This is a genomic window from Pseudophaeobacter sp. 1A09344, assembly GCF_041008745.1.
Lineage (GTDB): Bacteria > Pseudomonadota > Alphaproteobacteria > Rhodobacterales > Rhodobacteraceae > Phycobacter > Phycobacter gallaeciensis_A.
Window position 1 is genome coordinate 55,441 of record NZ_JAXGFS010000010.1, and the last position, 55,451, is coordinate 110,891.

Here is a 55,451-nt window from a genome sequence, read left to right on the forward strand (position 1 = left end):
ATGGCGCGGGTCTGCTGGCGCCTGTGTTTGCCAAGCCCCGGTCCTGGCAGGTGCTTGAGGCAGTTGTCGGGCTGACAATGTGGGCCATTGCAGCGAACCTCCTGTTGATCTGAGGGAGGGCAAGTGCTGGGCGAGGCAGAGCGCTTCGCGGGCAAAGGTGGATGCCGAAAATAATTGCCATGTTCAGGGTTGTACCCTTTGCCGTTTGGGTGTTCTGTCTGGCGTCATGAGTGATGCGCAGCAGACAAAAGACCGGGACACTAATCCCGTGATGGGCATTTTCTGGATGCTGGTGACCGGGCTGAACTTTGTCGCGGTTACCGCATTGGTCAAATATCTGGGCGGTCGGATCCCCCCTGCCGAATCCGCTTTCCTCAGATACCTTTTGGGGCTGGTGTTCCTGATCCCGATGATTGGCGCGCTGCGTCAGGCCAAGCTGACGCCCAAGCTGTGGGGACTGTTTGCTGGACGCGGCGTTCTGCATACGCTTGGGGTGATGCTGTGGTTCTTTTCCATGACTCAGATCCCGCTGGCCGAGGTCACGGCGATGAACTATCTGGCGCCAGTCTATGTCACCATCGGGGCGGCTGTGTTTCTGGGTGAGAAACTGGCCCTGCGCCGGATCGCGGCGATCATCGCGGCTTTGATTGGTGCGCTGATCATCCTGCGGCCAGGGTTTCGGGAAATCTCACCCGGGCATATCGCAATGCTGGCAGCGGCGGTGGTGTTTGGCGGCTCTTATCTGCTGGCCAAATTCACCGTGGACGGTACCAATCCGGTTGTGGTGGTAGCCATGCTGTCGCTTTGGGTGACGGCGGGGCTGGCGCCCTTTGCGGCGGCGGTCTGGGTGACCCCGACACTGGCTGAGCTTGGCATTCTCTTTGCGGTGGCCTGTTTCGCCACGGCGGGGCACTACACGATGACGCTTGCCTTCTCGGCGGCGCCGGTTGCGGTGACGCAGCCGGTGACCTTCCTGCAGCTGATCTGGGCGACGCTTCTGGGGGCGCTGGTGTTTGACGAGGCGATCGACATCTGGGTGGTTTCGGGCGGTGCGCTGATCCTTGGGGCGATCAGTTTCATCACCTGGCGCGAGGCGGTGTTGAAGCGCCGCGCCATCACACCGCCGGTGCCTGCGACCAAGGTCTGAAGGTCCTGACTGTAGGTGGTTGGGCCGGTCTTATGACAGGGCCAGATCCACGACACGGTGCGCTGCGCGCCGTGCGGCTTCGGGATCGACCGGACCTTCGGACTGCGCGGTCTGCAGCCAGACGCCGTCCATATAGCACTGCAGGGCCTGCCGCGCGGTTTCAATCTCTGCCTCGGGCAGAAGATGCCGCAGTTCGGCCAGAAAATGGCTGCGCACCCGGGTCCTGTTGATGCGGTGCAGCCGCGACAGACGCGGCGAGTAGGGCGCATTGGCCCAGAACTGCATCCACAGGCTGCATTGCGTCACGGTGAACAGATTGTCGGAAAAGTTCGCATCCATCACCGCGTATAGCCGTTCTTTCGGCGTGCGCGCGGTGGCGTAGCCTTCGACCATGGCGGTCCGCAGCTTGCGCAACAGATGCCGCATCGTGGCTTCCATCAGCCCTTCCTTGGAGCCGAAGTAATAGTTGATCGACGCCGCCGAGGCTCCGGCTTCAGCGGCGATTTCGGCCATGGTCACAACACCATAACCGCGCTTGTGCACGGCAACGATGGTGGCTTCGATCAGCTCTTCGTTGCGGATATCTCGGATGCGTTTTCGTCCCATAACGCAGTTTTGCGTTACATGCGCGCCGGATACAAGCGATGTTATGTGGCTTCAATAACTTGTATGACGGTACAAAAAACTGTTTGGCTTACCGGCAAGTCGTGGTAGGGCAGAACAGAACCGGGGTGCCGTGCAGATCGCGCGTGGCAGGACCCGCAGCAACAGCTGCCGTTTTCCGGATTGGCCGGAGCTCAGCACAAAATGAAACAGGAGAGGCGCATGACTGCACCCAATATTCTGATCCTGATGGTGGACCAGTTGAACGGGACGTTGTTTCCGGATGGTCCGGTGGACTGGCTGCATGCGCCCAACCTGAAGAAACTGGCGGCGCGCTCGACGCGTTTTGCCAATGCCTATACCGCTTCGCCGCTTTGTGCACCGGGGCGGGCCAGCTTTATGTCCGGGCAATTGCCCTCGCGCACTGGCGTTTATGACAACGCCGCCGAATTCCGCAGCGATATCCCGACCTACGCGCACCACCTGCGCCGTGCGGGCTATTACACCTGCCTTTCCGGTAAGATGCATTTTGTCGGCCCTGACCAGCTGCACGGGTTCGAGGAGCGCCTGACCACGGATATCTACCCGGCCGATTTCGGCTGGACGCCGGATTACCGCAAGCCGGGCGAGCGGATCGACTGGTGGTATCACAATATGGGCTCGGTGACCGGGGCAGGCGTCGCGGAAATCTCCAACCAGATGGAATACGACGACGAGGTCGCCTATCACGCCAAGGCCAAGCTTTACGATCTGGCACGGGGCAAGGATGACCGTCCCTGGGCGATGACCGTGTCCTTTACCCATCCGCACGACCCCTATGTCGCGCGCAAGAAATACTGGGACCTTTATGAGGATTGCGAGCATCTGCTGCCCGAGGTTCCGGCGATGGAGTATGAGGACCACGACGCCCATTCCAAGCGCATCTTTGACGCCAACGACTGGCGCAGCTTCGACATCACCGAAGAAGACATCCGCCGCTCGCGCCGTGCCTATTTCGCCAATATCTCATATCTGGATGACAAGATCGGTGAGATCCTTGAGGTGCTGGAAACCACCCGTCAGGAGGCGATCATCCTGTTCGTTTCCGATCACGGCGACATGCTGGGAGAGCGTGGCCTGTGGTTCAAGATGAGCTTCTTTGAAGGCTCTTCGCGCGTGCCGCTGATGATCTCGGCCCCGGATCTGCCCTCTGGGCGTATTGATGCGCCGGTATCGACGCTGGATGTCACCCCGACGCTGGGTGTTCTGGCCGGGGTATCGATGGAGGAGATCGCTCCCTGGACCGACGGCGAGAACCTTGTGCCGCTGGCCAAGGGCGAAGAACGCAGCGCACCGGTGACCATCGAATACGCAGCTGAGGCGTCCTATGCGCCGCTGGTGTCGCTGCGCTATGGCAAGTGGAAGTACAACCGCTGCGCGCTCGACCCTGATCAGCTGTTTGATCTGGAGGCCGACCCGAAGGAACTGACCAATCTGGCGGATCACCCCGACCATGCGGGCACCCTGCAAACCCTGCGGGCAAAATCCGAAGCGCGCTGGAACCTGGAACAGTTCGACGCCGAGGTGCGCGCCAGCCAGGCGCGCCGCTGGATCGTCTACGAAGCGCTGCGCCAGGGCGGCTATTACCCCTGGGACTACCAGCCGCTGCAAAAGGCTTCGGAACGTTACATGCGCAACCACATGGATCTCAATGTGGTTGAGGAAAACGCCCGCTTCCCGCGCGGCGAATAACCCAATTTCAAGACTGGACAGGCCTATATCATGACCCATCCCGCAGCCCCGAAGGCCAGCCATTTCATCAATGGCGCCTACGTCGAAAACACCGCTGGGACCGCCATTCCGGTGATCTATGCGGCCACCGGCGAAGAGATCGCCACCGTGCATGCCGCGACGCCCGAGATCGTCGAAGAGGCGCTCGCTTCGGCCCAGGCGGCGCAGAAGGCCTGGGCGAAGATGACGGGTACCGAGCGCGGCCGTATCCTGCGCCGCGCCGCCGACATCATGCGCGAACGCAATCACGAGCTGTCGGTGCTGGAAACCTATGACACCGGTAAGCCCTTGCAGGAAACGCTGGTGGCGGATGCGACCTCTGGCGCCGATGCGCTGGAGTATTTCGGCGGTCTGGCCGCCAGCCTCACTGGCGAGCATATCCCGCTGGGCGAGGACTGGGTTTATACCGTGCGCGAACCCCTGGGGCTGTGCGTCGGGATCGGCGCCTGGAATTATCCCACGCAGATCGCCTGCTGGAAGGCGGCGCCGGCGCTGGCCTGTGGCAATGCCATGGTGTTCAAACCTTCCGAGACGACGACGCTTTGCGCCCTGAAGGTTGCCGAGATCCTGCACGAGGCAGGCCTACCTGCAGGGGTGTTCAACGTGGTTCAGGGCATGGGCGAAGTTGGCGGAGCCTTGGTTGCCGACCCGCGCGTCGACAAGGTGTCGCTGACCGGATCGGTACCGACTGGCAAAAAGGTCTACGCTGCCGCCGCGGCCGACATGAAGCACGTCACCATGGAGCTGGGCGGCAAGTCGCCTCTGGTCATTTTTGACGATGCCGATATCGAAAACGCGGTTGGCGGTGCGATTAACGGCAACTTCTATTCCTCCGGGCAGGTCTGCTCGAACGGCACCCGGGTCTTTGTGCAAAAGGGCATCAAGGAGAAGTTCCTCGCGCGGTTGGCCGAGCGGACCAAAGGCGCGGTTCTGGGAGATCCGCAGGACGAGGCGGTCAACTTTGGCCCCATGGTGTCAGAACGGCAGATGGAGATCGTTCTGGGTTATATCGAAAAGGGTAAGGCCGAGGGCGCGCGCCTGATCTGCGGCGGCGAACGTGTGGACCGGCCCGGCTATTTCATCGCGCCGACCGTCTTTGCTGACGTGACGGACGATATGGTGATCGCGCGCGAAGAGATCTTTGGTCCGGTGATGTCGGTTCTGGATTTCGAAACCGAGGAAGAGGTGATCGAACGCGCCAATGCCACGGAATTCGGCCTCTCCGCAGGTGTCTTTACTCGTGATTTCACTCGGGCTCACCGGGTGATCGGGGCGCTGGAGGCAGGCAGCTGCTTTATCAACTCCTACAACGACGCGCCGGTCGAAGCGCCCTTTGGCGGGGTCAAGGCCAGCGGTGTGGGGCGCGAGAACTCCAAGGAAGCCATCAAACACTTCAGCCAGGTCAAATCCGTCTATGTGCGCATGGGCGATGTCGAGGCGGCCTTCTGATTGCCCTTCCGGTCAACGCCCACCCACCCGCCCCGTCGCCCGGAAGGGCAATCGGGGCAGGGGGCAGGCCAGGTTTGGACGGGTCGTTGACCGGTGACGGAGAAATGCGATGAACGCTGATTATGTGATTGTGGGCGCCGGATCTGCTGGTTGTGCGCTGGCCTACCGGCTGAGCGAGGCCGGGCACCGGGTGTTGGTGATCGAGCACGGGGGCACCGATATGGGGCCCTTTATCCAGATGCCTGCGGCGCTGTCCTATCCGATGAACATGTCGCTTTATGACTGGGGCTATAAATCCGAGCCGGAACAGCATCTGGGCGGGCGCGAATTGGTCTGCCCGCGTGGCAAGGTGATCGGAGGCTCTTCCTCGATCAACGGGATGGTCTATGTGCGCGGCCATGCCGGCGATTACAACCACTGGGCCGAAAGCGGCGCCCGGGGTTGGTCCTATGCGGATGTGCTGCCCTATTTCAAACGGATGGAAACCTGGCACGATGGTGGCCATGGCGGCGATCCCGACTGGCGCGGCACCGATGGTCCGCTGCACATCAGCCGCGGCCCGCGCGACAATCCGCTGCACGATGCCTTTGTCGAGGCCGGGCGGCAGGCCGGTTATCCGGTAACCGGGGACTATAACGGTCAGCAGCAGGAAGGCTTTGGCCCGATGGAGATGACCGTCTGGAAGGGACGGCGGTGGTCGGCGGCCAATGCCTATCTTAGGCCGGCGCTGAAGCGGGACACCTGCGATGTCATCCGCGCCCTGGCGCGCCGTATCGTGATCGAAGAGGGTCGCGCCACCGGGGTCGAGGTGGAGCGCGGCGGCAAGGTCGAGGTGATCCGGGCAGACCGCGAAGTGATCGTCTCGGCGTCCTCGCTGAACTCGCCGAAACTGCTGATGCTGTCCGGCATAGGACCGGCGGCCCATCTGGCCGAACACGGGATTGACGTAGTGGCGGATCGTCCAGGCGTGGGGCAGAACCTTCAGGACCATCTTGAGGTCTACATGCAGATGGCCTGCAGCCAGCCGATTACCCTTTACAAATACTGGAACCTTCTGGGCAAAGGTTTAGTCGGGGCGCAGTGGCTGTTCACCAAGACAGGTCTTGGCGCCTCCAACCAATTCGAAAGCGCGGCCTTCATCCGCTCGGACAAGGGGGTGGAGTATCCGGATATCCAGTACCACTTCCTGCCGATGGCGGTGCGCTATGACGGTCAGGCTGCCGCCGAAGGGCACGGGTTCCAGGCCCATGTCGGCCCCATGCGATCACCCTCGCGCGGGAATGTCAGCCTGCGTTCCTCTGATCCCAAGGCGGCGCCGAAGATCCTGTTCAACTACATGAGCACCGAGCAGGATTGGGAGGATTTCCGCAAATGCATCCGCCTGACGCGGGAGATCTTTTCGCAGGATGCCTTCAAACCTTTCGTCAAGCATGAGATCCAGCCCGGCAATGAACTGCAGAGCGACGATGAGATCGACAGTTTCATCCGCGAGCATGCCGAAAGCGCCTATCACCCCTGTGGCACTTGCAAGATGGGAGCAGAGGATGACCCGATGGCGGTTGTGGATCCCGAATGCCGCGTAATCGGCGTCGATGGCCTGCGGGTGGCGGACAGCTCGATCTTCCCGCGCATTACCAATGGCAACCTCAACGGCCCGTCGATCATGACGGGCGAAAAGGCCGCAGATCACATTTTGGGGCGCCGCCTGCCGTCTTCAAATGCCGAACCCTGGTTCCATCCGGGTTGGCAAGCCGCCCAGAGGTAAGTCCCTCAATTACTGTTTGATAAGGCCGCCCCCTGCACCACGCAGCGGGGCGGTTTTCTGTTGGATCTGATGCGCCCCTGTTTCAAGCGCAGCAGAAATGTTGCTTGCGGGCCTTTGATTTGATCCCGGTCAAAGTGAGGTTTCAAACCAGCATCTAATGTCCTGTCAAACAATACAGATAAAGGAGCGAACAGATGTCCAACACGCCTCATGAACTGGCCCAGGAATTCCCCGACAAGGCGGAGCTGATCAGCCAGTTGAAACAATCCGATGCTCATTTCGCCAAGCTTGCGGATGAGTATCACGAGGTGAACCGCGCCGTGCACCGTGCCGAAACCAATGTGGAGCCGGTCGAGGAGCTGGCCGAGGTTGAGATGCGCAAGAAACGTGCCGCACTCAAGGACGAAATCTGGAGCCTTCTGTCCGAAAAGGCCTGAAGCACAGAGCGTTGGTAAAAAGTTCCGGGGTCCGCAATGCGGGCCCCATTTTGTGTCAGCTGACCTCGTAGGGCAGTACGCCACGCGCATCGGCATTGATGCTAAGACGGCGCTCCAGCGGCGGAACAGACCGCTGATGGCAGTCCTTGCGTTCGCAGATGCGGCAGGAAATGCCGATCGGCTCATAGGCCGAGGCGTTGTTCACATCCAGCGTATCCGCATAGATCAGCGCATCGGCATGGCGCACCTCACAGCCCAGGGAGATGGCATAACGCCGTACCGGAGAGCCGAAGGAGCCCCCCGGTTTGGATACGTCATGGGCCAGCGACAGGTAGCGCACCCCATCCGGGGTTTCGGCCAGCTGGCGCAGGAACCGGCCCGGCGTTTCAAAAGCCCGGTGCACGTTCCACAGCGGGCAGGCACCGCCAAAGCGGGCAAATTGCAGCCTTGTCGCAGAATGGCGTTTGGTGATGGTGCCGGCCTGATCCACCCGCACAAAGAAGAAGGGAATCCCTTTGGCGCCCGGCCGTTGCAGGGTCGATAGCCGGTGCGCGACTTGTTCGATCGAGGCGCCAAAATGGGTGGCCAGTCGCTCCAGATCGTGGCGGGTCTCCTGCGCAGCGGCGAGGAACCGGCCATAGGGCATCAGGGCGGCGCCCGCGAAATAATTGGCGAGGCCGATCTTGGCGATGGCGCGGGCTTCGCTGGTCTGGAAGCGGGCAAAATCCAGCGTCGCCTCCAGCAGGCTGTCCTGGCTGAGCAGCGCCACCTGCAGCAGCAGCTGAAATACCTGAGTAGAGGGGGCGCTGCGGTTTGAGAGCCTCAATGTGCGGCTCTCGGCGTCGTAGCTGCGCAGCCCGGTCATATCCGTCATCTGAACCGTGATCCCGGCGTTTTCCAGCGCAGACAGCGCCGCAGCGCGCACGTCTGCCGCGCCGGCAAAGCGTTCTGCGGCCCGGTCCACCGCGTCGATGTAGTTGTCGCAATAATGGAAGAAATCGCGCACTTCCTCCCAAGGGCTGGCCTGGATGCGGGCATCCTCGCGCCCCAGTGCCTCATCAAGAGAGGCAAGCCGTTCGTGGGTCTGCCGGTAGGCCCGGTGCAGCGTCAGGAAGGCGCGCGCCAGCGCCGGTGCGTTCGATGCGGTCAGGCGCAGATCGGCCAAAGGCGGCGGGTCATCGGCAAAGACCGGGTCCGCCATCGCCTCACGCATGTCGCTGACCAGGCGCTCGCTGTCACCGGTGCTCAGCTCGGTGACATCCATGCCGAACTCCTGCGCCAGAGCCAGCACCACGGTGGTCGACACCGGACGGTTGTTGTTCTCCATCTGGTTGAGATAGGGCAGGGAGACACCCAGCTTGGCGGCAAAATCCTTTTGCGTCAGCTCAAGCCGTGTCCGCATCTCGCGCAGCTTGGCACCGGCATAAAGCTTTTGGGTGGCCATTGGGTCTACCTTTGCAAATGAACTCCACTTGCAGTGTATAATTGCAAACTCAAGGGGGCAAGGCGCTAGAGCTGCAGCGATTTTTCGCGCTGGATCACGAGGACAATAGCCAGAAGCCCGAGCACTGCGGTGACGAACATGATGGCCAGCAGCGGCACGGCGGTCGCGCCGGGCACCAGAACCCAGCCTGCCATCGCACTAAGGCCCGCACCGCCGCCGATCATGATAGCCCCGCTAAGGCCCGAGGCAGACCCGGCCAGATGCGGGCGCACGGAAATCGCGCCGGCGGTGGCATTCGGGATGGCCATGCCATTGCCGAGGCCAACGCAGGTCATGAAGCCGAAGAAGGTATAAAGACTGTCCAGCCCGGCCAGCGCGATCCCCAGAGAGATAGCAACGCCGACCCCGTTGATGATACAGCCCCAGAGCACCATACGGTTGACGCCGAAGGCCATGGAAAATCGCCCGGAAACAAAGTTCCCCAGGAAGTACCCGACTGCGGGCGCGGCAAAACAGATGCCGAGCGTCGCCGGGTCAAGGCCATAGACCTGTGTGCCGACAAAGGGCGCGCCGCCGAGGTAGGCAAAGAAGGCGCCGGAGGCCAGTCCAGAGGCCAGCGAATACCCCCAGAAGCGCGGCGAGCGGAACAGTTCGGGGTATTCCTTGAACTGCGCAAGCAGGGTCTTGCCGCTTTTCTGCGCGGTTTCCCCAAAATCGAAATAGGTCAGCGCGTAGGTGCCCAGTGCCAGCACCACCAGCAGCCAGAAGTTGGCCTGCCAGCCAAAGATCTGGTCCAGAATCCCGCCGATCGCGGGGCTGATCATCGGGACCACAGCCATGCCCATAGTGACATAGCCGATCATGCTGGCAGCCTTGTCGGTGTCGTAGATGTCGCGCACCGCGGCACGGCTCAGCACCATGGTGGCGGCAATCGCAGCCTGTGCCATTCGGAAGAACAGAAAAATTTCCGCATTCGGGGCAAAGATGCAGCCGAGTGTGGCCAGCAGGAACAGGACAATACTGGCAAGAATCACAGGTCTGCGGCCCATCTTGTCCGAAATCGGGCCAACCAGAATCTGCACCACCGCGTTCACCGCCAGATAAAGCGCGACGGAGAGCTGCATCAGCCGGTAGTCGACCTCAAAATATACTGCCATGCCCGGCAGGGAAGGCAGAAAGACATTCATCGCGAGGGCAGAGATGCCGGCCAGAAGGATGAGCGTACCGATATGGGGCGCCGTTCGGGGCGCCCGGGGAGAGGTGTTCATGCGCGGAGTAGTTGTCATGCTAAGGGGTTAGTGCAGCAGCGACAAATTGTCTATTGGTGATATTACACACCCCCTGTGCGCGGGCGGGGCCATCAATCTGCCCCGTGCCGAATGGCGATGCCGTCAGATCAGAATGTCGTCGCTAATATCGGCCAGCGTAATGCCCTTGACCAACAGGGTGTCGGCGCCAAAGTCGAACAAAACGCCTTTGTCCGTGTCACTTGCCGCGGCAAGGAGGGTGGCCTGATCGCCGTGGCCCGTGATTTCCAGACTGTCGGCATCATCGGCGAAACCAACGATGGTATCGTTGCCGAAGCTGTTGTTGAACACGAACTTGTCATCTCCGCGACCGCCGAACAGCCTGTCATTGCCGGACTGACCGTTCAGGATGTCGTTGCCGCCGTTGCCTTTCAGCGTATCGTTGCCATTGCCGCCGAAAAGCCGGTCCCGGTGTCCGCCTCCGCTCAGGAAATCCTTGCTGTTGCCGCCGCGAAGAACGTCCCGTCCGGCGTTGCCTTCCAGATCATCACGCCCACCCTGGCCAAACAGGCGATCCCGGCTGGCGCCGCCTTCGAGCTGGTCGCTGCCTCTTTGGCCAAAGATCGTGTCCTTGCCGCCGCCGCCCAGAAGGGTGTTGTTGCCGCCATTGCCGGTCATGCGGTCATCGCCAAGCCCGCCGGTGGCGTTCTCGATCTCGCTGCCAAAGGTGATCACCACGTCGCTTTCGGCATCAAAGCTGGAGAAGCTGCCCGCGCGCAAGTCAAAGACAACGCCATCCGCCCGGCCATTCGCATCAAGGGTGTCCTCTCCGCCGCTGTCCCAGATCGCATCAACGGTATTGGTGCGCGATCCGGTGTAGCGGGTGTCGCCGGTGTTGTAGTCGGCTGAGCCCCAGATGTCCTGCAGCGCCAGGACGTCGAACAGCATCATCGCATCGCTGTCCTGGCCGTTGATCGGGTTGGTAGTGTAGGACATGATGGAATAAAGGTTGCTGTCGTATTCCTCCGGCAGGTTGGCGTCCGGGTCGAATGTGTGTCGCAGGCCCATCGCGTGGCCCAGTTCGTGCAGCAGCAGATTCATTGCATCGGCGGAGGACAGATCGCGGCTCTCGTCAAAGACTACGAAGCCGTCCCATTCGGTAATGGTGGTGTCATAATAGCTGACACCGTAACCGCCATAGCCCGAGGTGTTGCCGGACAGGGTGACTGCGCCGACGTTGATATCCGGATCGTCCTCACCGCTGACCTCGGTAAATTCGACGTTCAGAAAACTCTCGATATGCGCCAGCGCGGCCTCGAAATTGGCCTTCTCGGCGGTCGTGAAATCCCGCCAGCCGCTGTAGGTGGTGTCTGTGGGGAGGTCACCCGGCTGCTGCGTACCGGCATATTGATAGGTGATCTCGAGCCGCGGAGCGCCAGTCGAGTTCAATGGATCGCTGTCGTAAAAGCGGGCGAATTGCAGGGCCTTGATGATTTCCGCTTGGCTCAGCATCTGATCATTCTCCTCACTGGTTACCGGGATCGACGGTTACTGATCAGAAGCTTACTGCCGGGTCGGGGTTGAGGAAAGAGGCGCTAGCGCGCGGTGCGCCAAGACCGGCGGTTTGCAGCCGGAAAATGCCGAGGATTTTGCGAAATATGCAAATTTGCTTATGGCGTATGCAAACGATTTGCAAATTTGCGACAAAGAGCTTTGGCCCAGACGGCCCCCGGGCTATGGTCCCCCGGAAATCTAAAGGGGACCTGTGCCATGAAAGATATCCTTTCCGAGCTGGAAGAGCGCCGCGGTACCGCGCGGCTGGGCGGTGGGCAAAAGCGGATCGATGCGCAGCATGGACGCGGCAAGCTGACAGCGCGCGAACGGATTGATCTGTTGCTGGACGAAGGCAGCTTTGAAGAGTTCGACATGTTCGTCGCGCATCGCTGCACCGATTTTGGTATGGAAAAACAAAAACCCGCAGGCGACGGCGTCGTCACCGGCTGGGGCACCATCAACGGTCGCATGGTTTATGTGTTCAGCCAGGACTTTACCGTCTTCGGCGGCTCGCTCAGCGAAACCCATGCCCAGAAGATCTGCAAGATCATGGACATGGCCGTGCAGAACGGCGCGCCGGTGATCGGCATCAATGATTCCGGTGGTGCCCGTATTCAGGAGGGCGTTGCCTCGCTCGCCGGTTATGCTGAAGTGTTCCAGCGCAATATCATGGCCTCGGGCGTGGTGCCGCAGATCTCGGTTATCATGGGCCCCTGCGCGGGCGGCGCGGTCTATTCGCCTGCCATGACCGACTTCATCTTCATGGTCAAAGACAGCTCCTACATGTTCGTGACCGGCCCCGACGTGGTGAAAACCGTTACCAATGAGGTCGTCACCGCCGAGGAGCTGGGCGGTGCCTCGACCCACACCAAGAAATCCTCGGTTGCCGATGGCGCCTTTGAAAACGATGTCGAAGCACTGGCCGAAGTGCGCCGCCTGGTCGATTTCCTGCCGCTCAACAACCGCGAAAAGCCGCCGGTGCGCCCCTTCTTTGATGAGCCGGGCCGGATCGAGGAGAGTCTCGATACCCTGATCCCGGAAAACCCGAACACGCCTTACGACATGAAGGAGCTCATCACCAAGGTCGCGGACGAAGGTGATTTCTACGAGATCCAGGAAGATTTCGCCAAGAACATCATCACAGGGTTTATTCGCCTCGAAGGGCAGACCGTGGGTGTTGTCGCCAACCAGCCAATGGTTCTGGCCGGTTGCCTCGACATCGACTCCAGCCGCAAGGCAGCGCGTTTTGTGCGCTTCTGCGATTGTTTCGAAATCCCGATCCTGACGCTGGTCGACGTGCCGGGCTTCCTGCCGGGCACCACGCAGGAATATGGCGGTGTCATCAAACACGGTGCCAAGCTGCTGTTTGCCTATGGCGAAGCCACGGTTCCAAAAGTGACCGTCATCACTCGCAAGGCCTATGGCGGTGCCTATGACGTGATGGCCTCCAAACACCTGCGCGGCGACTTCAACTATGCCTGGCCGACAGCTGAAATTGCGGTGATGGGCGCCAAGGGCGCGACCGAAATCATTCACCGCGCCGATCTGGGCGATGCCGACAAGATCGCGGCCCACACCAAGGATTACGAAGACCGCTTCGCCAACCCCTTTGTCGCGGCCGAGCGCGGCTTCATCGACGAGGTGATCATGCCGCAATCCACCCGCAAGCGGGTCAGCCGGGCCTTCGCGAGCCTTCGTAACAAGAAGCTCGAGAATCCGTGGAAGAAACACGACAACATCCCGTTGTGATCTGCTGATGGCGCGTTCGTGGCATATCCTGCGCGAGGAGGGGGCTCTGACACTCTGTCGGCAGCGCCCGCCTCGGTTCGATGTGGCGGTGGCCGCGGATCTGCCCAAGGCGGATCCGTTGCGGCTGGCGCATCAGATCCGGCAGGATATGTGGCGGGCGTTGCAGGACGTGCGGGGGTTCTCTCCGGTGGTTCGGGTGGCGCAGACCGCCGAGGGCGTCAGGGTGACGGCTGGCGGTCGCGTCCTGGGGTTGGTGTCTCCGGTGCTGGCCGAGCGGATTGAAGCTGTGCTGGAAAAACCGGCAAACCGCGGGCGCTGGCTGCGCCATGCGGCGCGCGGGCAGGGGGCGGATCTGTGACTTTCCTGATGTGCGCCCTTTTCGGTGGCCCTTCCCGAGCCGTGGGAGAGGCAATAACCCACAACTCTGCATATGCGTGTGCGAGATTTGTGCGGCGCCAAAGAATGCCGCTTGGGCAAATCATTTTGCACAAATTTGTAACAACGTTTGACACAGAGGGCGAATCGGCTCCATGATCCGCCTCATCGGCATAAGGACAGCGCGCGCCGCGTGCGCAGCGCCTGCAGCCCCGGCAGGAGGAGCCCATCGTTTTTGGGGTCGGGGCTGCGGATATTTTGTGGCCGTCGTTTCTGGTTTCCTGAATATGATCGCAGCGTCTGCCGCTTCGGCAGGTGAGGCCGGAGTGGCGCCCATTTCCGTACCTTCTGGTCAGCCGGTCACCCTGTCTGAAGTGCTGCTGGATCGTGATCCTGGTGCACTGTGGCTGCGCTTGCGTTTCGTGGCGCCGCAGATTTCCCGCAATGGCGGCACAGCCACCCATGATCAGGCGATGGCCGATATGGATCACCTGTGCCAGGAACTGGCGCTCTCCTATATGCAGGAACACGCGCTGCAGCCGGAACGTATCGTCATCTCATTTGCCGATCGCGCTGTGCCCTTTGGTGTGCAGGATCCCGCCGCCACCCAGTATTTCGAAGCCTATCGTCCGAGTGGCGACACCTGCATCTGGGAGGGTTTCTGATGTATCTACAAGATCTTGCGACCCTCGACTGTAGTGCACCTTTGCCTGCGGCTTTGCGATCACAAAGCTACCGCTCCGCGTGTTTTCGATGTGAAAAGACCTGTCATTCGGCTATGATGCAGCTGGGCGGCGCAAATGCCGTCCGCATATTGAGGTCGAACCCTGCAGAGGTACTTCCCTCGGCGGGTTTCAGGACAATAATCAGGAGACAGAAATGTCCAAGAGCATCAAGCTTTTCACGCTGGCTGGTTTGCTGGCGACCGTCGCTGCATGCGGCTCAAAAGAAGAAGAATTTGTCGTGGTGGAGCCCGAGCCCATCTCGGTCGAACCGACCTACACCGGCAAATACAAGTAACATCGTCAGGGGTCCGGCCCTGTGGCCGGCCCCAGTCGCCGCGCGGGGTGCCGGACTGGAGGCATCACCATGCTGAAACACCGCGGGTTTCCCGGCCGTCTTCCGGGTACCGATTTCCAGTTCACCATTCGTCGTCCAAACCCCAAAGGGGTCACGCCGATCACTCAGCGTGAGCGGTTCCGCGACCGGCGTCCGCCGGACCGCAGGGCCGACGCGGCCTTTATGCGGGCGCTGTGGGAGAATTTTGGCGACCAGCCTTTCGAACGGGGCAACCTTGATGCCGGGCGGCTGAGCTGGCTGTTCGGGCGCGAAGTCGTGGCCGCCGAAGATCCCTTTGATCCCGAAGATTACGAGGCGCTGCTTGTCATCGATGTGGATGTCGCGCGTTTGTCCTTCCCTGAAGCCTTTGACGGGACCGCAGATTGATGGCTCTGGCGGGCTACCATATCACGGCGCTGCGCGAATGCGCGGCAGGCCCGGTGCCTGGTGGTCCGTCCGTCCGCCTGTTTGGCGGCCAATGCCGGGATTCTGTGCGCTGCGTCGGCGTGAATTCGCACATGGGGCGCGCCTTTCAGCGGGAAGCTGCGCAGTCAGTGGCGTTGCAGAACACCGGGCTTTCCACCCCTGCCAATAGCTGCATTCTGGATGTGACAGTACGGAATGCTCGCGCTGTCACGCATCTGTTCCAGTCCCTTGACTTGGATGGGCAGGACCGCGCCCCCATCCGCGGCCTGCCTCTTTTTCTGCGCCGCAATATTTGCCCGTTCCTTGAGTGCATCCAGTGCGCGGAACCCCGCCACAGGCTGCGGGAAAGCGGGCGGTCCATCGCTCATTCCGGCATCCAGAGGCCCCGCGCGTTGCGGCTCGTTGGGCGTCCTGCAATCTTTTCTGGCCAGATAAATTCGGTCAGAAAAGGAAAACGGCAATGCAGGCAACACGGATACTCTCGCTCCTGGCCCTGTGCGGCGGATTGGCGGCCTGTGGGCAGTCAACCGGCGAGCAGGTCGTCTATGGCGCCAGCGCAGGCGCGCTCGGCTCGCTGTTGCTCGACGGCAACCCGGTCACCGGCGCCGCTGTCGGCACAGCTGCAAATCTCATCTACTGCAAGGAAAACCCTGGCAAATGCTGATCGCATTGCCGCGGCCCTTGCCCTGACATTCCGGCCCCTCGAGGCCGGTTCAACCACCGCGCAGATGCCGCGTCCGGGTACGTCCCGGGGGCGGCGTTCTGCATTCCGGCTCAAAAGAGAACAAGGGACTGCCAATGTTTGATAAGATCCTGATCGCCAACCGGGGCGAGATCGCCTGCCGCGTCATCAAGACGGCGCGCAAAATGGGCATCAAGACCGTTGCCATCTATTCTGATGCGGACAAGCAGGCGCTGCATGTTCAGATGGCGGATGAGGCCGTGCACATCGGCCCGCCGCCCGCGAACCAGTCCTATATCGTGATCGACAAGGTCATGGAGGCCATCCGCCAGAGCGGCGCCCAGGCGGTGCATCCCGGCTATGGCTTCCTGTCGGAGAACTCCAAATTCGCCGAGGCGCTGGCCGCCGAGGGCGTCGCCTTTGTCGGCCCCCCCGTAGGGGCCATCGAAAGCATGGGTGACAAGATCACCTCCAAGAAGATTGCTCAGGAGGCAAACGTCAGCACGGTTCCCGGCTACATGGGCCTCATAGAGGACGCCGATGAGGCGGTGAAGATCTCGAACGAGATCGGCTACCCGGTGATGATCAAGGCCTCTGCCGGTGGCGGCGGCAAAGGCATGCGGATTGCATGGAATGACGAGGAGGCCCGCGAAGGCTTCCAGTCCTCCAAGAACGAGGCGGCGAACTCTTTTGGCGATGACCGGATCTTTATCGAGAAATTCGTCACACAGCCACGCCACATCGAAATTCAGGTGCTCTGCGACACCCACGGCAACGGCATCTATCTGGGGGAGCGCGAATGCTCGATCCAGCGCCGGAACCAGAAAGTCGTCGAAGAAGCGCCGTCGCCTTTCCTTGATGAAGCCACCCGCAAGGCGATGGGTGAGCAGGCAGTCGCCCTGGCCAAGGCGGTGGGCTATGCCTCTGCCGGTACGGTGGAATTCATCGTTGATGGCGACAAGAACTTCTATTTCCTGGAAATGAACACCCGCCTGCAGGTGGAACACCCCGTGACCGAGCTGATCACTGGCGTTGACCTGGTGGAGCAGATGATCCGTGTCGCCGGTGGTGAGCCGCTCAGCATTACTCAGGATGATGTGAAACTGACCGGTTGGGCGATTGAAAACCGCCTTTACGCCGAAGATCCCTATCGCAACTTCCTGCCCTCCATCGGTCGTCTGACCCGTTATCGTCCCCCGGCAGAGCAAGCCTCTGGCCCGCTGCTGGAAAACGGCAAATGGCAGGGTGATGCCCCCGAAGGTCCCGTCGCAGTGCGGAATGACACCGGCGTCTACGAGGGCGGCGAGATCTCGATGTATTACGATCCGATGATCGCCAAGCTTTGCACCTGGGCTCCGACCCGTGAGGCAGCGATTGCCGCCATGCGTGATGCGCTGGACGGGTTCGAGGTTGAGGGCATCGGTCACAACCTGCCGTTCTTGTCGGCTGTGATGGATCATCCGAAATTCGTTAGCGGTGATATGACCACCGCCTTTATCGCCGAAGAGTACCCGGACGGGTTTGAAGGCGTCGAACTGCCCGAGGCAGAGCTGCGCCGCATCGCAGCTGCCACCGCAGCCATGCACCGCGTCGCCGAAATCCGCCGCACTCGTGTGTCGGGCCGTATGGACAACCACGAACGCAAGGTGGGAACCGATTGGGTTGTGACGCTTCAGGGCCAGTCCTTCGATGTGACAATCGAGGCAGATCCCTCCGGCTCTACCGTGCGCTTTGCCGACGGGGAGACGGTCCGGGTGGCTTCGGACTGGACGCCGGGCGATCAGCTGGCGCGGGTTTCGACGGATGACAGCGGGCTGGTTCTGAAGGTTGGCAAGATCTCTGGCGGCTTCCGCATCCGCAGCCGCGGCGCCGATCTGAAGGTGCACGTGCGCACGCCGCGTCAGGCGGAACTCGCGCGCCTGATGCCCGAGAAGCTGCCGCCGGACACCTCCAAGATGCTGCTCTGCCCGATGCCTGGCCTGATCGTCAAAGTCGATGTCGAGGTTGGTCAGGAAGTGCAGGAAGGCCAGCCGCTTTGCACCGTTGAAGCGATGAAAATGGAAAACATCCTGCGCGCCGAACGCAAGGGGATTGTGTCCAAGGTCAACGCAAGCGCCGGTGACAGCCTCGCTGTGGACGATGTCATCATGGAGTTCGAATAAGGTGCACCAGAGGGCAGCCATACTTGCCGGAGGGTTTGCGGGGCGATCTGCCCCGCGAGTCCGCCTGCGAGGCCGGACAAGGCATCGCCCTGAGGCCGGAGCTGCCCTTTTTTGTGCGGGGTATGACAACCCATGCACGAATTCTTCAGAATTGGCTGGCAGATTAATCCGGACGGGGCGATGGGCCCGCGACCGCTCCTGCATGGTGGGGGCGGTTTCGTGCCGCGTCCAGCCCGCACGCGAGAGGTATCAAGGGTTTCCGGAGGCGCCACATGATCCGCATTGCTGTCAGTCTGCTGTCGGGCCTTTTGGTGCTGGCGGCCTGTGCGCTGGACAAGGAAGAGGAAGTGCGCGCTCAGATCGCGCCCTGGGTCAAGCTGGGCGAGACCTATTTCTTCGAATCCTCAAGCAGTTGCACTGCGGCGGTCTTCTACATCGAAAGCCCGCGCATCAGCTCGTTGGTGTCCCGGGCACGGTCGATGGCGACGGGCATGAATATGCTCTCGGCAGGCAAACCGGTCTATTTCGATGTTCGGGGCAAAACACCCAACGCGCTGACCGAGGAAATCATGTCTCGCGATCTGCCGCAGGGGATCAGCGTGCTGAACTCCGGTTTGGCTGGGGCACACTGCATGACCGAACTGGTCAAGGGCGTCTACTATCAGGCCATCATGAACCCGACTTCGCAGCTGATTTTCGTGCCGGATGGCGATGCGATGATCGTGCTCGACCGGCAGGCCGGGGCGCTGATCTACGTGCGCGGCAGCGGCTGACGCCTCAGCTGCCGCGGCGTTCTTCGACCTCGCGCAGGCGCGATGGGAATTTGTCGATGGTCCGGGTCAGCTCCCGCACTGTCCAGGGATGCGGTTTTCGCAGTTTCACACCGCCGTCTTTGCCCACCAACACCAGCATAAAGCCGCGCGGGCGCAGTTTCTTGCGCAGGTCGGACCGCGCGCTTGGATCGGTGTCGGTCAGAACAACCACGTCCCGGTCCAGCAAATCCGCCGCACGTTTTGCCAGCCGTTCCATCTGGTCATGGAATCGCGGATCCTCAGGGCTGTCGGCAAAGACCACAACGGGCCGTTTGTGCCACAGGAAATCGCTCAGATCGCCTTTGTACTCTGGTTCGATCCACCCTGTGGTATCGGCGGTGGTTGCTTCCTCGGCGCTGGCACCGGCTGCAATGGTGGCGCAGGGAAGAAAAGCTGTCAGAACAAGGGCTAGGATTGGTTTCATGATCTCTCCTGTTGCTGTCAATATATGCCGCGCCGGTGCGAATGCGATGGCCGAATGTGTCCGAGCCGAAAAAAATTCAGAGGACATTAACCGCTTTGAGAGGGTGAAGAGGGCATGATCCGTCCGTCTCCCTCTGATGGTCCGCAAAAACGGACCCCGTCCAAAGGACTGGAAAAGCGATGCAAGTAATTGTTCATGTCGGTGCTCATCGGTGCGCCACCACCTCGTTTCAGGATTATCTGCGGTTCAATGCCGCCACGCTGGCCGAACAGCGGCTGGAGGTCTGGGGCCCGGATCTGACCCGGGACGGGCTGTTTCACGGCATTCAACCAACCCCGTCCGTGGGCAGCGCTGCGGCGGCCTCCAAACGGGCGCGTGGGCGGCTTCGGATGCGTCTGGACCAGAGCCGCGATGCGGGTACCGAGCAGTTGCTGATCAGCGACGAGAACATGATCGGCAGCGTGCGGGAAAACCTGCGCCTTGCCGGGCTCTACTGCGGGATCGGAGAACGTCTGGCGCGCTTCAACGAAGCCTTTGATGGCAGGGTGTCGGTGCTGGCGGTGAACCTGCGCAGCCTCGAAGCTTACTGGACCTCAGCGCTGACCTATGCAGTTGCGCGTGGCCATCGGGTGCCTGCCGCGGGGCAGTTGAACCGGCTGCTTGAAAGCTCCCGCAGCTGGCGTGATGTGCTGACCGACATGGCCTGCAGCATGCCGGATACTGAAATCCGGGTGCTGCCCTTTGAAACCTTTGGGGGCCGCCCCGAGTTGCAGCTGGAGCTGCTGACCGGGTGCAAGGCGCCACGCGAAAACGCCCGCATGCGCCATGCGGCGTCCCCGCGACTGGAAGAACTGCGCGGCATGATCCCAACCTCGGCCGCCCGGAGCCTGCCCGAAGGAGAGGGCCGCTGGCGCCCCCTGGACGAGGTGCAAAGCGCGGTGCTGCGCGAGCGTTACGCTGATGATCTCATGTGGCTGGCCTCGGGCGCCGATGGCCTGGCCCGTATTATGTATGACCCGGAAAAACAGGTGGCGGGACAAAACCCGCTCCGTACCGACTTGACGAGAGGAAGACCCCATGACGAAGACAGACGATTGGCGGGCTCTGGCTGAAAAAGAGCTGCGTGGCCGCCCGCTTGAGGACCTGACCTGGCAGACGCTCGAAGGGATCGACGTCAAGCCGCTTTATACCGAGGAAGACACCAAGGCGCTGCCCCATATGGGCACGCTTCCAGGGTTCGGCCCGTTCACGCGAGGCGTGAAGGCGACCATGTATGCCGGCCGCCCCTGGACCATCCGGCAATACGCCGGTTTCTCGACCGCCGAGGAAAGTAACGCATTCTATCGCCGCAACCTGGCTGCCGGTCAGCAGGGCGTCTCGGTTGCCTTCGACTTGGCCACCCACCGCGGTTATGACAGCGACCACCCCCGCGTGGTGGGCGATGTCGGCAAGGCCGGCGTTGCCATCGACAGTGTCGAGGACATGAAAATCCTCTTTGACGGTATCCCGCTCGACAAGGTCTCGGTGTCGATGACCATGAACGGCGCGGTGATCCCGATCCTGGCGAACTTCATCGTCGCAGGTGAAGAGCAGGGCCACGACAAGAGCCTGCTGGCGGGTACCATTCAGAACGACATTCTGAAAGAGTTCATGGTGCGCAACACCTATATCTATCCGCCCGAACCCTCGATGCGGATCATTTCGGACATCATCGAATATACGTCGAACGAGATGCCGAAATTCAACTCCATCTCGATCTCCGGCTACCACATGCAGGAGGCCGGCGCGAACCTGGTGCAGGAACTGGCCTATACGCTGGCTGATGGGCGCGAATACGTGCGCGCCGCGATCGAGGCCGGGATGGACGTGGACAAGTTCGCAGGCCGTCTGTCGTTCTTCTTTGCCATCGGCATGAACTTCTTTATGGAGATCTCTAAACTCCGGGCCGCACGTACCCTGTGGCACCGGGTGATGACCGACTTTGGCGCCAAGAATGATCGTTCCAAGATGCTGCGCACCCACTGCCAGACCTCGGGCGTCAGCTTGCAAGAGCAGGATCCCTATAACAACGTGATCCGCACCGCCTATGAAGCGATGTCGGCTGTCCTCGGCGGCACCCAGTCGCTGCACACCAACGCGCTTGACGAAGCGATTGCCCTGCCGACGGATTTCTCGGCTCGTATCGCCCGTAACACCCAGTTGGTGCTGCAGGAAGAAACCGGCGTCACCAATGTGGTCGACCCGCTGGCCGGTTCCTACTACGTGGAAAGCCTGACGAATGAGCTGATCGACAAGGCCTGGGCCCTGATGGAAGAGGTCGAGGAAATGGGCGGCATGACCAAGGCGGTCGCCTCTGGCATGCCCAAGCTGCGCATCGAAGAAAGCGCTGCCCGTCGCCAGGCGATGATCGACCGCGGCGAAGAGGTGATCGTCGGCGTCAACAAGTACCGCAAGGAAAAAGAAGACCCGATCGACATTCTGGACGTGGATAACGTCAAGGTCCGCGAAAGCCAGATCGCGCGGCTGGAAAAGATCCGCGCCACCCGCGACGATGCGGCCTGCACGGCTGCCTTGGATGAAGTCACCCGCGTGGCCAAGGAAGGTGGCAACCTTCTGGCCGCCGCAGTCGAAGCTGCCCGCGCCCGGGCTTCGGTCGGAGAGATCAGCATGGCGATGGAAAAGGAATTCGGCCGTCACAGCGCCGAGGTGAAAACCCTGGCCGGTGTCTATGGCGCCGCTTACGAAGGCGACGAAGGTTTTGCCGCGATCCAGAAATCGATCGATGAATTCGCTGCAGATGAAGGGCGCCGTCCGCGTCTTCTGGTGGTGAAAATGGGGCAAGACGGTCACGACCGCGGCGCCAAGGTGATCGCGACCGCCTTTGCTGATATCGGTTTTGACGTCGACGTAGGCCCGCTGTTCCAGACCCCGGATGAGGCCGCACAGGATGCTATCGACAACGATGTGCATGTGGTCGGGATCTCCAGCCAGGCCGCAGGTCACAAGACGCTGGCACCGCAGCTGGTTCAGGCGCTGAAAGAGCAAGGCGCAGAGGACATCATCGTGATCTGCGGCGGTGTTATTCCGCAGCAGGACTATCAGTTCCTTTATGACAATGGCGTCAAGGCGATCTTCGGCCCCGGTACCAATATCCCCGAGGCGGCGCAGGATATCCTGAAACTGATCCGCGAGGCGCGCAGCTGATCCCTGCGGTCAGCGCGTTGGCCTGAAAAAGAGACACCCGGCGCCCCGTGGCGCCGGGTTTTCTGTTTCAGCCGCCTTCTCCTCGTCAGGATCAACGGTGCGTCCGGTTCTCCCATACGGAATAATCGCCCACGCCAAAATCCGCATCTGGCGCCTCATCCAGCATATGCAACATCTCGATGGAATGGCCGTCCGGGTCCTTGAAATAGACAGAGACAGCAGGCATCCAGCCTAGAACTACAGGCTCATCCGCCGGTGCGCCATTAAATCCAAGCGGTGTGATACCCTGGGTGGGCAGGCGCTCAAAGGACTGAAGTACTGCCTCTTTCGTGGCGCGAAAGGCAAAATGCAGCTGCATGCTCAGCGGCGCGCTGCCCGCGCCCCAAAGCCCCAGCATCCCGGTTTCTTTTGGTCCGGCCCAGAGAAACGCGACATTGCGCTCCGGCAGCCGCCGGGCCAGCGGCAACCCCAACTGGCCGCAATAAAACGCCAGCGACTGGTCCAGATCCCGCACCGGCAGGTGGGTTTCATAGATGCCAAGGATATGTTGAGCGGCCCATTGTTCCGGGGGTAGTTGGTCGTGCATGATCTTCTCCGGTTCCGGCGGGGCGCGGCCCCGCGGGTCTGTGCTTTATGTCATGATGCGCGTTTCTGCGCGGCGCGAGGCCGGGCAGGGCGCCAGATGATTCCAAGCCTAATTTCTGAAGTTGACTTTAGATCAAGCTGAAATCGGCCCCCCCAGTCAGACCCGCGATGTTGCTATGCGCCCTTCGGCTCAGGTGGCGGGTTTCCTTCCGCTGTGAATTTGCTAGGGTCCGCGCGAAAGACAACGACACAAATCAGTCGCAACAGGGGCTTAGCCATGGAACTGGATCACATTGCCGTCGCCGGTGAAACGCTTGCGGAGGCCACGGCCCATGTCGAAGCCGCGCTTGGCGTGCTGCTTCAGACAGGCGGGCAGCACCCGGTATTCGGCACGCACAACCGGCTTTTGGGGCTGGCGGACGGGCTTTATCTGGAGGCCATCGCCATTGATCCCGAGGCAACGCCGGAACGCAGTCCGCGCTGGTTCGATCTCGATAGTTTCTCCGGGATGCCGCGCCTGACCAACTGGATCTGCCGCGCAACCGGCCTGCCGGAGTTGCTGGAGCGGATGCCGGATGGGGCCGGGATCCCGGTGCCGCTGACCCGAGGCGATCTGGTCTGGGATATGGCAGTGCCCGCCGATGGCAAGCTGCCTTTTGACAATCTGTTTCCAGCGCTCATCGAATGGCACAGCGCCCATCCCGCGCCTCGGCTGGAGCAGCAGGGCTGCGCGTTGCGGCGCCTTGTGATCGCGCATCCCGATGCGGCCGATCTTGAAGCGCTTTTGCCGCTCAACGACGGTCGGTTGGTGTTTGAAACCGGACCTGCTGCCATGGAGGCAGAATTCGACACGCCGCACGGTATTCGTCTGCTGCGTTAAAAAATCACCTGTTTCCGGTGCCTGTGGTCCTGACAGGTCGCGCAAACCGCATTAGGCTTTTCTTATGTCTCTTTGGAGCCGCATATCCGATGCGCTGGGCGCGCTGGCCAAGGGTGAAAGCCTGGCGGATGTTTTTGACCGCCTGCGGGCGCCACCTGAACGCACCGTGGGTTTTGCCATCGCGGTGATCGCGCTGGGGGCCAAGATGGCCAAGGCGGACGGGCAGGTCACCCGGGACGAGGTGACCGCCTTTCGCGAGGTGTTCCAGATCGCCCGCGATGACGAGGCAGGCGCGGCCCGGGTCTTCAACATGGCGCGCACCGATGTGGCGGGCTATCAGGACTATGCGGCGCGTATCCAGCGCATGTTTGCCAATGATCCGGCGACCCTTTGCGATCTGATGGAAGGACTGTTTCACATCGCGCTGGCAGATGGGTTCTATCATCCCGGCGAGAATGAGTTTCTGGAAGAGGTCAGCCGCATCTTCGGTCAGACACCGCAACAGTTCACTGCCCTGCGCGCGCGGTTTGTGACCGATGCGCCAAAGGATCCCTATACAGTTCTGGGGGTGTCGGCGGATATGCCGATTGATGAAATCCGCAAGCATTGGCGCAAACTGGTGCGGGAAACCCATCCCGATGCAATGCTGGCTCGGGGCGTCCCCGAAGAGGCGGTGCGTCTGGCGGAAAAGCGGATGATCGACATCAACCGCGCCTGGGACGAGATCAACGGATGCGGGGCACATGCGGCTGGTCACCTATAATATCGAGTGGTTTTCACACCTCTTCGACAAGAATGACCAGCTTATTCTGGACAATAAACCCTCGGGGCGGCACGGGGTGGATCGCTACACCCAAGGGGTATCGCTGGCGCATGTTTTCCAGACGCTTGATGCCGACGCGGTGATGGTGATCGAGGCGCCCAATACCGGGCGGCGGCAGCGGACCGTGCGCGCTCTTGGCGCTTTTGCCGCCGAGGCGGGGCTGCGCGCCAATGAGGTGATCAGCGGCTTTGCCACCGATACCCACCAGGAAATCGCCCTGATGTACGACCCAGCGGTGCTGAGCGCCGAACACGATGCCCGGAGCAGCAAGGAAGCGCCGCGTTTCGATACCCGTTTCGAGCTGGACCTCGACACCGATTCCATCCCGGAACATGTGCGGTTTTCAAAGCCGCCGCTGGAGCTGAACGTCACGACAGCCGGGGGGAAGACCCTGCGGATGATCGGCGCGCATCTGAAATCCAAGGCGCCCTATGGGGTGAAGGGGCATGACGCCATCATCCAGCGCGCCATTGAGAACCGGCGCACGCAGTTGGCACAGGCGATCTGGCTGCACCGGCGCATTGCCGATCATATCGCGGCAGGGGATGATCTGATCCTGATGGGCGATCTGAACGATGGTCCGGGTCTGGATGAATACGAGCGCCTTTTCGGGCAGTCCTCGGTTGAGATTATCATGGGGCAGGATCTGACCGATCCCCATGCCGAAAGCCTGAAAAAGCCCCGGCCCGGCATCGTGCCCAGCACCGCGCGGTTTTATGATGAGGAAAAGAAACGGTTCTTCCGGGCGTGCCTTGACTATGTGATGATTTCACAAAGCCTGACGGCCTATAATCCTCGCTGGCGGATCTGGCACCCGTTCGAGGACGCTGATTGCTATGCCGATGAGGTCCTGCGCGAGGCGCTGCTCATGGCCTCGGATCATTTCCCTGTCAGCCTCGATATCGATCTGACTTAAAATCATCGCATAGGAAGCTTATATTGGACCCATGAAACGGTTTTTACATGTAAGTGCCGCCTGCCTGCTGTGCCTGTCCGCCCCTGTGGCGGCGCAGGAGAGCGAGGAGAATGGCAAGGGTTTGATGGAAAAGGGCGCCGAGCTGTTCTGGGAAGGGCTGCGCAAGGAAATGGCCCCCGCGCTGGAAGATCTGGAAGGGTTGGCCGCAGAAATCGGCCCCTCCATGCGGGAATTTCTGTCCGAGATGGGACCGGCGCTGGCAGCCATTGCGGCCGAGGTCGAGGATTGGAGCAGCTACGAGCTGCCGGAAATCCTGCCCAATGGCGATATCATCATCCGCAAGAAGCCAGAGGCGCCCTCTCCTGAAGAGAAGGACGAAGTCCCGGAGAACGGCGTTACCGATCTCTAACGGACGCAAGCCGTAGGGTGACGCGCGCCTTTGTTATCCGTTGATCCAATCGGTCTACGCAGCCGACCGGGTTAGCCAACAATTTTGACGGTCAGCTCTGCCTCCAGCGTGTCGCAGAGCGATTTCAGGCGGGCCTCGGCGACCTCACCATAAAGGGCCTCCGTCGCTTTCGGCAGTTCCAGCGTCAAGTGTTTCTTGCGCGGTTGCCACTTCAGCTTACCGATGTCGCCGTTTTCGCTGACCATCAGCATGGCACCAAACCGCATGGCCTTGCCCAGGATTTCCGCCTCTTTCTGCCCTTTTTCATCCAAGAGATCATAAAGGTATTCAAAGGCGGTGCCCTGGCGTTTGTTGCGGTAGCGATGCAGAAGCGCCAACCCCAGGAATACGCGTTCGGAATGTTTCAGCCCGCCGAGGTTGGCACGGGTGGCATTGTCGAAACAGACTTCAGCCCGATAGTCGGGGTGGGCGCGCCAGCTGACATCATGCAGCAGGCTGGCAGCCTTGATCAGGCGTTTCTTGGTGTGCGGCCCATTGCTGAACAGCGGGATGACAAAATCATAGAGCGTCTTGCCGAAGCCGGGAATGCGGGCGTCCTTGGCCTCGGCAAAACGGCTGGCTTCGACCAGCGGATCGCGTTCGCGCAGGCGTTGGGGCATCTGTTCGTAGAGCAGCCCTTCGCGGATGCCATAGCTTGAGACGGCGATATCCTTGGGCTTGAAGGTCTTGACCAGTCGGGACAGCACATCGATCGCATAGGGCACCAAGGACATCCGCGCGTTGGAGATGCCGGTTTCGGCGCGCAACTCCTCGATGTCGCGTTTCTCGATATATTTCAGGGTGGCGCGCACGTCCTTGGCGCTCATCCGGTATTCGTGCAGAACCTTCAGCGGATACCCGCGCCGGGCCATGTCGATGCGGGCGATGGCGCGCCAGCTGCCGCCGACCAGGAACAGACGGTCGGTCTGCTTGCCCATTTCCTCGCGCAGTTCCGCCATGACCTCGGCGATATGAGCCTTGCGCCCCCGGCGCCCGCCCTTGATGTCCCGCAGTTTCAGCGGGCCAAGAGAGGAGGTGACGCGTTTGCCGACCTCGCCGTCGTGGATTTCCGCCAGCTCCATCGAGGAGCCGCCGATATCGCAGACCAGGCCATAAGAGCCGGGCCAGCCCAACAACACGCCCTGTGCGGACAGGCGCGCTTCTTCCTGACCGTCGATCACCCAGATCTTTAGCCCGGTTTCGCGAAGCACATCGGCGCAGAACTCCGGGCCATCCTCGGCATCGCGCACGGCAGCTGTGGCGACCACCGACAGGGGTGGCAACCCCATCCCATCGGCAAGGTGTTGGAACCGGCGCAGCGCGGCCAGCGCGCGTTTGCGTCCCTCGGGGTTCAGGCGCCCGGTTTCCGAGAGGCCAGCCCCCAGGGCGCACATGATCTTCTCGTTGTAGAAATAGGCCGGGCTGCGGGCCGCGCCGTCAAAGACGACCAGACGCACGGAGTTCGACCCGACATCCACCACCCCGACCCGGGACAGCGCCCTTGAATCGGGATCATCGAACAGCGGGCGGCCAAAGGGCCCCCAGTCGGCGGTGGCGTCGGGGGTGGCAGGATCCTCGGTCACGGGTGTCGGCGCTCCGTCTTGGGTCTCGAATCTAGGATGGTTTAGGGTGGGGCCGGGGTCAACCGCCGGTCCCGGCAACCCGGGTTTCGCCCGCAACACTGCGGTCTTCGGACATCAGCCGCACCGCCAGGGGGCGCGACAGGTTGCGTTTTTCCGCCAGCGACAGGCGGTCCAGTTGTTCGACGATCCGGGCTGCCGCAGCAAACGAGCGATCCATATGGGCCACAAGATAGGGGATCACGTCGGGTTTCGGGGTGATCTGGCGGTCATTGAAGAGCTTCGCCAGAACCACAGCCAACAAGGCATCGTCCGGCGGCTGCAGCTCGGCATGGGTGGCGGCCTGAACACGGCTTTGCAGGTCCGGCAGGCTCAGCCCCCAAAGGTTGGGCGCCGCGCGCCCCGTCATCATCAGGGCAAACCCGTTTGCCAGCACCAAGTTATGCAGGTGAAACAGAGCCTCCTGGGCGGATTTGTCAGAGGCGATCTGCGGCACGTCCTCCAAGACCACGGGCGCGGTTGCCAGCTCGGGCACCATCGCCTCGGTCAGATCTGCCGCCGGCACGATCCGGGCGCCGGACTGGCTGGCCCAGACATGGGCCAAATGCGTCTTTCCCGATCCGGCAGGGCCGGTCAGAACCAGTTTGCCACTGGGCCATGAGAACCCCGGATCCAGCAGCGCCACAGCCATGGCATTCGACGGGGCGACAAAAAAGTCGTCCCGGCCCAAAGCCGTTTTGGCGGGCAGGTCAAAGCTGAGTTGTTGCGCCATATTACTTTTTCGAATCCCGGTGGCTCAGTCCCTGGTACAGACGGCTGTGCAGATACTGTCCCGTGAGGAAACGTGCAACTACGCCCAAGGCTGCCGCAACAGGCACGGCAACCAGCATGCCGACAAAGCCAAAAAGCGCGCCAAAGACCGACAGGGCCAGCAGCAGCCAGACCGGATGCAGGCCAACGGATCCGCCAACCAGTTTCGGAGTAAGGTAATTGCCCTCGATCACCTGACCCAGTGCAAAAATCCCGGCTACCAGCCCGATCGACCACCATTCGCCCCAGAACTGGAACAGGGCAAGTCCGATAGCCAGAGCGCCGCCCACCAGCGCCCCCAGATAGGGAATGAAGGTGACGAGCCCGGCGATGAAACCCACCGCCAGTCCGAAATTCAGACCAACCAGCATCAGGGCGACAGCGTAGTAAACGCCCAAAATCAGGCAGACCGTGCCCATGCCGCGGATGAAAGAGGCAAGCACATCGTCAATCTCACCGGCTAGCTTGCGGATCACCGGCGCATGGTCCAGCGGCAGCAGCGCGTCGATCCGTTCGATCATCCGGTCCCAGTCCAGCAGCAGATAGACCGAGACAACCGGAACGATCACGAAAAGCACCAGCAGGTTGACGACCGAGACGGCTGAGCCGACGAGGGATTCAAATAGCTCGATCCCCTTGCCCTGAAGGGTGCCTGCGATGGAGGCGATGGTTTGCTGCGCGCGGCTACCTTCGGTGAAGATCGACGGGAAGTGTTCCTGCGCAAAGTTGCGCAGATCGCGAAAGGCTTCGGGCAGAACCCGGATCAGATCGCTCAGCTGGTAGATCAGCGTCGGCACCACCACCAGCAGCAGCAGCATGAAGACCAGCATGGCGCCGATAGTAATCACCGCAGTTGCGGCGGTACGGCTGAGGCCTGCGGCCTCTAGTCGGTCGGCAATGGGATCAATCAGATAGGCAATCGCCGCGCCCAGCACAAAGGGCAGCAACACGTCTCCCAAAGCCCAGAGGACGATTGCGCAAACCACGGCAGCAACGCCCCAGTATTGAAACTGCTTCTTCGCCGGAAGTGCCATATGCCAAGCGCCTCTCTGAGATATGTTCGCCAATCACCCCAGTCATTGCCCATGCGGTTGCCTCATGCAACAGCCAAGCGGCAAGTGCCGCCAAATGAGTGCCGGGTGGGGCAGGGGCGTTTCTGCACGGTCTGCGTCAGTGGATGCGCACGCCCTGACGGGTCAGTTCACCTTGTACGGCGGCAATGTCCACCGCGTGCGGGCTGCAGGCGGATTTGACGGATAGTGCCGCGGCAACGCCCGCGCCCTGACCGGCCACCGCGCAACAGGCCATATTGCGGGTGGCGGCATGGGCGACCTTGTCGCCGCCGATGGCGCGGCCGGTCACCAGCAGGTTTTCCACCCCTTTGGGCAGCATGGCGCGATAGGGAATCTGCATATAGCGCCCGGTGGTGGGCAGGATCAGGATGCCATAGCCGTCGATGAACTCGGGATAGATGCCGATGGTATCCTCGAACCGGCCCTGGTTGCGGGCCTCATCCTCGGTCATGTTGTGATGGGCGTCGATCTTGCGGGTGTCGCGGATGCCGATGGTCATGCCAAAATTGCGCAGCCGCGCGCCTTCGCAGCCAGGCGTATATGCCTTCAGCGCATTGATCGCGTGCATGGCCTGCTTGCGTCCTTCAATCTCGAACCGGGTCATGCTGTCCGGGTCGGTGCCGTCGCAGCCTGCCAGATGCACCAGATTCATATAGGTCATCTCACCACTGTCATGAACAGCCCCCCAGGTGCCGCCGATAGTATTGAGATGCGCAGGGATCAGCCCGTCGCGCAGCGCCTGCGCAAAGGGCTTGGCGAGGAAGGGAGAGAACATCTCATCCTCCTTGCCGGAAGTCTCCACCTCCCACTCCCCGGTGGACCAGTCCCTGTAGGTCTGCGGGTCTGCCTTGACCCCTTCCATGAACTTCTGCTTGTCGACGCCTGCGATGTGGAACATCACGCTGGCGGCCTGCATTTCCTCCACCGGTGTCTTGATTGTGGGGGCGCCCATCAGCTGCGCGATATCGGCGTCTCCTGTCGCATCGATCACCCGCTGAGCTAGGATCGCCTCGCGCCCTGCCTTTGATTCGACGATCACGCCGGTGATCCGGTTGCCTTCGCGGATCGGGGCCACGAACATGCGGTGCAGCATCGGGTGAATGCCTGCTTCCTCGACCAGCCGATCTGCGACCAGTTTGAAGCCTTCGGCGTCCAACTCGTAAGACAGGGACTGGCTTTCGGGCACAGCGGCATCCATCGCCTTGGCGCGTTCTTCGAATTCCCAGCCGATGCCACCGGCCTCAACCGTCTGCTCGTGCCGGTACCAGGCAAAACCTTCGACGCCGACAGCGGTGATATTGCCGCCAAAGCAGCCGAACCGGTCCAGCAGGGTCACATCGACCCCGCAGCGCGCTGCTGCCAGCGCCGCCGCCAGTCCGCCGGGGCCAGAGCCTACGACAAGCACATCGGTGCGATGTACGACGGGGATTTCCCGGGCGGGTTCGGTAATGGTGTCGCGCATCTGGGCCTCCGCAAAAAATTTGAACCAGCATTTACAAAATTGACCCGTGCTTCAAGCGCTTTCCGGGCGATTATCCGGTTTGTCCGCTGCCGCCACTCCAAAGCCCGATTGCCTGAGGCGCGGCGATGGCTTAGACCGCTTGAAAACCCCTTTGAACGAATGAGAGCGACATGCGCCTGTCCCGTTACTTCCTGCCTGTTCTGAAAGAGACGCCTTCAGAGGCCCAGATCGTCAGCCACCGCTACATGCTGCGGGCCGGCATGATCAAACAGTCCGCCGCCGGGATCTATTCCTGGCTGCCGCTGGGCTTCAAGGTTCTGAAGAAAATCGAAGGCATCGTCCATGAGGAACAGATGCGCGCGGGCCATATCCCGGTGCTGATGCCCACCATGCAATCGGCAGACCTGTGGCGCGAAAGCGGTCGCTATGATGCCTATGGCGAAGAAATGCTGCGCATCACCGACCGGCACGAGCGCGATCTGTTGTTCACACCCACCGCCGAAGAGCTGATCACCGATATCTTCCGCAGCCATGTCAGCAGCTACAAGGATCTGCCGCTGACCATGTACCAGATCCAGTGGAAGTTCCGCGACGAGATCCGCCCGCGTTTCGGCGTGATGCGGGGACGCGAATTCTACATGAAGGACGGCTATAACTTCGATCTGACCAAGGAAGACGCGCTGCACGCCTATAACCGTCATCTGGTCAGCTACCTACGCACCTATGAGCGCATGGGGTTGCAGGCGATCCCGATGCGCGCGGACTCTGGCCCCATTGGCGGCGATGATACGCATGAGTTCCTGGTGCTGGCCGACACAGGCGAGAGCGAAGTCTTCTACGACAGCGCGGTGACCGATATCCGCCTTGGTCAGCGCAATATCGACTATGATGATCACGACCAGTGCCGCGCCGTGATGGAAGAATTCACCGCGCTTTATGCCCGGACCGACGAAACCCACGACGCGGCGCTGTTCGACCAGATCCCGGCCGAGCGTCAGCGCAGTGCTCGTGGTATCGAGGTCGGTCAGATCTTCTACTTCGGCACCAAATATTCCGAACCGATGGGGGCCACGGTGCAAGGCCCCGATGGCAAATCCATCCCCGTACACATGGGCAGCCATGGTATCGGTGTTTCCCGTCTGGTTGGCGCGATCATCGAAGCAAGCCACGACGACAAGGGTATCATCTGGCCCGAAGGCGTGACCCCGTTCCACTGCGGTATCGTCAACCTGAAGCAAGGCGATGACGAGGCCGACGGGGCCTGTGACAAGATCTATGCCGCGCTGACTGCGGTTGGTCTTGACCCGCTGTATGATGACCGCAAGGAACGCGCGGGCGGCAAATTCGCCACCATGGATCTGATCGGTCTACCCTGGCGTATTACGGTCGGTCCGCGCGGGCTGAAGAACGGCGTGGTGGAACTCACCTCGCGCCGGACTGGCGAAAGCGTGGAACTGCCGCCGGAAGACGCCGTGAAAAAGATCGTCGAGATCTACGCCGAGCACGCCTCGGGCCGCGGCTTCTGAGCGGCGGCGCGCAGAGGGTTGAGGCACTAGGCTGAAACCTCCAAACGCGAGACTGAAATGGAAAAGGGGGGCAGTGATGCCCCCCTTTTTGTATCTATCGCCATTCCTACAGGACGTTGCGCAGCAAACCGAAAAGCTTGCTGCGCACGCGTGCTTAGAGGAAGTCGAAGTTTGCTGCGCTCAGCTCATCAAAGGTCACACCCTTGATTACCAGCGCATCGCCTTCTCCGAAGTCGAGGATGGTGCGGTTGCCGTGGTCGGTGGCCAGACCGCTCAGATCGTCAAAGCTTTCGACGCCTTCGATGTGCAGCGCGATCGTGTCTTCGTCCGCATCGAAGCCAATGATGCGGTCACGGTCGTAGCCGGTTTGGAACACAAAGAGGTCCGCATCGTGGCCGCCATTCATGCGGTCACGGCCAGCGCCACCGTCCAGCACGTCGCTGCCCTTGTTGCCTTTCAGGATGTCGCGACCTGCGCCACCGTCCAGAGTGTCGCTACCGCTACCGCCTTTCAAGATGTCGCGACCTTCGCCGCCGGTCAGCATGTCGTTGCCACGGTTGCCGATCAGGATATCGTTGCCCTCGCCGCCGTCCAGCTCGTCCCAGCCGCCACGGCCGATCAGAACGTCGCGGCCACCGGCGCCGTTGACCAGATCATCCACAGAAGAGCCGCGGATGAAATCGAAGCCGTTGGAGCCTTCGGTCACAGCGTATTCGTTGATGTGGATTTCAGCGATCTGAGCACCCTCACGGGTGAAATCTGCCGCAACCGCATCGATGTGCTCACCAAGCGCGTTGGTGCCGCCCAGGATGTTGCCTTCGCCTTCGGGCAGGAAACCTTCATGCGCGCCGACGACGCCACCTTCGGTGGTGCCGGTGTTCGCCACCATCTGGCCCAGGAGCGGCACTTCTTCGGCGATCTCGGAGTTAACTTCGGTGCCCGCATCCAGCACGTCGCTGCCTGCGAAGGTGATGTTTTGCGCGCCCATAAAGTGGCCGTTTTCGTCGAACAGTTGCAGCGAATCTGCGGTGCCGACAAAGGCGTCGTTCGAGGGGATGACCATTGCGGCCAGCGACAGGTGACCGTTGGAGGAACCGTCGACGGAGAATTCTGCGGTTGCGGTTTCGCCCGGTGCCAGAATCGGCGGGGTGCCTGCACCCAGCACTGCGCCGGTTACGGCATCCGCGTCTGCGGCCACAACCGCTTCGTTTGCCGGAGCGAAGTTACCGTCTTCGGCCAGGGCTTCCAGAGCAGCCGATGCAGCTTCGCCGGTGTTGTAGAGGTCAAAGCTGCCGTCGTGGGCGGCGAACCAGAAAGGGGTCGTGTAGGTGCCGCCGTGGGCAGAGGTGTTGGTTGCGACGATGCGAAGATCGGTCATTGAGTTATCCTCAGTTTGAATTGAAGTTTGCGCACTTTCTGGGGGAATTGTGGAGATGCCAAGGGGGGGCTCCCTCACAGTCTCTGACGTCGCTGTGATCCTGGGGGCAAAGTCACGAAATGGTTACTTTGTGGGTATTTAAAATACTGAAAATAAACGAAAAAGTAACGTTTCGGGCGAAATTTTGGCGCCGATGTATTCGGACATATTTGAATATATACAATCAGATGAATCGCCAACTTTTACAATCTTAAGTAGAATTACGTAAGCGGGGAGCGAGCGTCTCTTGGTGGCTTCCCGAGTGAGAGCAGGGGACCCGCCGCCGCGCGGAACCGTCGCGAGATGGCCAGCCATGAAACCAAAACCGCCTTGGCAATACAGCCTTGCCTTGACCCTGCACGCCGGACAGCACAGGTTGTCCGCAAATCTCCCAGGCAGGACCACACATGGCCACGACACCTCCGCCGTTTTCACGTTTTGAATGGATGATCGCCTGGCGCTACCTGCGTGCGCGCAGGGCCGAGGGCGGCGTCAGCGTGATGACCTGGATCAGCCTGATCGGGATCACTCTGGCGGTATTTGCGCTGATCGCCACGTTGGCGGTGCGCTCGGGCTTCCGGTCTGAGTTTGTCGGCACCATCCTGGGCGCCAACGCGCATGTGACGCTCTATTCTCATGGGCAGGTCACGGCAGAGGGCAATATCGACCGGACCTTGGAAGACTACGCCGAGATGGCCGCAGCAGCGTCGCAGGTGCCCGGTGTGATCCGCGCCGCGCCGCTGATCAAAGGGCAGGTGATGGCCAACCTGCGCCAGCGCAATGCTGGGGTCGAGGTCTTTGGTATCGCTGCCGCGGACCTGAAGGCCATTCCTGGCGTCGCCCAAAGCGACGAAAGCCTTGGCGATCTGGAGCGGTTTGGCGAAGGCGTGGCCATCGGGTCCGGTGTGGCGCGCGAGTTGGGGGTCAGTGTCGGCGACCGGATCAAGCTGATCTCTCCCAATGGGGTCAAAACCCCATTTGGCACCAGCCCGCGTATCAACGCCTATGAGGTGGTCTATATCTTCACGGCAGGGCGCTATGACATCGACCGCACCCGTCTTTATATGCCCTTTGACGCGGCGCAGGCCTTCTTCAACCGGGAAGGCGTTGCTGACGAGATCGAGGTAATGGTGGCTGACCCGGAAAAGGTCGATCTATTGGTGCTGCCGCTGCTGCGCGCGGCGGGACAGGGGATCGGGGCCTGGACCTGGCGCGATGCCTCGGGTGGTTTCCTGCGCGCGCTGGAGGTCGAGGACAACGTGATGTTCATAATCCTGTCCATTCTGGTGCTGATCGCCACGATGAACATCGTTTCGGGGCTGATCATGCTGGTCAAGAATAAGGGCCGCGATATCGGTATCCTGCGCACCATCGGCCTGAGCGAAGGATCGGTGATGCGGGTGTTCTTCATCTGTGGTGCCTTTACCGGTGTGATTGGTACACTTTGCGGTGTGGTCTTGGGCTGCCTCTTCGCGATCTATATTGATCCGATCTTCTCCTTCGTGAACTACGCGATGGGCGGCGGGGTCTGGGATCCGTCGATCCGGGGCATCTATGCGCTTCCGGCAGAGCTGAACCTGCCCGATGTGCTCTCGGCCGTTGCCCTGTCGCTTGGTCTGTCCTTCGTGGTGACGATCTTTCCGGCCCGGCGGGCGGCCCGGCTGAACCCGGTGGAGGCCCTGCGCTATGAATGATCAGGTATCGCAGGCAGGCGCACTGGCGCTGGAGCTGAAAGGCATCAGCAAGTCCTATAACCGGGGCAGCGCGGCGCAGGTGGATGTGCTGCGGGGCGTCGATCTGGCCCTGAAACCGGGCGAGGTCGTGGCCCTTGTCGCGCCGTCTGGCGCAGGCAAGTCGACCCTTCTGCATATCGCCGGTCTGCTGGATACCCCGGACGAGGGCAGCCTGTGTATCGGTGGGCAGGATGTCACCGGGCTGGGCGAGCGGGCGCGCACCGGTCTGCGGCGTAGCGATGTAGGCTTTATCTACCAGTTCCACCACCTGTTGCCCGAGTTCACCGCCGCCGAAAACATCGTCCTGCCGCAACTGGCCAATGGCGCCAGTCAGAAGGCGGCTCGGGCGCGTGCGGCAGAGCTGCTGGATCTTGTCGGCCTTTCGGCCCGCGCCGGGCACCGTCCGGCAGCAATGTCCGGGGGCGAGCAGCAGCGGGTTGCCTTTTGCCGGGCTCTGGCCAACCAGCCGCGTGTGCTGCTGGCGGACGAGCCGACCGGAAATCTGGATCCGGGGACGTCGGATCAGGTTTTTGGCGTCTTGATGGATCTGGTGCGCAGTTCTGGCCTGTCGGCGCTGATCGCGACCCATAACCTTGACCTTGCCGCGCGGATGGACCGGGTTTTGCATCTGGAGGACGGGGCGGTGGCGGCCGCGCCGCAATAGGCCCGCGCGCACGCGGCCCCGGTTTCTGGGCGCATCTCTGCCGCCGCCGGTTTACGCAGCAAAACCTGCCGGTTACAGTGCCCCTGACTGAGACGGTTGCGGCCAGAACGACAGGAACGATGCCATGAAGACCAAAACGATCCTTTGCATGCTGCCGCTTGTGGCCGGGCTTGCCGTGGCCTGCACCGAAATCGTCAACAGCATGCCCACCGCGCAGGAAGGACAGATCCTGTTCAATCAGAACTGCGCGCTGTGCCATGGCGAAAATGGTGATCTCGCCCAGCGTGAGACCACGCTTGATGCGCCCGACCTGCGCAAGATCAACGCGCGCCATGACGGTGCGTTCCCGCGCGCTGCAGTGCTGTCGCAGATTGATGGTTACGGACGCGGCAAGGTCAGCGCCGAATACATGCCGGAATTCGGCTCCCTGCTGGAAGGCGAGCTGATTCCGGTTGAGGTCGAAGGCACCCTGACGCCGACACCGCGCCCGCTGGCCGCGCTGATGACCTACCTCGAAAGCATCCAGGCCGAAGGCTGAGCCGTAGCATATGCCTCAGCTGCAGATGCCGCGCAGATCGGCGCCTTTCCAGGGCAGGTAGACGTCGCTCTGGCGGCTTTGCGGCAGGTCCGAAACCGGCATCACATCCTTCAGCATGGCATGCAGACGCTGGGTGCGGGCGCCCTGCGGCGCCAGCGCGCGGCAGCAGACGTATTCTTCAACGATGGCGCCTTGCTGTTCATAGCCATAGCTCAGGAAATCGGGGCTCTGGTCCAGCTCGAACAGATAGGGATCGGGGTTGCCGCGATGCTCGGCTGCGGCCCGCAGTGGGGTATATCCGGTGCGGGCCCGGTTCTGCCATTGCCAGACATGGGTCACCTCATGGGCCAGCAGCATCGCCTCCACCAGATACAGGCGCTCGGGGTAGGCGGGCAGGTAATTCTCGGTGTACCAGTCGCGGATATAATAGATCCGGTTGAACAGCGTCACCGCTGCGGGGGAGGATGTGACGATCTCGTCCTTCACTGGCGGCAGGATACGTTCGCGGCAGGCCACGCGCGGGCGCGGTTTGCGGCGGAAGGTGGTCGCGGCCACTGGCGCGCCATCCATGATGCGCACCTTTTCCGGCTTCAGGTCGCTGCCGTGAATGTCCGACAGAAAGGCACGCTCCTGCTGCGTCAGCTCGCGCCCGCAGGATGCGAGGATCAGGGCAATCAGGAAAAGACGCAGGATCATGAGGTCACGCTAGCGCAGCAAGGAAGGGCGGTATAGCCGTTTTGCGCCTCACCTCAGGCGGCAAAGAAGCTGGCGGTGGCGGTGGCGACCAGTTTGCCGCTGTCCTCTTCGCTCATCTCTGCGCGGGCAAAGACCAGCGCCTTGCCGGCCCGCACCACCTGCGCCCGGCAGAGGATCGCGCTGCCCACCCCGGGGCGCAGGAATTGCGTGTGCAGATCGGTGGTTGCCAGCGGGCGCACGCCGCCTTGATGGGCAAAGGCCGCCAGCACCATCGAAGTATCGGCCAGCGCCGCCAGCGCCTGTCCCGAGACGATCCCGCCCATGCGCGCCAGGTTCGGCGTCAGCGGCATGCGCAGGGTGGTTTCCTCTGGGCTGGCCTCGGTCACGGTCAGATCCAGCGCCTGCACCCAATCGGCAAAGCCTTCGGCCAGAACGGATTGCAGATCCGCGGGGGTCATGGTGGCGGTCATTTCTGTCTCCCTGTTTTGGTCGGAGGTTAGCCGCTGCCCCGCGCGAAAGCCACGGTGATTTCAGGCTGTCTGTGGAGGAAGGAAGTCATGTTGCACCGCCTGCTGGATACCCCTTGGGATGTGGGCGTTAGCCGCACGGCCCGCGCCTGACCTTGCATTTGGGAGTTCGTCCCGGACCGTGTAGCGGCAAACAGTGCGGGGCACTGTTTGGGGTAAGAACGGGCGGAGCCCCACGCTGTAACACTTGCCCCAAGATGCAACGCTTACAAGGTGGCCCTTTGGGGCGTGGGGCGTAGCCGCACGGCCCGCGCCTGGCCTTGCATCCGGGAGTTCACGCCGGATCCCGAAGGGACAAACAGTGCGGGGCGCTGTTTGAGGCGTGAACGGGCGGCGCCCTTCACTGAGACATCTGCCCCAAGATGCAACGCCTGCAAGGTGGCCCCTTGGGGCGTGAGGCGTCAGCCGCACGGCCCGCGCCTGACCTTCCCCCCGGGAGTTCGTCCCGGACCGCGCAGCGGCAAACAGTGCGGGGCACTGTTTGGGGTAAGAACGGGCGGAGCCCTTCGCTGAGACACTTGCCCCAAGATGCAGCGCCTGCAAGGTGGTCCTTTGGGGCGTGAGGCGTAGCCGCACGGCCCGCGCCTGACCTTCCCCCCGGGAAGGCGCTTCACGCCTCCCCAAGGTCAGGCACGGGCCTTGGGGGGGTGACGTGTGCAGGAAAATGCGCCTTGCGTTCCGCCCGTTCAAGCCTGAAACGCTCCCCCGGAGGGCGCGGGCCTCAGGATGGGTTAGAAAGGAATAAAGTTCCCACAGTCATCCTCGAGTTTCTCTAACTTACGTGAAATTTCAGAATCAAAACCGTCGCTTCTGTTGTGTAAGTAATCGGCTATCCTTAATTGCTTTGCTACTTCACCGTTTACTTTTGACGAGGTAAACTTTTTGTTGTGTTCCATCATGTTCTCGATGGTGGAGATGAAATCCCTAACTAGTGCGACAGGAACCGAGTTTATTTCAGTTTCTATCGTTTTCGATCGTTGTCTTGCTCGAGTAAGTATCAGTATCTCTTCCAGGAGGTCGCGGTCTGAGCGTAAGTCTTCCGGACTATTTTCTTTTTCCTCAGCGATAATGCTGGAGATTTTTTCATTTAGTTGAGGCCACCACATATCGAAGACACGGTCGAATGTCTCTTTGGGGAGAGCGTTTTCTCCGCCGCTCTGGTTGACGGTTTGCATCATTTTTTTAAAATCTGACTTGTTGAAATTCGTTGTTTGAAAGGTTGTCAATGGGCCTGTTAAGTCAGTGTTTTCCATTCCAAACAAAATGGAACATACCTTTGATTGCTCTAAGTCTTTTGATAAAGCGCCTGCCTCAAATAGGATCCAGGGTTTGGTGAAATTTTCCTTTGTAAGGCACACTATGCCGATGTTGCTCTCAGAAAGTTTCTTGGAAATCTCGCTTCCCCATTTTGCACCTTTTTCGATGTCGTTGGGAGTGTAGTAGGGCTTAGCAAACTGGAGGACAGAAGGAATCCAGTTTCTTAGCTCTTCAGCGATTTCTTTGCTCTGCTGGCCGCTCCAGCTAATGAAGACGTTCGTCATGTCAGCCCTTTGGGTTATTCGTTCAAGGGTTGAGTAACTACTTTCTCCTCAAACATCCAGCTCCTCCACGAACTTCGCGTTCTCCTGAATATACTGGAACCGCAGTTCGGGTTTCTTGCCCATCAAACGCTCCACCAGATCGCCGGTCTCGCCCGGTTCGTCCTCGTCAATGGTGACCCGGATCAATTTCCGGGTCTTGGGGTCCATGGTGGTCTCTTTCAGGTCCTTGGCGTCCATTTCACCCAGACCCTTGAAGCGGGAAACATCGATCTTGCCTTTGCCGCCCAGACCCTTTTCCAGCCAGGCGTCGCGCTCTGCCTCATCCAGGCAATAGACCCGTTTCGCGCCTTGGGTCAGACGGAACAGGGGGGGGCAGGCGAGGTAGAGGTGACCGCCGTCGATCAGCGGCCGCATCTGGGTGAAGAAGAAGGTCATCAACAGGGATGCGATATGCGCCCCGTCGACATCCGCATCGGTCATGATGATGATCTTGTCATAGCGCAGATCATCGAGGTTGAACTTGGTGCCAAGCCCGACCCCCAGCGCCTCGCAAAGGTCACTGATCTCCTGGTTCGAGCCGAGTTTGTTCGAGGCCGCGCCCAGAACGTTCAGAATCTTACCCTTAAGCGGCAGTAGCGCCTGATATTCGCGGCTGCGCGCGCCCTTGCCCGAGCCACCGGCCGAGTCGCCCTCCACGATGAAGAGTTCGGTGCCGCGCCGGTCTTTTGACGTGCAATCGGTCAGCTTGCCGGGTAGGCGCAGCTTCTTGGTGGCGCTCTTGCGCTGGGTCTCTTTCTCCTGCTTGCGGCGCAGGCGTTCCTCGGCCCGCAGGATCAGGAAATCGAGGATGGCGCCCGCGGATTTGGTATCGGCGGCCAACCAGTTGTCAAAGTGGTCGCGGACCGAGTTTTCCACCATCTTGCTGGCGCTTTCGGTCGACAGGCGGTCCTTGGTCTGGCCGACGAATGCGGGGTCCGCGATAAAGCAGGAAACCAGTGCGCAGCCCCCGGTCATCAGATCTTCGCGCGAGATTTGCGTGGCCTTCTTGTTGCCGACCAGCTCGCCATAGGCCTTGATGCCTTTCAGGATCGCGGCCCAGAAGCCCGCAACATGGGTGCCGCCTTCGGGGGTGGGGACGGTGTTACAGTAGCTCTGGATGAAGCCGTCGCGGGCAGGCGTCCAGTTGATTGCCCATTCCACATAGCCGGGCTCACCGAATTTCTCGCGGAACTCCACCTTGCCGCCAAAGGGCGCATCGGCATAGGTCGTGGCCTTGCCCAGCACCTCGGAGAGGTAATCCCTGAGCCCGCCGGGGAAGTGGAAGGTTGCCTCGGTCGGGGTTTCACCGTCGTCGATGGCGGATTTCCAGCGGATTTCCACGCCCGAGAACAGGTAGGCCTTGGAGCGCACCAGCGTCATCAGCCGCTTGGGCTTGAAGCGGTGCGAGCCAAAGATCTGCTCATCCGCGTGGAAGGTGACCGATGTGCCGCGCCGGTTGGGGGCGGCGCCGACCTTTTCCACCGGCCCCTGCGGGATCCCGCGGGAGAAGCGCTGTTCGAACAGCTCCTTGTTCTTGGCCACCTGAACGACCATCAGATCAGACAGGGCGTTCACCACCGAGGAGCCAACCCCGTGCAGGCCGCCCGAGGTCTGATAGGCCTTGCCCGAGAATTTGCCGCCCGCGTGCAGGGTACAGAGGATCACCTCAAGCGCGGATTTATCGGGAAACTTGGGGTGCGGGTCGATCGGGATGCCGCGGCCGTTGTCACGGATGGTGACCGAGTAATCGGCGTGCAACTCCACCTCGATCCGGTTGGCATGGCCGGCGACCGCCTCGTCCATCGAGTTGTCGAGGATCTCGGCCACCATATGGTGCAGCGCGCGTTCGTCCGTGCCGCCGATATACATGCCGGGCCGCTGGCGGACGGGTTCAAGCCCCTCCAGAACCTCGATCGAGGAGGCGTCATAGGTTTCGGCGTCAGGCGTGCTCAGGAGATCGTTGGCCATCTGTTTCGGGCTGCTCTTGGTTGCTTTTGGTTAAGGGGCATTATGGCAGGTGTCAGCGCCGCGGGGAAGAGGGCGACGGGGCCTGTGGATAACCCTGCGGCGCTGTGCCATGTAAGGAGGCAAATCGCGCGAGAGAGGGGGCGGGCATGAGCAAGGGTGATGGGCTGGACCCGAAGGACTGGACCGCATTCCGTGCCGAGGCGCACCGGATGCTGGAGGCATCGCTGGACCAGCTGGAACAGGTTCGTGACCGTCCCTGGCAACCGGTTCCCGAAGATCTGCCTGCGCGCTATCGGATCGGGCAGGGCGGTGATCTGGTGGGACGGATCGAGCGGGATGTGTTGCCGCATCATGGCGGCAACGTGCATCCCCGGTTCTGGGGCTGGGTGCAGGGCTCTGGGCTGGCCTCCGATCTGATCGCGGGCATGGCGGGCGCGGTGGTCAACGCCAATGTCGGCGGGCGCGATCATGGCGCCGTCTATATGGAGCGCGCTGTGATCGACTGGACCCGCCGCCGGATGGGGATGCCAGAGGGCGCCAGTGGCGTTCTGACCACGGGCACGTCGCAGGCAACAGTGATTGCCTTTCAGGCCGCGCGGGTGCGTGCCTTGCCCGAGGTGCGGCAGACAGGGCAGGGCGCGGTGCGGCTCACGGCCTATGCAGGCGTCGGGGTGCATAATGCAACGCGCAAGGCGCTGGAACTGATCGGGGTTGGCGCGGAGAACCTGCGGCAGGTGCCACTGGTGGACGGGCAGATGGACCCAGCGGCGCTGGCCGACATGATCGCGGCGGACCGGGAAGCAGGTGCGGTGCCCTTCCTTCTTGTCGGGACTGCTGGCTCTGTGGATCTGGGCCTGTTCGACGATCTCGAATCCCTTGCGGATCTGGCAGTGGATCACGGGCTGTGGCTGCATGTGGACGGGGCCTTTGGCGCCTGGACGCGCATCGCGGCGGAGCCATGGCGCGGCCTGAGCAACGGGATCGGGCGTGCCGACAGTATTGCGCTGGATTTCCATAAATGGATGTATGTGGGCTATGACTGCGGTCTGGTTCTGATCGCGGATGAGGCCGCCCATCGCGCAGCCTTTGCCGCCCGCCCAGCCTATCTGGAAGGCGGTGAACGCGGGTTGGCAGGCGGCGATCCGTGGTTCTGCGACTATGGCATCGATCTGTCACGCGGCAATCGGGGCCTCAAGGTCTGGTGCGCGCTGGAAATGCATGGTGAAGAGGCGCTTGCTGCAGCGATCACCGACAACTGCCGACTTGCGGCTCTGATGGCCGATGAGGTCGAGAAACAGCCGCGCATGGCGCTGGGCGCTGCGGTGGTGTCGAACGTCTGCGTCTTCACCGCGCGGAAGGATCTGCCTGCTGCGGAGCAAACGCGGCTTAATACTGCAATCGCCCAGGACCTGCAGGAAAGCGGCGAAGCGGTATTTTCCACCACACGCATGGGGGACCGGGTCCTGCTGCGCGCCGCGCTGACGAACCACCGCACGCGGGACGAGGATATCACTGCGGCCATTGCCGCGGTGGCGCGCCGGGCAGAACTGTCCGATTTGTGATCACTTCGTTTCGGCTTTACCTCTTTCCCCGGCGCTGCGGTTGGTTAAGCTGCCGCAAAGCAAGAGGAGAGTGCATATGGCGTGGATCAGAACCGTCCCCTTTGACGAGGCCACCGGGAAGCTGAAGAAACTTTACGACCGGGTGACCGGGCCGGGCGGTAATGTCGATAACATCATGATGGTGCACAGCCTGCGCCCGCATTCGATGGAAGGGCATATGGCGATCTACAAGAACGTCCTGCACCACACCGGCAACACCATTCCCAAGTGGTTCTTGGAGGTGCTTGGCGTCTGGATTTCTTCTCTGAATGACTGCGCCTATTGCGTCGAGCATCACTTTGCCGGGTTGCAGCGCCTGTTGCAGGACGAAGAACGCGGTCTGGCTATCCGGGCTGCGATCGAGGCGCGCGATCCCGAGGCGGCACCGCTGGAGCCTGCGCAGAAGGTTGCGATGGGCTATGCGCGCAAGCTGACCGAGGCGCCTGCGAGTGTTGAGCAATCCGACATTCAGGCGATGCGCAATGCCGGGTTTGACGATGGGGAGATCCTCGAAATCAATCAGGTCACAGCCTATTTTTCCTACGCCAACCGGACCGTTCTGGGGCTTGGCTGCTCGACCGATGGCGATGTGCTGGGCCTCAGCCCCAACAATTCGGAAGATCCGAACGACTGGGGGCACAAGTAAGCCGCGACGAGACGCAAGACAGATGCGCCTGCGATCCAGTCCCGCGTCAGACGCTCTGCTCTGACCATGTCAGGATCGCATGGCTCATCTCATCGGGTCTTTGATGGTGCAGCCAGTGATCGCAGCCCCCCAGGGTGATGCGTGTCAGGTTGGGGGCGAACTCCTCAAGCCCCTCGGTCGCTTCGGGCAAAAGGGCGCTGTCATCCGCGCCCCAGATCAGCAGATGCGGCTGGGGAACCTGCAATCGGTTCAGCGGCAGGTCCGGCATTGGGGTCGGGCTGCCGGGCTGGGCCAGTTGCAAGGGCGAGGCTCGGTACCAGTTCACCATGCCGCGAAGGCGTCCGGGGCGGGACCATTCCACATTGTAGGCCTCCAGCCGTTCACCGCTGAGCCAGCTCATATCCATCGGGGCACCAAACAGGGCCAGTAGCTTTTCGAAATCATTGGCCATTAGATCTGCCTCCGATCCGTCGCGCCGCAGGTCCGCGATGTATTGCGAGGCGGCGGCCTGTGGTCCACCGGTAGCCAGCGCCCGCTGGAAGGGCACCGGGTGCACACCATTGGCGATGATCAGCCGCGACACCAGATTGGGTCGGAACATCGCCAGACCATAGGCCACTGCTGCACCCCAGTCGTGTCCCAGCACGGTGACCGGGGCGCCGGTCGTAGGGATCAGATCCGCCATGTCTGTGACCAGTCTGGAAGTGGTATAGTCGCCTACGTCCTGCGGCGCCCAGCTTTGGCCATATCCGCGCTGATCCGGTGCGATGCAGTGAAACCTGTGGCACAGGCGTTCGGCTAGTTCCTGCCAGGCGCCGCCATATTCGGGAAACCCATGCAGCATCAGCAAGGGCGGCAGGGCAGGGTCGCCCCAGCGGCGAACGAAAAAGGCTTTGCCGTTCAGTGTCTCGAAACCTGCCTGCATGCTGAAATCCTCCGCGCTATCAAGAACAGGCTGATGACAGACCGCACGGGGCGCAACGATTTCGTCACGTGACACCCAATTTGCGCCCGTCCTTTGATACAGGTCAGCGCGCTCGCGCAGCAAAGCCGGTAAGCTGGCGGCAAATGTGATTGTAAGGAGTTCCATATGTCCACACCCCCCGCACAGCCAGTTCCCGCAGGGCCAGCCGCCGCGAACACCAGCACCCCCCAGCCAGGCGCTACGCCGCGCCCGCCCGCGCCTGAGGAAATCCGCCGCGCCTTTGAAAGCGGCAAGTACCCCTATGCCCGCAAAATGGCCCGCAAAGCCTATGAAGAAGAGAAGGCAAAGCTGCAGGCGGAGCTTCTCAAGGTGCAGCACTGGGCGCTGGAGACCGGGGAAAAGTTCGTCATGCTATTCGAAGGGCGTGATGCGGCGGGCAAGGGCGGCACGATCAAACGTTTTACCGAGCACCTGAACCCCCGCCATGCACGCGTCGTGGCGCTGAACAAGCCGACCGACGAAGAGCGCGGGCAATGGTATTTCCAACGCTACCTGCAACACCTGCCCACCAGCGGCGAGATCGTGCTTTATGACCGCTCTTGGTACAATCGCGCCGGGGTCGAGCGGGTGATGGGCTTTTGCGAGCCGAGCGAATATCTGGAGTTCATGCGCCAAACACCGGATCTGGAACAGATGCTGGTGCGCTCGGGTATCCGACTTTACAAATACTGGTTCTCGGTGACGCAGGACGAACAGCTGCGCCGGTTCAAATCGCGCGAGACTGATCCGCTGAAACAGTGGAAGCTGTCACCGATCGACAAGGCCTCGCTGGACAAATGGGATGACTATACCGAGGCGAAAGAGGCGATGTTCTTTTACACCGACACCGCAGATGCGCCGTGGACGGTGGTGAAATCCAACTGCAAGAAACGGGCGCGGCTGAACTGCATGCGCCATTTCCTCAGCACGCTGGATTATCCTGGAAAGGACCCTGAAATCGCTACGGCGCCGGATCCGCTGATCATCGGTCAGGCACATCATGTGATCCACCGCTCGGACCATATTCTAGGGAAGGCGCTGCACCCCAATTCCCGGCTGCGCTGACCTTTGCCGATCCACCTTGGCGCGGCGGGATGCCGTCTTGTTGGGGGCGGGGCTTGCGGCTAAACCAAAGGACATGAAAACGCTGCAAAAACGCCTTGCAGGGCCGGTCTTTGCCACCTGCGCCGCTCTTGCGCCTGCTGCTGTGCAGGCGCATCCGCATATCTTTGTGGATACCGGTTTGGCGGTGCAGATTGGCGCGGGCGGAGCGCTTGAGGCGGTCGAGGTCACCTGGGCCTATGATGAATTCTATTCGCTGCTGATTTTCGAGGATCTGGGGCTGGACCCGGATGCGGACGGGGTCCTGACCGACGATGAACTGACGCGCCTCAAAGGCTTTGATCTCAATTGGAGCGCAGACTACGACGGGGACACCTACCTGACCCGGAACGAAGCGCCGCTGGCCCTGATGGCGCCTGAACACCTGTCGACCGAAGTGGTGGACGGGCGGATCACTACCCGCCACCGGCGCGGGCTGAAGGCGCCGGTCCCGGCGGAGGCCGTTGTGATCCGGGCCTATGATCCCACTTACTACACGGCCTATACGGTCAACCAGGGCGTGTCGGTCGGGGCAGGGTGCCGGGCCGAAATAACCGAACCGGATCTCGACCGTGCCTACACGCTGGTCGAAGAGCTGCTGTATGCCATGCCTGCTGATCAGGCCGAGGCCGCCTATCCGGAGGTCGGAGAGGCCTTTGCCGATACAGTGCAGCTGATCTGCGGGGACTGAGATGCGGGTCCTTACGGCACTCGCCGCACTCGCGGTCCTTGTCATTGCGATCTGGCTTTGGGGATTTGGCGGGGCGCAGGATGTAGCGCGCTGGGCGGCTTCTGGCCAGCGCGAGGCGCAATCGGCGCTGGCGCGGGGCCTGCGGGCGCTGAAGGCCGGTCAACCGGGTGCGCTGATCTCGCTTTTGTCACTCTGTTTCGCTTACGGGTTCTTTCACGCAGCAGGGCCGGGGCACGGGAAGCTGGTGATCGGCGGCTATGGTATGGACCGCTCGGTGGCCATGGGGCGGTTGGCTGCGCTGGCGGTGGCCTCCTCGCTGGCGCAGGCGGCGACGGCGGTTGTGCTGGTCGTAGGCGGCCTGACCGTGATGGACTGGGGCCGGGAGCGCATGACCAGCATCGCAGAGGAGGTCCTGGCGCCGCTGTCCTATGGTCTGATCGCGCTGGTCGGCGTGTACCTGTTCCAGCGCGGGACGCGCCGCCTGCTACGCGCGCGGCAAAATCCTTCTGCTGCGAAGGTGGATGGGCTGGCCGCGGCCTGTGACCATGGCCATATGCACAGCCACGACCATGATCACGATCATTCAGCAGATGCCTGCCCAAGCTGCGGTCACCGGCATGGCCCGACGTTGGAAGAGGCGGCACAGGTTCATGGGCTGCGCGATGCGCTGGCGATTATCGGCGCGGTGGCGCTGCGTCCCTGTACCGGCGCGGTGTTCCTTCTCTTGGTGACATGGCGCATGGATGTGCTGCCCGCCGGGATCGCCGGGGCCTTCGCCATGGGGCTGGGCACGGCCAGTGTGACTGTGGCGGTGGCTATTGCCTCGGTCAGCCTGCGACAGGGCGCACTGGACCGGATGCAGGGGCGCGGCGCGCTGGCTCTGGCGGCGGGGCTTGAATTGCTGGCCGGAGGGGTAATCGCGCTTCTGGCAGTTCAGATCATGTTGCGGGCGATCTGATCTGTCGTTCTGATCAGCCCCGCCAGCCGGTTGCTCCGGCAGCGGGGCTTGGCTGTCTAAGTGACTATTCGCCCTTTGGCAGGGTTTCAAAGGTCAGCCCCTGCGCGGTGCGCGGCGCAAAGCCTTTCCAATAGGTATGACCGGGGCCTTCCTTGCCCGCATCGTCCGTGTCGACGACGCCATCCGCCGCGCGCGGGATCAGCTCCAGATACGCGGCTTTGTCCTCGGCGCCTTTCAAGTGCAGATCCATGAAGGCCGTGGCGAAATGCTGTGCGATATTGTTCATCCGGTTGGTGTCCCAGACCGCATCCGCATAGTGTTCAAACGGCACGAAATCGAGCGTTTCCACCGGTTGCCAGCTTTCGATCGGGGCGGGCATCGGGGCGGCGGCATTGTGGTTGGCTGCCTCAAAGGTCAGAAGATGCCGGTCGGTGTTGAGCATGCCTTCGAAGATCTGCCGCATGGCGGGGTATTTCGACACATCATCGGCGCTGCCTGCCATCATCATCACTGGCTTTTCCACGCCTGCTAGCCCAGTGGCATCCCAGAACCCGGTGTTCATGCCCCAGGGACCGATGGAGATCACCGCCTTGACCCGCTCGTCCACCAGCGCCTTGTGGCTGTCCGATCCGGCTAGATGGCGCGACAGCAGCCCGGCGGGCGTGCCCCAGCTGTATTCGGTCGAGGCTTGGGTGACGCCCGCCCCGGCAAAGATCAGGGCGCCATAGCCCCCCATGGAATAGCCGATCACCCCAGTCTGCGAGACATCGGTGATGGCGCCCAGCGGTCCATCAAGCGCGGCCATCTGATCGATAACGAACCTCTGGTCGATGGGGCGGTTCAGCAGGGTCGAGCCAAAGGCCGCCTGATCGGAGTAAGTGCTGTCGGTATGGTCTATGGAGACGGTCACATAGCCTTTGGAGGCCAGGTTTTCGCCCAGATGCGACAGCAGGAAGCGGTTGCCGGGATAGCCGTGAGAGATCACCACCAGTGGATAGCGGGCGCCGGTTGCTGGCTCTGCCGCGCGGGCTGCACGGCCCTGCAACGTGACTTCGGTCGCACCATCACGCAGGACGGTGCGATAGCTGCCGCCAGGTTCGGTGCCGGGGGCGGCCGGATACCAGACTTCGACCGTCAGAGGGCGGTCATAGATCGGCTGACTGTCGGCCGATGTATTGAGGATGTCGTGTTGTCCAGGGTGGGTGAAGGTCAGCGTCTGTACCCCGATCGGATGGGGTCCAAAGGCCGCCAGTTCGGGCGCATCGGGGCGGATCCGGTCAATCCGGTTTTCGGCCACTGCCGCCGTGCCCGCAGCCAGTCCCGCCGCAAGTCCGATCGCTGCAATTTGTTCGCGCATAATGCTCTCCTGTTGAAACCAATAGTCCCACGGTAGCCCGTGACCCCATCATGTGTAGCGAATGTTCTGCAAATCCCGCGTGACACCGCGTCATTCCGCTCTGGTCTCGGCAATATGGGAACGCATGCAGGAACGTTTCAAAGTGAGACGCAACCTCTTGCCAGAGGCGGCGGGCGGCCCTAATGCGAGAGCATGGAAACTGTGATGACATATCGTGCACACGCCCGGGCCGTGGCGGTTCTGGGCCTGCCCCTGATCGGCGGCCATGTGGCCCAGTTCGCGATCAACATGACCGATACCATCATGCTGGGTTGGTATGGCGTCGATGAACTGGCGGCGGTGACGCTGGCCGGATCCTGTTTCTTTGTCTTTTTCATGCTGGGGGCCGGCTTTGCCTTTGCCGTGATGCCGCTGGTGGCGGCCGCAGCAGGCGCTGGGGAAGAGCGCCAGATCCGACGCTCCACCCGCATGGGGCTGTGGCTGTCGCTGGCCTACGGCGTTCTGGCGATGCCGGTGCTGTGGTATTCCGAGCCGCTGTTGTTGATGCTGGGGCAGAAACCGGGGGTTGCGGCGGATGCCTCGGCCTATCTGCGTATTGCAGGCTGGGGGCTGTTCCCGGCGCTCCTGGTGATGGTGCTGAAATCCTATCTGGCGGCGCTGGAGCGCACGCAGGTCGTGCTTTGGGTTACGGTGTTGGCGGCTCTCGTCAATGCCGTGGTGAACTACGCGCTGATCTTTGGCCACTGGGGCGCGCCAGAGCTGGGCATTACGGGTGCGGCGATTGCCTCGGTGCTGACGCAGCTTGTGTCGCTGGTGGCAGTGCTTGCATATGCGCTGAAGGCGTTGGCCGAGCACGAGCTGATGCGTAATTTTCACCGCCCCGACTGGGAGATGTTGCGCGAGGTCTTCCGCCTTGGCGTGCCGATCGGGCTGACCAATCTCAGCGAGATCAGCCTGTTCACCGCCTCTGCGATGATGATGGGCTGGCTGGGCACGGCCACCTTGGCGGCGCATGGGATTGCGATCACGCTGTCGGGCCTCACCTTCATGGTGCACCTCGGTCTCAGCAATGCGGCGACGATCCGGTCCGGTAACGCCTATGGGCGCCGCGACTGGCCACATATGGCGCGTGGGGCGAAGGTGGTCATCGCCCTGTCGCTGGCCATGTCGGTTGCAACGATCGTGCTGTTCCTGACCGCGCCGGATCCGCTGATTTCGCTGTTTCTGGGCACCGAGGATCCGGACAAGCCGCAAATCCTGCTTATCGGGACCGGGCTGTTGGCCGCGGCGGCGCTGTTTCAGCTGATGGACGGCATGCAGGTGGTGGTTCTGGGGCTGCTGCGCGGGGTGCAGGACACCGGCGTTCCGATGGTGATTGCTGCGCTCAGTTATTGGGTGGTCGGCATCCCGGCCTCCTACCTGTTCGGCTTTACCTTCGGTTGGGGCGGTGTCGGGGTCTGGTACGGGCTGGCGCTGGGGCTCAGCTGTGCCGGGTTCTTCCTGCTGATCCGGTTCTGGCGTCAGGCCGCCCATAGGGTACCTGCCGCCGCGATCTGATCAGGGTCACGGGAAATGGAGACGGGCCGGTTTAGTCCTTGCGAGATTTCATCAGCTGGTCGGCCTTCTTGCGCACCAGAACCGAGCGCAGGTCGTGCATCGCCATTAACAATGCATCCGAGACTTCATCCAGCTGTTCGTCGGTGGCCTTGCTTTGCACCCAATGGGCGGTGAGGTTCAAATGGTCCACCGCCCGGTGGATGTCATCAATGTCCCGCCGCGCCAGCGTGGCGATGCGGTCTGCCATCCAGGTCTCGATCGCCTCCATGTCGCGGGCGGAAAGCTGGCGGTCCCCATGCGGGCGGATCTCGCCGTTGCGGGTGTTCACAACGGCGATCTGATCCATGTCGATCCGGCGCTGGCGGTTCTCCGTATCCACACGGAACACGAAGGCCCCGTTTTCGCGGACACGGAAGTAATACTCGGGCAGCGCAGCGGACATAGGCGGTTTCTCCGGTTCAGCTGAGGGTGTCGCAGAAGCTTTTGATGCGGCGGCAGGCCTCTACCAACGCTTCGTCCGAGGTGGCGTAGCTGATTCGGAAATTCGGGGACAGACCGAATGCCGCGCCAAAGACCACGGCCACATCCTGCTCTTCCAGGAGCGCGGTGGCGAAGGCTTCGTCATCGCTGATGACGGTGCCCTTGGGCGTGGTCTTGCCAATCAGTCCGGCGATGGAGGGGTAGACGTAGAAGGCGCCTTCGGGCGTTGGGCAGGTGATCCCGTCGATATCATTCAGCGCAGCCACCACCAGATCGCGGCGGCGTTTGAAGGCGACGTTGTTCTCGGCAATGAAATCCTGCGGTCCGTTCAGCGCCTCGACTGCGGCCCATTGACTGATCGAGCAGGGGTTCGAGGTCGATTGCGACTGCACCTTGCGCATGGCGGCGATCAGATGTTCGGGACCTGCGGCATAACCGATGCGCCAGCCGGTCATGGCATAAGCCTTGGACACGCCGTTGCAGGTGAGGGTCCGCTCGTAAAGGCCCGGCTCCACCTCGGCAGGGGTGCAGAATTCGAACCCGTCAAAGACCAGGTGTTCATACATGTCATCGGTCATCACCCAAACATGCGGATGGCGCATCAGGACGTCGGTCAACGCCTTCAGCTCGGCCCGGTTATAGCCCGCACCGCTGGGGTTGGAGGGCGAGTTGAAGATGAACCACTTGGTCTTCGGGGTGATTGCGGCTTCCAGCTGCTCGGGTGTCAGTTTGAAATCGCTTTCCAGCGAGGCTTCGACCGGGACCGGGGTTCCGCCAGCCAGTAGCACCATGTCGGGATAGCTGACCCAATAGGGGGCTGGAATGATCACCTCGTCGCCCGGGTTCAGCGTTGCCATCAGCGCATTATAAAGCGTCTGTTTGCCGCCAGTGCCGACCGAGACCTGTTTCGGGGTATAATCCAGCCCGTGATCGCGCTTCATCTTTGCACAGATCGCCTGTTTCAGCTCGGGAATGCCGTCGGGGGCGGTGTATTTCGTCTTGCCCGCCGCGATGGCGGCGACGGCAGCGTCCTTGATGTTCTGGGGCGTGTCGAAATCCGGCTCACCGGCGCTCAGACCGATCACATCGCGCCCCTGGGCCTTCAGCTCGGCGGCAAGGGTGCTGATGGCGATCGAGGGTGACGGTTTTACGCGAGAAAGTGTTGCTGACAGAAAAGACATGGCGGAGTGGCCCCGGTTTGTATGTTGCTGTTAACTGTCATAGGGTGCGGCCAAATCGCGATCAAGCGGCATTGGCGCGTTCATTTAAGGGAGAGCCAAAATGGCCAACGATACAACAGACTGGTTCGGACCGGAGGCCGCGACGTTCGGCGACCGCGTGGCAGCTGCAAGAGAGGCGGCAGGCATGACCCAGGGCCAGCTGTCGCGGCGTCTGGGCGTCAAGAAAAGCACCCTGTCGGGCTGGGAACAGGACCTGTCCGAGCCGCGCGCCAATAAACTGTCGATGATGTCCGGCTTGCTGAACGTGTCGATGACTTGGCTGCTGACGGGCGAAGGCGACGGCATGCCCGAGCCGGGCGAGCTGGAACTGGAAGCTGGCGATTTCTCTTCCGTGCTGAGCGAGCTGCGCGAGTTGCGCGCCGAGCTGCGCGCCGGTTCAGACCGCGCTGCGCGTCTGGAAAAGAAACTGCGGAACCTGCTACAAAACGCAGCACAATAAAACGAGAGCGACTCACATGAGCGGACAGACCCCTGGGGCAGAAACACGCGAAAACCGGCTGAAGCGTTTGCAGATGCGGTCGATGCGGCGTGGAATCAAAGAGATGGATATTCTTCTGTCCGCTTATGCTGAGGCCAACCTCGCGGCCATGTCAGAGGCGGATCTCGACCTCTATGACCGGCTGCTTCATGAAAATGATCAGGATTTATATCAATGGGTTACGGGGCAGGTCCCGGCGCCCGAAGCGTTTTCTGAGCTGGTTCAACACATTGCGCAAACCTATCAATAATCATAAAAATTCAGCTTAACTGATTTTTCGGAAATTGTAGGCATTCTGTCTCTCAGCAAATTCGAGTCGGAGATGCGAATGAGTATGGAATTGCCAATTGGCCAGCAGGACCGAAAAGGGTTCATGACTGGCTACCTTGAAGCACTGGCGCTGGTAGAACGTCTGCACCGGTTGTTGCTGGATGTGATCAAGGATGAATTTGAACGCGTAGGCGTTCTGGAAATCAACGCCGTCCAGGCGCTATTACTGTTCAACATCGGCGACAATGAAGTCACCGCTGGCGAACTTAAGACGCGTGGCTACTATCAAGGTAGCAACGTCAGCTACAACCTGAAAAAGCTGGTCGACATGGGATACATGCATCACCAGCGTTGCGAAATCGACCGCCGGTCGGTGCGTGTGCGTCTGACGCCGCGTGGCCGGGAAATCCGCGATATCGTGGCTGGGCTGTTCTCGCGTCACGCAGAAGGCCTGGAAGGCAAAGGTGTCATCAGCGGAGAGGGTATTGCAGACATTACCGCCTCGCTGAAACGTGTGGAGCGCTACTGGTCTGACCAGATCCGCTACATCTACTGATTTGGTGCTGGACCGTTTGGTCCAAAGCCGCTGCCATGCAGCCAGAAAGGCTGCTCGATCTACCTGTTAAGAAGACCCTAGTACGGCTGTAAAACGCAGCCAAAACCCCGACTTGAAGAATTCAAGAGTGAACCGTTTGCGACCTACAGGAGCTCAGCCGCGAGGGTGAGTGTCGCACAGGCAAGAATGCCTCAACAGATCAATACATGGCCCCAAAGGGAAACGGTGTTTAGCCAGTAAAGATCAAGGCCCCGACAGACCGAACACGGCAGGGGGCGTATAGAGGTACACGCGCTGCCCGCAGATCACCGCGGCGCTGAGCGACAATAAAGGCGACAAAAACAGAAAAAGGCGGCCCCGGGAACGGGGCCGCCTTTTTCACGTGTTCTGTTCTGGTGTCCTGAACCTGCTCCTGTGCTCTGGCCCAGCAGCCGGAGGGCTGCTGGCTTTACCAGTGCCCGGAGCTTTCCATACTAGCCCAGGGCTCTGCCGGTTCCAGAGCTTCACCGTTCTGCAGCAGCTCGACCGAGATATTGTCGGGGGAACGCACAAAGGCCATGCGCCCGTCGCGCGGCGGGCGGTTGATGGTGACGCCATTGTCCATCAGGTGCTGGCACATCTCGTAAATGTTATCGACGCCATAGGCGAGATGGCCGAAATGGCGGCTGTCGCTGGGCAACCCGTCGTCGCCATCCCAGTTGTAGGTCAGCTCGATCGGGGCATCTTCCTGACCCGGAGGCGCGAGGAAGATGAGAGAGAACCGGCCTTGCTCACTGTCATAGCGGCGCGTCTCTACAAGGCCCAGAAGCTTGTAAAAGGCCATGGATTTCTCAAGGTCCTTAACGCGGACCATAGTGTGCAAATAGGTAAGGGGCATGTGATTTTCCCTGATCTGATCACGTTCGGGCCGACAGTAACCTTCAGGTCCGGAAAGTCGAGGGGGCCAGCGTCAGAAAGCCGACTGAATGCCGAAGTTCACGCCGAAGCGATGCGATTCATAGAGGCCGATATTGCTGTCGAGCTTGGATGCTGAAATGCTGACCGTCGGGTTGAAACCGTAGTAATCAATCTTGTTGAAGGTGAGCGAGACATCTGCCTGGTAGCGGTCATCGTGGCGCCCGTCCGGGCTGTGCGGGGAGACGTCATAATCCCGGACCCGCCCCCAAAGACCAAATTGCGCCGTCGCGCCGAGGATCGGCTTGCCCAGCGTCAGCTGGGTGCGCAGGCCGACCTCCTCAAATTCGTCGGGGGCATAGTTTGACGTTGCCCCGGCCACAGACAGGTTGGTCCAGAGCGTTGCGCCAGAGGGCAGCTTGAAGCTGTAGGAAAGATCTGCGCGCCAGGTGTCCTGGTCGCTGGTCGCGACACCGTCCTGAATTTCATGCGACAGGCGCGCGTTGATCCGGCGGCCGCGGTCCAGCTTGTAGCTTTGCCCGGCAGAAAGGCGCAGGAAGCGGGCGTATTCCTCACCGCCGTACCAGCTTTGCCCCAGATCGGCGGCGACGCGGAATTCGCCCCTACGGTCCAGATTGATACCGCGCAAGCCATAACCCATCTGGTAGGTGGTAAAGGCAAAGTCGTTGCCCTCGGCGCCGGGCGCCTGTGCCTTGGCTTCGGAAGAGAGGGTATAGCTACGCGCATCCAATGAGAAGGCGAGGTCATGAGCCCGGGTTTCGGTTTCGTGAAACCGGTATCGGGAGCGCAGGCCCACTGCGTATTCGATCCCAGAGAGCGCCATCTGGGTGCCGCCCAGTTCAAATTCGACGGGCTGTCCCAGCAGCACCTCTGCCAGTTCGTAATTCAGGAACGAGGACCGCTCGGAGGAGCCGTTGTTGATGTTGGATTCAGGAGAAACCGAAAAGGAAAACCGGTGCAGCCAGGGGGTGCTGGCGCGCAGGTATCGGAAATCGCGCACTGCGCGGCGCTCCAGCTGTTCGTCCGGGGCATGTTCCACGGCGCGGCGCAGCCAGAATTGCGCCATGGTGCGTTGTCCGCCCGAGGAAAGCGCTTGCGCCA

At 61.4% G+C, this 55,451-nt stretch carries 55 protein-coding genes (2 of these 55 only partly in view); 33 read left to right on the top strand and 22 right to left on the bottom strand.

Translation table 11 applies throughout. The features are described 5' to 3' along the window. Together SM765_RS16875 and SM765_RS16880 are read left to right on the top strand one after the other, a co-directional pair. A protein-coding gene (locus SM765_RS16875) for a LysE/ArgO family amino acid transporter (protein ID WP_274838636.1) crosses the window boundary here: on the top strand, window positions 1–113 show its 3' portion. It extends 493 nt beyond the left edge of the window; 113 of the gene's 606 nt are visible here — the last part of the coding sequence; the start codon falls outside the window, past its left edge; the stop codon is at window positions 111–113. A 113-nt stretch (window positions 114–226) separates the two neighbouring features. Then, window positions 227–1,147, top strand: coding sequence for a DMT family transporter (locus SM765_RS16880; RefSeq protein WP_274828356.1), 921 nt, complete (start codon window positions 227–229; stop codon window positions 1,145–1,147). Window positions 1,148–1,177: 30 nt separating this feature from the next. Here the strand turns inward: SM765_RS16880 and betI are convergent, their stop codons facing one another. Beyond that, the gene (gene betI, locus SM765_RS16885; RefSeq protein WP_065270764.1) at window positions 1,178–1,753 is read right to left on the bottom strand and encodes a choline-binding transcriptional repressor BetI; all 576 of its coding nucleotides are present in this window, start codon (window positions 1,751–1,753) and stop codon (window positions 1,178–1,180) included. 219 nt (window positions 1,754–1,972) lie between these two features. On the opposite strand from betI, the gene betC reads away from it, so the two are divergent. The 4 genes from betC to SM765_RS16905 all read left to right on the top strand — a co-directional run bounded on the left by betC (window position 1,973) and on the right by SM765_RS16905 (window position 7,171). Continuing rightward, window positions 1,973–3,481 carry a choline-sulfatase gene (gene betC, locus SM765_RS16890; RefSeq protein ID WP_274838637.1) on the top strand — a complete coding sequence of 503 codons (1,509 nt, stop codon included), beginning with the start codon at window positions 1,973–1,975 and terminating at the stop codon, window positions 3,479–3,481. Window positions 3,482–3,511: 30 nt separating this feature from the next. Continuing rightward, window positions 3,512–4,969 (top strand): betaine-aldehyde dehydrogenase, encoded by a 1,458-nt coding sequence (gene betB, locus SM765_RS16895; RefSeq protein WP_274838638.1) that lies wholly within the window; start codon window positions 3,512–3,514, stop codon window positions 4,967–4,969. A 109-nt stretch (window positions 4,970–5,078) separates the two neighbouring features. Continuing rightward, the gene (gene betA, locus SM765_RS16900) at window positions 5,079–6,734 is read left to right on the top strand and encodes a choline dehydrogenase (protein ID WP_274838639.1); all 1,656 of its coding nucleotides are present in this window, start codon (window positions 5,079–5,081) and stop codon (window positions 6,732–6,734) included. 194 nt (window positions 6,735–6,928) lie between these two features. Beyond that, window positions 6,929–7,171: an HP1242/YdcH family protein gene (locus SM765_RS16905; RefSeq protein ID WP_274828360.1), complete on the top strand. Its 243-nt coding sequence runs from the start codon at window positions 6,929–6,931 to the stop codon at window positions 7,169–7,171. A 55-nt stretch (window positions 7,172–7,226) separates the two neighbouring features. On the opposite strand, the gene SM765_RS16910 is transcribed toward SM765_RS16905, so the two are convergent. The 3 genes from SM765_RS16910 to SM765_RS16920 form a co-directional block, all read right to left on the bottom strand. Next, window positions 7,227–8,615 (bottom strand): helix-turn-helix domain-containing protein, encoded by a 1,389-nt coding sequence (locus SM765_RS16910; protein ID WP_065270760.1) that lies wholly within the window; start codon window positions 8,613–8,615, stop codon window positions 7,227–7,229. Window positions 8,616–8,680: 65 nt separating this feature from the next. Next, window positions 8,681–9,883: a multidrug effflux MFS transporter gene (locus SM765_RS16915; protein ID WP_274839035.1), complete on the bottom strand. Its 1,203-nt coding sequence runs from the start codon at window positions 9,881–9,883 to the stop codon at window positions 8,681–8,683. Window positions 9,884–10,006: 123 nt separating this feature from the next. Then, the gene (locus tag SM765_RS16920) at window positions 10,007–11,374 is read right to left on the bottom strand and encodes a M10 family metallopeptidase C-terminal domain-containing protein (RefSeq protein ID WP_274838641.1); all 1,368 of its coding nucleotides are present in this window, start codon (window positions 11,372–11,374) and stop codon (window positions 10,007–10,009) included. Between the two features lie 258 nt (window positions 11,375–11,632). On the opposite strand from SM765_RS16920, the gene SM765_RS16925 reads away from it, so the two are divergent. The 5 genes from SM765_RS16925 to SM765_RS16945 all read left to right on the top strand — a co-directional run bounded on the left by SM765_RS16925 (window position 11,633) and on the right by SM765_RS16945 (window position 14,986). Then, window positions 11,633–13,165, top strand: a complete 1,533-nt coding sequence (locus SM765_RS16925) for an acyl-CoA carboxylase subunit beta (RefSeq protein WP_065270757.1) — start codon at window positions 11,633–11,635, stop codon at window positions 13,163–13,165. A gap of 7 nt (window positions 13,166–13,172) precedes the next feature. Next, window positions 13,173–13,523, top strand: coding sequence for a hypothetical protein (locus tag SM765_RS16930; protein WP_274832506.1), 351 nt, complete (start codon window positions 13,173–13,175; stop codon window positions 13,521–13,523). A 277-nt stretch (window positions 13,524–13,800) separates the two neighbouring features. After that, window positions 13,801–14,205 carry a DUF6497 family protein gene (locus SM765_RS16935; protein WP_342456572.1) on the top strand — a complete coding sequence of 135 codons (405 nt, stop codon included), beginning with the start codon at window positions 13,801–13,803 and terminating at the stop codon, window positions 14,203–14,205. A 214-nt stretch (window positions 14,206–14,419) separates the two neighbouring features. Beyond that, window positions 14,420–14,560: a hypothetical protein gene (locus SM765_RS16940; RefSeq protein WP_165832697.1), complete on the top strand. Its 141-nt coding sequence runs from the start codon at window positions 14,420–14,422 to the stop codon at window positions 14,558–14,560. Between the two features lie 69 nt (window positions 14,561–14,629). Further along, on the top strand, window positions 14,630–14,986 hold the full coding sequence (locus SM765_RS16945; RefSeq protein ID WP_274828367.1) for a hypothetical protein: 357 nt from the start codon (window positions 14,630–14,632) through the stop codon (window positions 14,984–14,986). 164 nt (window positions 14,987–15,150) lie between these two features. On the opposite strand, the gene SM765_RS16950 is transcribed toward SM765_RS16945, so the two are convergent. Next, a complete protein-coding gene (locus tag SM765_RS16950; protein WP_274838642.1) occupies window positions 15,151–15,393 on the bottom strand; it encodes a hypothetical protein in 243 nt (80 codons plus the stop codon). Window positions 15,394–15,485: 92 nt separating this feature from the next. On the opposite strand from SM765_RS16950, the gene SM765_RS16955 reads away from it, so the two are divergent. The 3 genes from SM765_RS16955 (at window position 15,486) to SM765_RS16965 (ending at window position 18,642) form a co-directional block, all read left to right on the top strand. Then, window positions 15,486–15,689 carry a hypothetical protein gene (locus tag SM765_RS16955; protein WP_065270752.1) on the top strand — a complete coding sequence of 68 codons (204 nt, stop codon included), beginning with the start codon at window positions 15,486–15,488 and terminating at the stop codon, window positions 15,687–15,689. A 134-nt stretch (window positions 15,690–15,823) separates the two neighbouring features. Then, entirely contained in the window at window positions 15,824–17,869 is a 2,046-nt protein-coding gene (locus SM765_RS16960; RefSeq protein ID WP_274838643.1) for an acetyl-CoA carboxylase biotin carboxylase subunit, read from the top strand. A 272-nt stretch (window positions 17,870–18,141) separates the two neighbouring features. Next, on the top strand, window positions 18,142–18,642 hold the full coding sequence (locus tag SM765_RS16965) for a hypothetical protein (protein WP_065270750.1): 501 nt from the start codon (window positions 18,142–18,144) through the stop codon (window positions 18,640–18,642). 4 nt (window positions 18,643–18,646) lie between these two features. Here SM765_RS16965 and SM765_RS16970 read toward each other — a convergent pair whose 3' ends face one another. Continuing rightward, the gene (locus SM765_RS16970; protein WP_065270749.1) at window positions 18,647–19,105 is read right to left on the bottom strand and encodes a DUF4174 domain-containing protein; all 459 of its coding nucleotides are present in this window, start codon (window positions 19,103–19,105) and stop codon (window positions 18,647–18,649) included. Window positions 19,106–19,284: 179 nt separating this feature from the next. On the opposite strand from SM765_RS16970, the gene SM765_RS16975 reads away from it, so the two are divergent. After that, the gene (locus tag SM765_RS16975) at window positions 19,285–20,217 is read left to right on the top strand and encodes a hypothetical protein (RefSeq protein WP_274838644.1); all 933 of its coding nucleotides are present in this window, start codon (window positions 19,285–19,287) and stop codon (window positions 20,215–20,217) included. Continuing rightward, a complete protein-coding gene (scpA, locus tag SM765_RS16980; RefSeq protein WP_065270747.1) occupies window positions 20,183–22,309 on the top strand; it encodes a methylmalonyl-CoA mutase in 2,127 nt (708 codons plus the stop codon). Before SM765_RS16975 ends, scpA begins: the two co-directional genes overlap by 35 nt. 91 nt (window positions 22,310–22,400) lie before the next feature. Here scpA and SM765_RS16985 read toward each other — a convergent pair whose 3' ends face one another. Then, window positions 22,401–22,895 (bottom strand): VOC family protein, encoded by a 495-nt coding sequence (locus SM765_RS16985; protein WP_274835717.1) that lies wholly within the window; start codon window positions 22,893–22,895, stop codon window positions 22,401–22,403. A gap of 276 nt (window positions 22,896–23,171) precedes the next feature. Between SM765_RS16985 and SM765_RS16990 the strand changes: the two genes are divergently transcribed. The 4 genes from SM765_RS16990 to SM765_RS17005 all read left to right on the top strand — a co-directional run bounded on the left by SM765_RS16990 (window position 23,172) and on the right by SM765_RS17005 (window position 25,922). Next, a complete protein-coding gene (locus tag SM765_RS16990) occupies window positions 23,172–23,774 on the top strand; it encodes a VOC family protein (protein ID WP_274838646.1) in 603 nt (200 codons plus the stop codon). A 64-nt stretch (window positions 23,775–23,838) separates the two neighbouring features. Beyond that, a complete protein-coding gene (locus SM765_RS16995) occupies window positions 23,839–24,537 on the top strand; it encodes a molecular chaperone DjiA (RefSeq protein WP_274828372.1) in 699 nt (232 codons plus the stop codon). Beyond that, window positions 24,518–25,513 (top strand): endonuclease/exonuclease/phosphatase family protein, encoded by a 996-nt coding sequence (locus SM765_RS17000; RefSeq protein WP_274838647.1) that lies wholly within the window; start codon window positions 24,518–24,520, stop codon window positions 25,511–25,513. Before SM765_RS16995 ends, SM765_RS17000 begins: the two co-directional genes overlap by 20 nt. Before the next feature lie 31 nt (window positions 25,514–25,544). Then, window positions 25,545–25,922 (top strand): hypothetical protein, encoded by a 378-nt coding sequence (locus SM765_RS17005; protein ID WP_274835714.1) that lies wholly within the window; start codon window positions 25,545–25,547, stop codon window positions 25,920–25,922. 71 nt (window positions 25,923–25,993) lie between these two features. Here the strand turns inward: SM765_RS17005 and SM765_RS17010 are convergent, their stop codons facing one another. The 4 genes from SM765_RS17010 to SM765_RS17025 form a co-directional block, all read right to left on the bottom strand. Then, on the bottom strand, window positions 25,994–27,544 hold the full coding sequence (locus tag SM765_RS17010) for a Ppx/GppA family phosphatase (protein WP_274835713.1): 1,551 nt from the start codon (window positions 27,542–27,544) through the stop codon (window positions 25,994–25,996). A 58-nt stretch (window positions 27,545–27,602) separates the two neighbouring features. Then, a complete protein-coding gene (locus SM765_RS17015; protein WP_274838648.1) occupies window positions 27,603–28,313 on the bottom strand; it encodes an HdaA/DnaA family protein in 711 nt (236 codons plus the stop codon). A 1-nt stretch (window position 28,314) separates the two neighbouring features. Continuing rightward, window positions 28,315–29,385, bottom strand: coding sequence for an AI-2E family transporter (locus SM765_RS17020; RefSeq protein WP_274838649.1), 1,071 nt, complete (start codon window positions 29,383–29,385; stop codon window positions 28,315–28,317). Between the two features lie 136 nt (window positions 29,386–29,521). Further along, window positions 29,522–30,886 (bottom strand): FAD-dependent oxidoreductase, encoded by a 1,365-nt coding sequence (locus SM765_RS17025; RefSeq protein ID WP_274838650.1) that lies wholly within the window; start codon window positions 30,884–30,886, stop codon window positions 29,522–29,524. A gap of 170 nt (window positions 30,887–31,056) precedes the next feature. Here SM765_RS17025 and proS point away from each other — a divergent pair, with 170 nt between their 5' ends. Then, window positions 31,057–32,412 carry a proline--tRNA ligase gene (gene proS / locus SM765_RS17030; RefSeq protein ID WP_274838651.1) on the top strand — a complete coding sequence of 452 codons (1,356 nt, stop codon included), beginning with the start codon at window positions 31,057–31,059 and terminating at the stop codon, window positions 32,410–32,412. A 154-nt stretch (window positions 32,413–32,566) separates the two neighbouring features. On the opposite strand, the gene SM765_RS17035 is transcribed toward proS, so the two are convergent. Continuing rightward, window positions 32,567–33,790 carry a spondin domain-containing protein gene (locus SM765_RS17035; protein WP_274835709.1) on the bottom strand — a complete coding sequence of 408 codons (1,224 nt, stop codon included), beginning with the start codon at window positions 33,788–33,790 and terminating at the stop codon, window positions 32,567–32,569. 446 nt (window positions 33,791–34,236) lie between these two features. Here SM765_RS17035 and SM765_RS17040 point away from each other — a divergent pair, with 446 nt between their 5' ends. The 3 genes from SM765_RS17040 (at window position 34,237) to SM765_RS17050 (ending at window position 36,764) form a co-directional block, all read left to right on the top strand. After that, complete coding sequence (locus SM765_RS17040; protein ID WP_274835708.1) at window positions 34,237–35,523, top strand: lipoprotein-releasing ABC transporter permease subunit; 1,287 nt, start codon at window positions 34,237–34,239, stop codon at window positions 35,521–35,523. Continuing rightward, complete coding sequence (locus SM765_RS17045; RefSeq protein ID WP_065270735.1) at window positions 35,516–36,226, top strand: ABC transporter ATP-binding protein; 711 nt, start codon at window positions 35,516–35,518, stop codon at window positions 36,224–36,226. Before SM765_RS17040 ends, SM765_RS17045 begins: the two co-directional genes overlap by 8 nt. A gap of 124 nt (window positions 36,227–36,350) precedes the next feature. Then, complete coding sequence (locus tag SM765_RS17050; RefSeq protein WP_274838652.1) at window positions 36,351–36,764, top strand: c-type cytochrome; 414 nt, start codon at window positions 36,351–36,353, stop codon at window positions 36,762–36,764. A 15-nt stretch (window positions 36,765–36,779) separates the two neighbouring features. Here SM765_RS17050 and SM765_RS17055 read toward each other — a convergent pair whose 3' ends face one another. From SM765_RS17055 to parE, 4 genes are all read right to left on the bottom strand, one after another. After that, a complete protein-coding gene (locus SM765_RS17055) occupies window positions 36,780–37,460 on the bottom strand; it encodes a hypothetical protein (protein WP_274832522.1) in 681 nt (226 codons plus the stop codon). Between the two features lie 53 nt (window positions 37,461–37,513). After that, complete coding sequence (locus SM765_RS17060; RefSeq protein ID WP_274838653.1) at window positions 37,514–37,930, bottom strand: PaaI family thioesterase; 417 nt, start codon at window positions 37,928–37,930, stop codon at window positions 37,514–37,516. A gap of 788 nt (window positions 37,931–38,718) precedes the next feature. Continuing rightward, entirely contained in the window at window positions 38,719–39,528 is an 810-nt protein-coding gene (locus tag SM765_RS17065) for a TIR domain-containing protein (protein ID WP_368981639.1), read from the bottom strand. Between the two features lie 48 nt (window positions 39,529–39,576). Further along, window positions 39,577–41,535 (bottom strand): DNA topoisomerase IV subunit B, encoded by a 1,959-nt coding sequence (parE, locus tag SM765_RS17070; protein WP_274828385.1) that lies wholly within the window; start codon window positions 41,533–41,535, stop codon window positions 39,577–39,579. 146 nt (window positions 41,536–41,681) lie between these two features. On the opposite strand from parE, the gene SM765_RS17075 reads away from it, so the two are divergent. After that, window positions 41,682–43,097, top strand: coding sequence for a pyridoxal phosphate-dependent decarboxylase family protein (locus tag SM765_RS17075; protein WP_274838487.1), 1,416 nt, complete (start codon window positions 41,682–41,684; stop codon window positions 43,095–43,097). Between the two features lie 76 nt (window positions 43,098–43,173). Continuing rightward, window positions 43,174–43,782 (top strand): carboxymuconolactone decarboxylase family protein, encoded by a 609-nt coding sequence (locus tag SM765_RS17080; protein ID WP_274838488.1) that lies wholly within the window; start codon window positions 43,174–43,176, stop codon window positions 43,780–43,782. Window positions 43,783–43,828: 46 nt separating this feature from the next. On the opposite strand, the gene SM765_RS17085 is transcribed toward SM765_RS17080, so the two are convergent. Next, complete coding sequence (locus SM765_RS17085; RefSeq protein WP_274838489.1) at window positions 43,829–44,707, bottom strand: alpha/beta fold hydrolase; 879 nt, start codon at window positions 44,705–44,707, stop codon at window positions 43,829–43,831. A gap of 165 nt (window positions 44,708–44,872) precedes the next feature. Between SM765_RS17085 and ppk2 the strand changes: the two genes are divergently transcribed. The 3 genes from ppk2 to SM765_RS17100 all read left to right on the top strand — a co-directional run bounded on the left by ppk2 (window position 44,873) and on the right by SM765_RS17100 (window position 47,496). Continuing rightward, on the top strand, window positions 44,873–45,811 hold the full coding sequence (gene ppk2, locus SM765_RS17090) for a polyphosphate kinase 2 (RefSeq protein WP_274828388.1): 939 nt from the start codon (window positions 44,873–44,875) through the stop codon (window positions 45,809–45,811). Between the two features lie 73 nt (window positions 45,812–45,884). Continuing rightward, a complete protein-coding gene (locus tag SM765_RS17095) occupies window positions 45,885–46,538 on the top strand; it encodes a DUF1007 family protein (protein WP_274828389.1) in 654 nt (217 codons plus the stop codon). Window position 46,539: 1 nt separating this feature from the next. Then, window positions 46,540–47,496 (top strand): nickel/cobalt transporter, encoded by a 957-nt coding sequence (locus SM765_RS17100; protein ID WP_274838490.1) that lies wholly within the window; start codon window positions 46,540–46,542, stop codon window positions 47,494–47,496. 64 nt (window positions 47,497–47,560) lie between these two features. Here SM765_RS17100 and SM765_RS17105 read toward each other — a convergent pair whose 3' ends face one another. Then, on the bottom strand, window positions 47,561–48,853 hold the full coding sequence (locus SM765_RS17105) for an alpha/beta hydrolase family protein (protein WP_274838491.1): 1,293 nt from the start codon (window positions 48,851–48,853) through the stop codon (window positions 47,561–47,563). A 204-nt stretch (window positions 48,854–49,057) separates the two neighbouring features. On the opposite strand from SM765_RS17105, the gene SM765_RS17110 reads away from it, so the two are divergent. After that, entirely contained in the window at window positions 49,058–50,410 is a 1,353-nt protein-coding gene (locus SM765_RS17110) for an MATE family efflux transporter (protein ID WP_274838492.1), read from the top strand. Between the two features lie 31 nt (window positions 50,411–50,441). Here SM765_RS17110 and SM765_RS17115 read toward each other — a convergent pair whose 3' ends face one another. Together SM765_RS17115 and SM765_RS17120 are read right to left on the bottom strand one after the other, a co-directional pair. Further along, window positions 50,442–50,852, bottom strand: a complete 411-nt coding sequence (locus SM765_RS17115) for a hypothetical protein (protein WP_065270725.1) — start codon at window positions 50,850–50,852, stop codon at window positions 50,442–50,444. A 16-nt stretch (window positions 50,853–50,868) separates the two neighbouring features. Beyond that, window positions 50,869–52,071, bottom strand: a complete 1,203-nt coding sequence (locus SM765_RS17120) for a pyridoxal phosphate-dependent aminotransferase (RefSeq protein WP_274828392.1) — start codon at window positions 52,069–52,071, stop codon at window positions 50,869–50,871. Between the two features lie 100 nt (window positions 52,072–52,171). On the opposite strand from SM765_RS17120, the gene SM765_RS17125 reads away from it, so the two are divergent. The 3 genes from SM765_RS17125 to SM765_RS17135 all read left to right on the top strand — a co-directional run bounded on the left by SM765_RS17125 (window position 52,172) and on the right by SM765_RS17135 (window position 53,435). Then, complete coding sequence (locus SM765_RS17125; protein WP_274828393.1) at window positions 52,172–52,570, top strand: helix-turn-helix domain-containing protein; 399 nt, start codon at window positions 52,172–52,174, stop codon at window positions 52,568–52,570. A gap of 16 nt (window positions 52,571–52,586) precedes the next feature. Beyond that, entirely contained in the window at window positions 52,587–52,859 is a 273-nt protein-coding gene (locus tag SM765_RS17130; RefSeq protein ID WP_274838493.1) for a succinate dehydrogenase assembly factor 2, read from the top strand. Window positions 52,860–52,937: 78 nt separating this feature from the next. Continuing rightward, on the top strand, window positions 52,938–53,435 hold the full coding sequence (locus tag SM765_RS17135; RefSeq protein ID WP_197492335.1) for a MarR family winged helix-turn-helix transcriptional regulator: 498 nt from the start codon (window positions 52,938–52,940) through the stop codon (window positions 53,433–53,435). A gap of 448 nt (window positions 53,436–53,883) precedes the next feature. Here the strand turns inward: SM765_RS17135 and SM765_RS17140 are convergent, their stop codons facing one another. Then, window positions 53,884–54,312, bottom strand: coding sequence for a VOC family protein (locus SM765_RS17140; protein ID WP_065270720.1), 429 nt, complete (start codon window positions 54,310–54,312; stop codon window positions 53,884–53,886). A 72-nt stretch (window positions 54,313–54,384) separates the two neighbouring features. Continuing rightward, window positions 54,385–55,451, bottom strand: the 3' portion of a protein-coding gene (locus SM765_RS17145) for a surface lipoprotein assembly modifier (protein ID WP_274838494.1). It continues 358 nt past the right edge of the window; 1,067 of the gene's 1,425 nt are visible here — the last part of the coding sequence; its start codon lies beyond the right edge, outside the window; the stop codon is at window positions 54,385–54,387.

Bases quoted from the DNA above. Each gene is read 5' to 3' on its own strand.
- SM765_RS17040 (WP_274835708.1), top strand. From the start codon at position 34,237: ATGGCCACGACACCTCCGCCGTTTTCACGTTTTGAATGGATGATCGCC.
- SM765_RS17045 (WP_065270735.1), top strand. From the start codon at position 35,516: ATGAATGATCAGGTATCGCAGGCAGGCGCACTGGCGCTGGAGCTGAAA.
- SM765_RS17020 (WP_274838649.1), bottom strand. From the start codon at position 29,385: ATGGCACTTCCGGCGAAGAAGCAGTTTCAATACTGGGGCGTTGCTGCC.
- SM765_RS16960 (WP_274838643.1), top strand. From the start codon at position 15,824: ATGTTTGATAAGATCCTGATCGCCAACCGGGGCGAGATCGCCTGCCGC.
- SM765_RS17115 (WP_065270725.1), bottom strand. From the start codon at position 50,852: ATGTCCGCTGCGCTGCCCGAGTATTACTTCCGTGTCCGCGAAAACGGG.
- SM765_RS16880 (WP_274828356.1), top strand. From the start codon at position 227: ATGAGTGATGCGCAGCAGACAAAAGACCGGGACACTAATCCCGTGATG.
- SM765_RS16965 (WP_065270750.1), top strand. From the start codon at position 18,142: ATGATCCGCATTGCTGTCAGTCTGCTGTCGGGCCTTTTGGTGCTGGCG.
- SM765_RS17140 (WP_065270720.1), bottom strand. From the start codon at position 54,312: ATGCCCCTTACCTATTTGCACACTATGGTCCGCGTTAAGGACCTTGAG.
- parE (WP_274828385.1), bottom strand. From the start codon at position 41,535: ATGGCCAACGATCTCCTGAGCACGCCTGACGCCGAAACCTATGACGCC.
- SM765_RS16925 (WP_065270757.1), top strand. From the start codon at position 11,633: ATGAAAGATATCCTTTCCGAGCTGGAAGAGCGCCGCGGTACCGCGCGG.
- SM765_RS17130 (WP_274838493.1), top strand. From the start codon at position 52,587: ATGAGCGGACAGACCCCTGGGGCAGAAACACGCGAAAACCGGCTGAAG.
- SM765_RS16915 (WP_274839035.1), bottom strand. From the start codon at position 9,883: ATGAACACCTCTCCCCGGGCGCCCCGAACGGCGCCCCATATCGGTACG.
- betB (WP_274838638.1), top strand. From the start codon at position 3,512: ATGACCCATCCCGCAGCCCCGAAGGCCAGCCATTTCATCAATGGCGCC.
- SM765_RS17050 (WP_274838652.1), top strand. From the start codon at position 36,351: ATGAAGACCAAAACGATCCTTTGCATGCTGCCGCTTGTGGCCGGGCTT.
- SM765_RS16955 (WP_065270752.1), top strand. From the start codon at position 15,486: ATGCAGGCAACACGGATACTCTCGCTCCTGGCCCTGTGCGGCGGATTG.
- SM765_RS16970 (WP_065270749.1), bottom strand. From the start codon at position 19,105: ATGAAACCAATCCTAGCCCTTGTTCTGACAGCTTTTCTTCCCTGCGCC.
- SM765_RS17005 (WP_274835714.1), top strand. From the start codon at position 25,545: ATGAAACGGTTTTTACATGTAAGTGCCGCCTGCCTGCTGTGCCTGTCC.
- SM765_RS17105 (WP_274838491.1), bottom strand. From the start codon at position 48,853: ATGCGCGAACAAATTGCAGCGATCGGACTTGCGGCGGGACTGGCTGCG.
- SM765_RS17085 (WP_274838489.1), bottom strand. From the start codon at position 44,707: ATGCAGGCAGGTTTCGAGACACTGAACGGCAAAGCCTTTTTCGTTCGC.
- betA (WP_274838639.1), top strand. From the start codon at position 5,079: ATGAACGCTGATTATGTGATTGTGGGCGCCGGATCTGCTGGTTGTGCG.
- SM765_RS17035 (WP_274835709.1), bottom strand. From the start codon at position 33,790: ATGACCGATCTTCGCATCGTCGCAACCAACACCTCTGCCCACGGCGGC.
- SM765_RS17055 (WP_274832522.1), bottom strand. From the start codon at position 37,460: ATGATCCTGCGTCTTTTCCTGATTGCCCTGATCCTCGCATCCTGCGGG.
- SM765_RS17080 (WP_274838488.1), top strand. From the start codon at position 43,174: ATGGCGTGGATCAGAACCGTCCCCTTTGACGAGGCCACCGGGAAGCTG.
- SM765_RS16950 (WP_274838642.1), bottom strand. From the start codon at position 15,393: ATGAGCGATGGACCGCCCGCTTTCCCGCAGCCTGTGGCGGGGTTCCGC.
- SM765_RS17065 (WP_368981639.1), bottom strand. From the start codon at position 39,528: ATGACGAACGTCTTCATTAGCTGGAGCGGCCAGCAGAGCAAAGAAATC.
- SM765_RS16940 (WP_165832697.1), top strand. From the start codon at position 14,420: ATGTCCAAGAGCATCAAGCTTTTCACGCTGGCTGGTTTGCTGGCGACC.
- SM765_RS17125 (WP_274828393.1), top strand. From the start codon at position 52,172: ATGGCCAACGATACAACAGACTGGTTCGGACCGGAGGCCGCGACGTTC.
- SM765_RS17000 (WP_274838647.1), top strand. From the start codon at position 24,518: ATGCGGCTGGTCACCTATAATATCGAGTGGTTTTCACACCTCTTCGAC.
- SM765_RS17120 (WP_274828392.1), bottom strand. From the start codon at position 52,071: ATGTCTTTTCTGTCAGCAACACTTTCTCGCGTAAAACCGTCACCCTCG.
- SM765_RS16995 (WP_274828372.1), top strand. From the start codon at position 23,839: ATGTCTCTTTGGAGCCGCATATCCGATGCGCTGGGCGCGCTGGCCAAG.
- SM765_RS16985 (WP_274835717.1), bottom strand. From the start codon at position 22,895: ATGCACGACCAACTACCCCCGGAACAATGGGCCGCTCAACATATCCTT.
- SM765_RS16920 (WP_274838641.1), bottom strand. From the start codon at position 11,374: ATGCTGAGCCAAGCGGAAATCATCAAGGCCCTGCAATTCGCCCGCTTT.
- SM765_RS16910 (WP_065270760.1), bottom strand. From the start codon at position 8,615: ATGGCCACCCAAAAGCTTTATGCCGGTGCCAAGCTGCGCGAGATGCGG.
- SM765_RS16975 (WP_274838644.1), top strand. From the start codon at position 19,285: ATGCAAGTAATTGTTCATGTCGGTGCTCATCGGTGCGCCACCACCTCG.
- SM765_RS17135 (WP_197492335.1), top strand. From the start codon at position 52,938: ATGAGTATGGAATTGCCAATTGGCCAGCAGGACCGAAAAGGGTTCATG.
- scpA (WP_065270747.1), top strand. From the start codon at position 20,183: ATGACGAAGACAGACGATTGGCGGGCTCTGGCTGAAAAAGAGCTGCGT.
- SM765_RS17015 (WP_274838648.1), bottom strand. From the start codon at position 28,313: ATGGCGCAACAACTCAGCTTTGACCTGCCCGCCAAAACGGCTTTGGGC.
- proS (WP_274838651.1), top strand. From the start codon at position 31,057: ATGCGCCTGTCCCGTTACTTCCTGCCTGTTCTGAAAGAGACGCCTTCA.
- ppk2 (WP_274828388.1), top strand. From the start codon at position 44,873: ATGTCCACACCCCCCGCACAGCCAGTTCCCGCAGGGCCAGCCGCCGCG.
- SM765_RS17095 (WP_274828389.1), top strand. From the start codon at position 45,885: ATGAAAACGCTGCAAAAACGCCTTGCAGGGCCGGTCTTTGCCACCTGC.
- SM765_RS17060 (WP_274838653.1), bottom strand. From the start codon at position 37,930: ATGACCGCCACCATGACCCCCGCGGATCTGCAATCCGTTCTGGCCGAA.
- SM765_RS16945 (WP_274828367.1), top strand. From the start codon at position 14,630: ATGCTGAAACACCGCGGGTTTCCCGGCCGTCTTCCGGGTACCGATTTC.
- SM765_RS16905 (WP_274828360.1), top strand. From the start codon at position 6,929: ATGTCCAACACGCCTCATGAACTGGCCCAGGAATTCCCCGACAAGGCG.
- SM765_RS16990 (WP_274838646.1), top strand. From the start codon at position 23,172: ATGGAACTGGATCACATTGCCGTCGCCGGTGAAACGCTTGCGGAGGCC.
- SM765_RS17110 (WP_274838492.1), top strand. From the start codon at position 49,058: ATGACATATCGTGCACACGCCCGGGCCGTGGCGGTTCTGGGCCTGCCC.
- SM765_RS17025 (WP_274838650.1), bottom strand. From the start codon at position 30,886: ATGCGCGACACCATTACCGAACCCGCCCGGGAAATCCCCGTCGTACAT.
- SM765_RS17075 (WP_274838487.1), top strand. From the start codon at position 41,682: ATGAGCAAGGGTGATGGGCTGGACCCGAAGGACTGGACCGCATTCCGT.
- SM765_RS16930 (WP_274832506.1), top strand. From the start codon at position 13,173: ATGGCGCGTTCGTGGCATATCCTGCGCGAGGAGGGGGCTCTGACACTC.
- SM765_RS17100 (WP_274838490.1), top strand. From the start codon at position 46,540: ATGCGGGTCCTTACGGCACTCGCCGCACTCGCGGTCCTTGTCATTGCG.
- betC (WP_274838637.1), top strand. From the start codon at position 1,973: ATGACTGCACCCAATATTCTGATCCTGATGGTGGACCAGTTGAACGGG.
- betI (WP_065270764.1), bottom strand. From the start codon at position 1,753: ATGGGACGAAAACGCATCCGAGATATCCGCAACGAAGAGCTGATCGAA.